Origin of the sequence: Microscilla marina ATCC 23134 (genome assembly GCF_000169175.1) — a bacterium.
GTDB classification, from domain to species: Bacteria; Bacteroidota; Bacteroidia; order Cytophagales; family Microscillaceae; genus Microscilla; species Microscilla marina.
The window spans coordinates 1-57,671 of sequence record NZ_AAWS01000044.1; the positions used below are offsets into that span (position 1 = coordinate 1).

Below are 57,671 nucleotides of genomic sequence, written 5' to 3' on the forward strand. Positions count from 1 at the left end.
ATATTTTAGTGGTTTTTTTTCGTGATTCGGCAAAAGCTCCTTAGCCATAAAAACAAAATGATTCCATTCTCGGAAGAAAGAAGTTTTGTTGGTAGAAATACTATCAACCATATAGAGTACTTCTTCTTCGCCACCTGGACTCATCACAAAATGTACATATTCCTTAAATGAACTCATTTGTAAAATGAGTAATCTTTTTTGAAGGCGAGCTTCCACCAGCGTTTTTTTATTTATGGGAAGTAGTATACCAAAGTGAGTATAAATAAACTCACTTATGATATTAAATTCTCTTTTCCCCAGATGATTTGTACTTTGAATAATCCGCATCAGTATCAATCAATTAACCTTTAATATCTGGTAAAATCTTCATCGCTTACATCAGAATCACCTAAATTGAGGTTGATTCCTTTTGCTCTATTTTTTACTCTCCCTCTATTTTGTTGAATGTTTGTGGGTACTTGAAAAGGGGAGTTGATTGATGATTCACTTATTTCATGACCGTGTTGTAATTTAAAAAAGCTAATCATGTTTTTGAGTGAATTGGCTTGGCTGGATAACTCTTCTGAGGTAGCAGCTAATTCATCAGAGCCTGTCACGTTTTGTTGCATGACTAGATTTAATTCTTGAATAGCACTGTTGACTTGTGTCGATGCAGAGCTTTGCTCCAAACTTGCTGCATTGATTTCCTGGACCAGTTGGGTAGTTTTCTGAATGTTAGGGACTAACTCATTGAAAAGTTTGCTGGCATTTTCAGCAATGGTCACATTAGATTTAGAAAGGGTATCAATTTCTATCGCAGCATTCTGACTCCGCTCTGCAAGTTTTCTTACTTCTGCCGCAACCACGGCGAATCCTTTGCCTACTTCACCTGCTCTGGCTGCTTCTACAGCGGCATTTAGGGCAAGTATATCTGTTCGTCTGGCAATCTCATTGATAATCGTTATTTTGTCAGCAATATTTTTCATAGATGATGCCGTCTCAACTACCGCATCTTTTCCTGTCTCTACTTCTTTGAGGGTATTCATGGCCATTTTCTCGGTCTGTTTTGAGTTTCCAGTATTTTGTTCAATGTTAGCAAGCATTTGCTCCATAGATACTGACACCTCCTCAGTAGATGCCGCCTGTGAATTGGCTCCTTCGGCGATATTTTGAGCAGAGCGGCTCATTTCTCTGCTGACAATCGTGATGTTGTCTGCTCCAGCTCTTATCTCTGAAACAATTTCTTTTAACTTTTTGACCATTGCTTGGACACTGGCATACAAACCAGTAGCATCTTTTTTATCAATATCAATACTTAAATCACCATTAGAAATTTTGTTAAGCATTTGTGCCACCTCAGCAGGTTCTCCTCCCAATGTGTTCAGTACGTTACGGGTAATATATAATATGGCAAATGCTCCAACAATCAACGCTAGTAAAATACTAAATACCACGATGTTTTTTGTGGTATCAGCCATCGATTCTTGCTTTTTTAAACGGGTTGATAACAAGCTTGATTCTATATCTTTGAATTCCTTCAGTCTGGCTCGAATTTGATCCATGTACTGTTTACCTTCCTTTTTATCGAATAAGGCATAAAATGCATTCAAATCCTTCATGTTTTCCAAATCAAGCAAGAGTTGTTGCTTATTGATTTTATCAAGCGTTGAGGAGACTACTACATTTTTTATCGCGTCTAATTTATTTCTATTACTCGACTTATTCTCTGTTTTTTTTCCTTCCCTGACAGACCTCCGAATATTGATATAATTCTTGGCAATTTCTCTCCTCCAGGATTGTGCTTGACTCTCAATATTAGCCAACCGTTGCACTTGCGGAGGATTATCACTTACCGTCGTTTTGAGTTCCGAGATTAGTTTGTCAAAAGAAACTTTACCAGAGTTATAAGGCTCAAGAAACTCTTCATCTCCACTAATGGCAAAGCCACGCATACCCGTTTCCTGGTCAATCATATAGCGTTCAAGCTGATTGGCCTTCCCAATCACTTTATAGGTATGTTCTACCCATTTGGTATCATCAAGGAGCTTATCGATGTTAAAATAAACAAGGACACCCACCAGGAGTAGCACCAGCATTGTGACTCCATTTCCTAAAATTAATTGGGTTCTAAATTTCATAACTGTGCTAAGTTTTAGTAAAAGTTTATTGAAAATCTTAGTAAGCCCATCAGGGCATTTGCAACCTGCGACTGGGCTCCCGGATGGATGATGTACTACAAGTCGGGCTGAATTGTAAGATGCTTTCCAAATTTAAGTGATCTTTCATAAATAATTTGAGCCATTAAAGTGTATCTATTGCCCTCATTCTGCTCAAAAAAAGCTTCATAGCTTCGGCTATGCACTGTTTTTTTGAATTGTCTGAGAACAATATATTTTCTTGAATTGGCACATCTTATTTTTTTTAGATCACTTAAGAAACCCAGAAACAATATATCTTGCGTTCTTTTGGAAAATAAACCCGTGTAGTTGACTCCAAAAGCATAGAAAAAATAGATAAGGTTTTGATTACCAGGTGCAGCGGCTACTTGTAAGAATAGCCCAAGCCCTTGATTGGTTTTTGTATCTTCAGGGAATATTAATTGATCAGTGATAAGATAGTAACCTAATAATCCAGTTCGTTCAGGAGCAGCTTCATTTCGAGAGATGGGTTGAAAGTCTCCTATGTAGGTAGCAGTTGGGTTTCCTCCGTGGGCATTGACTCCGTTCACCAGTAGCTTGCCGTTTTTCCATAGTCCTGCTTTTTTTGTATCCAGGCTTATGATCAGATGCACCCTGCCCATATAATCACTCTCTGTTTGCAGGCCACTATCAAAATTGTGAAATATGTCACCTTGTATGATAGTAGTAAAATCAAAAGGGCTTTTAGAGCCTGAGGAGCTGGTTATTGAGTTTATATCCCTTTTCTTAGGCTCTTGAGCATAAATCATTAAGAATATACAAAAGCGATTTGCAATCATTAGGTTGAGTTTTAATTGATTGAAAATTTGAAAACATGATAGATTTACATATTCGCTTGGTGTACACTTTTTCGTTTGATGCTATTAATTAAATAATATGTATTAAATCTTTATTTTTAAGTCATTTCGGTGAGTGTGTCCATCTCAGAAGGAGAAAATATTTTGTCTACATTGATAAGCATTACAAACATTTCATCCAGCTTGAGAATGCCTTCTACAAAAACAGCATTTTTGTAATCTTCCAGGGAAGGTGGTGGTGTGATTTCGTCAGAAGAGTATTGTACCACATCCCAAGCATTGTCCACCACAGCTCCTACTAACAGCGACTCTTTTTGATAGTTTATTTCTAGCACAATGATTCTGGTTTTTGGACTATCAATTACTGTTTCGAGGCCAAACCTTAGGCGAGTATCAAAAATCGGAAGGATATTTCCTCTTAAGTTTAATATCCCCCTTGCAAAAGCAGAAGTCTTTGGGATACGGGTAATGGGTTGCATTTCCAAAACTTCTCGTACTCTTTGAATAGGAGCTGCAAAGTATTCGTCACCCAAAGTAAATGTCAGATATGATGCTAATGCCTTTTCTGTGTTTTCCGCCATTTGATTAGTTATTTGAATGAAATTGATGAATCAATCTATGAGTATCCAGTACCAAAGCAAGTGAGCCATCACCTAATATGGAGCTTCCCAGAATGTATTTTTGGGTGCTGAAGTGTTTTCCAATAGGTTTTATTATGGCCTGAATTTCGCCATAAATTTTATCAACTGCTATGCCTTGGCTTTTCTCATTATTTGATAACATAATGACATCCATCTCCTTAATATCAATATTTTCCTGTTGATTGAACTGAAACTCTTTTCGTAAATTAAGTACTGATATTTGCTGTCCATCTACTTGCACCAGAAAAGAAAAATAATCTTCTCGTTCAATTGATTTCGTCGGGAGACGATAAATCTGGTCAATACTAAACATAGGTACAATGTATTTTACATTTTCCACATCCACCAGTAACCCATCTATAATAGATAGTGTTAATGGCAAACGGATCGTAAAGTGGGTTCCCTTTTGAGGAGTAGATGAAATATGCAAATTCCCTTTCAGGCTATCAATATTTTTCTTTACTACATCCATTCCAACTCCCCTTCCCGAAAGCTCCGTTAACTCATCAGCAGTACTAAAACCAGGATAACAAATCAAGTGATACAATTCTTCATCTGACATAACTTCACTTTGCTCAATGATTCCTCTTTCAATTGCCTTTGCTCTGACTTTGTCCGCATTGATTCCACGACCATCATCTTTTATTTCTATGATGACATCTGTTCCCGTGTAATAGCCACTCAAAGTAATTAGTCCAGTTTCTTTTTTTTCTTTTTTTAACCTTTCCTCACTAGGCTCAATCCCGTGATCAATAGAATTCCTTAAAATATGAAGTAATGGATTTTCTAAAGACTCAATCATATGTTTATCCAGCTCTGTATCTCCTCCCACCATCTCAAACTCTACTTTTTTTCCCTGTTGTTTAGATAAATTTCTTACCATTCTTTTAAACTGGGTATTGAGGGTACTCAAAGGACGTAAATTTAGGCTAAATACATCCTCTCTAAGGTGATTGATTTCCAGCTCTATCTTTTCAGTAATCAGGTTTAAATCGTTTAAACTATGTGTGGAAGCAATATTTTTTAAGGACGAATTGAGGGTCATCAACTCACTTACTGCATTAATTAAACGATTTACTTTATACTTTGAAATACGAGTACTTCCTGTACGCTCGTTTGCCTTATTTTCGTTGATTGCTGTTGAGTTGTCCTGACTAGCTACCTCAGGCTTGTTTTTTGAAACTTGTTCTGAAAGGTTTGCGAATATTTTTTTGGTATCTTCTAAGGAAGGTAATTCTTTTTTATCCTGGATTTGCTCGTTGAGCTTAGTCTTCATTTGCTCACTCAAATGAAAGTCTTCTGATGAACCCAATTCTTGGATGGAGATCTCAAAGTCATCCTCCACAAACAAAAACAAAGCCTCTAGCTCGTCTTTTTCACTGACTTGATCTACAATGATGAACCAAAACAAAATCTCTTCCTCATGCGCTATCCTTTTAAGAAAGTAATTTTCATAAGTGCTTTTTAACTCCTTTATAACAAAAATGATGGGATGTTCCGTATCTGTTTTTAGGGGGGATATTGGTTTGATTGTCATTCCATAAACATAATTCATTTTAGGAACTATATTTTCCAGGTTTTGGTCTTGATTCTGTAATTGTTTGAGAACAGCGATCAAATTTTGTTGATTTTCTTTCAGAAAATGATCTGTAAGATTGGGATCTTTTAAAACCTTTTTGATGTGATCAACTGCCTGAAAGCTTAGGCTAAGAATTTGATCATCTATTTTTTTTGCTCCATCTCTCAACAGGGCAAAGATGGCCTCAATCTCGTGAATAAAACTCCCTAAATGATCAAGACCTATCATAAGTGCTCCACCTTTGATGGTATGTAAATACCTGAATATATTATTCAAATACTCTTCGTTTGACAAGTCTTTTTCCAGTTCTATTAAGTCACTCTCAAGATCAGTCAACATATCCTGAGACTCTTGAATAAACTTTTCACTGAATTGGCTCATTTAATTAATTGGTTGACAGGTTGTTTATTTTGAATAGTCACTTTTGTGAACATCATTAAACAAAGGAAAAATAATGATTAGCTTACTTTTCAGATTTGCTTAACGCATGTCTAATCTTTCCTTTAAAAACCTTATAATCATATGGCTTTTCAATCCAATCAGTGAGTCCAGCATCTTTTGCTTTCTTCTTTTTCTTAATATCACTTTCAGTAGTTAGCATAATGAACGGAATATTGGCAATGTCAGCGTTTGTATGTTCTCTAATCTTGGTAAGTAATTTCATTCCGCTCATGTTAGGCATATTATAATCGCTTAAAATCAAGTCAATGCTTGAGGGTGATTCGTCCAAGATTTTTAATGCCTCTAAACCGTAACTTGCGGTTACAATTTCATACTCATTAAGAGCATTGGCAACCACATTACGCACTGCTTGCATGTCTTCTACAATTAAAATTTTCTTTTTCATAGTTTAGTGAATTGTTAATACCATAATAAAATGAGTTCAGGTTATCAATGAATTCAGGTGAAATCCTCATTCAATTTGTATCACTATTCTCTTAATTGTTAGCTGATTCTTTGTGTTTTTTTATTCCTGTTTATATACCTGTGTAAATAATGCCTCTAAAACTGTATAAGTGATCTGGAAAAAATAAGATGTGCCAATTTAAGAAAATATATTGTTCTCAGACAATTCAAAAAAAACGGTGCATAGCCAAAGCTATGAGGCTTTTTTTTTGAGAAGAATGAGGGCAATAGATACACTTTAATGGCTTAAATTATTTATGAAAGATCACTAAAGAAATTCGATTTTATAATTTTATCTCAAAAAGGTTTTCAATACAATATACATAATTAGTGTTAAGGATGTTCAGTTTATGATAAAATAAGAGTTGGTTTCAGAATAAAAAACAGTGTGAAAACAGCCTAATAATAACTGAGTTTTTGGAGAAGAGAATTGTTTTGTGGGATGAAATATACTGCTCCCCAAAAACTGGACATTGAAAATTGATAAATAGAGTTGTATGAAGTTTTGTTAATTAGTGATATACAGGCAGTTAACTATGCGTTAAGTACATAAATGTAGGAGTAAGTCCTTGTGGTAGACCTTTCAAAGAGCAAACATAAATGCATAAAATGCCTTTTAAAGGAAAATGCCCTTATTTGTACTCGTTGTAACCTTGTAAGGTGTTTATTACCAGGTAACTACAAAGCTTTGTACACTCCTAATTGATAAATTTAAAATACTGGCTTAAAATGTCTAATTTTAGCTCATGGCAAAGTACAAAAAGCATTCAGCTTCCTTGAAGGCAAAAGTTGCGTTGTAATGTTTTTATTGGAAGACTTTCCTAGCGATCTTTTGATGATTTTACTAACCTAAACAGACACTTTTTTTACACTATATTTACACCAAGCAATTGGTAGGTGAAGACAGAGAGGAAACAAAAAAAAACCGTCATCAGAAATTTTTCCGATGACGGTTTTTTAGTGGACCCACCTGGGCTCGAACCAGGGACCACCTGATTATGAGTCAGGTGCTCTAACCAACTGAGCTATAGGTCCGTTGATTTTTTATAAAGTTACAGCTTTTTTTGTAAAAAAGCATCTAAAGTCTGCAAAAGCAGTAAATCACTCCTTTTGAATGATTTTTAGTGGACCCACCTGGGCTCGAACCAGGGACCACCTGATTATGAGTCAGGTGCTCTAACCAACTGAGCTATAGGTCCTTACATTCAGCTTTTGAAAATTTAATTCCGAATTCTTGCTAAATGAGGGTGCAATTTTACATCTTTGCATTTACATTCGCAAACAAAAAATAAAAAAATTGAAAAATTTCACTGAATACCAAGTTTCCCATAATCGTATCAAAAATATTATCTTCGATTTAGGGGGGGTAGTTATCAATATAGACTGGCAGTTGACGATTGACGCTTTTCAGCAATTGGCCGACCCTGCCTACCGCGATCAAAACGAAGACCTGATTCAGAAGGGGACTTACAAAGCACAGTTTTTTGAAGATTATGAAGTAGGTAAAATCAGTGACACCGTTTTTTTTCAACACCTCCGCGAAACCTTTCACCTACAGGCAACCGATGACCAAATTGCCCATGCCTGGAATGCTTTACTGCAAAACATACCCCAAGAACGCATAGCATTGATAAAGAAACTAGGCGAAACCCACCGCACCTTTATATTGAGTAACACCAATGCGGTACATATTGCCGAGGCCACCCACATTTTGCAGCGCGAAAATGGCATTGCCGGCTTTGACCATTTGGTAGAAAAAGCCTACTACTCGCATACCATGCACAAGCGCAAACCTTGGGCAAGCATCTACGAGCAAGTAGTCGATGAAAATAACCTAAAACCGGAAGAAACCTTGTTTATTGACGATGGGCTGGCTAATATAGAAGCCGCAAACGGCGTAGGGTTGCAAGGTTTGCACGTAGTGGCTAATCTTGATGGCTGGCTTCAGTTTTTTCAAACAACCTTGGTTTAGACTTCCCCATATATTTTTCAAACATTCCTTAATTTTCATGCGCAACAAAATAAAGGTTTATAGTATACACCTGATACTATTTATCATCACCCTGATTACCACCACTCTGGCAGGGGCTGAGTGGACTTATGGCAGGTTGGTGTTTGACGACAAAGAGGCGATTGATTGGCTTACCCAAGAGAAATTTTTGCAGGGCTTTGCCTTTTCCCTGCCCTTTTTAGGCTTTCTCACTGTACATGAGTTTGGACATTACCTCACCGCACGCTGGCACAAGGTAAAAGTAAGTTTACCCTTTTATATCCCTATGTGGTTGGGTTTTTCGTTTAGCATTGGCACCATGGGGGCTTTTATCAAAATAAAGGAAGACCTTCAGTCGCGTAAATTGTTTTTTGACATAGGCATAGCAGGACCTTTGGCGGGTTTTATAGTAGCTTTAGGAGTACTTATTTATGGTTTTACCCATTTGCCGCCGCCCGAATACCTTCAGGCCATTTTGGCACAACAACCCCAAATGCCCCAAGGTCAAAATACTGAATATCTGGTAGTGGGTTCCAACCTTTTGTTTACTTTATTGGAGGTTACCCTGGCAGACCCCAATTTGGTACCCAGCCACTACAACATGATTCATTATCCATTGTTGATGGCAGGTTTTTTTGGTTTGTTTTTCACCGCATTGAACCTTTTACCAATCGGGCAGCTCGACGGAGGTCATGTGTTATATGCACTGATTGGTTATAAAAACCATCAACGAGCCGCCTTGGTATTTTTTCTTGGCTTTGTGTTTTATGCCGGGCTGGGCTTTTTCTCACCCCACCAACCACTTAGTTGGCTTGCCTGGTCTCCTGCCTATCTCTTGTTTTTATACATTGTATTCTCTAAAGCCACCCACGGCTTCCGCAACATTTTACTGCTGGCGATGTCGGTATTTACTGCCCAATTTTTGTTTGCCTTCTTTTTTCCCGAAGTCAAAGGCTACCTGGGTTGGTTGGTGTTTTCTTTTTTGTTGGGGCGTGTGTTGGGCATTTATCACCCCCCTGCCCTCGAAGACCGCCCCTTGAATTTGCCCCGCCGTGTTTTAGGTTGGTTTACTTTGCTTATATTTGTACTTTGTTTTAGCCCTCAACCGCTACAGGTCGAGCGCAAACCTGAAGGGGCAAAGCCTACGCCTCTTGAGAAAAAAATCCAGCAAAACCAGTTGCTGAAGAAGCCGTGAAGTTGGTAGCCCATACAAGGTGCTAGCGACTAGGTGCAAGATTCTAGGTACACCCTTAACTAAGTTGGGTTCATCACAGCAAGCTGCCCTGATGAATCAGGATTTAGAAACAGATTCGGTTCATAGGCAACTAATAAATTCATAGTGCTTTTACTTTCAGTAGATGATGGATTTGTTAGCTAAAAGCCCTGACAAGGGCAAGTCCTTAGATTCCGATGTAAGGTACAAGCAACAAGTTGCAAGCAGTTAGCGGTTTACAGTGCTAACTGTAGGACTTTAATAAAATAGCGTTTTATGCCTGCCAGGTTTTCAAAACCTGGCGGGTATAAGTAATATAAGCCTGTTTAAACGCCTGAGAAATGTTTGAAAATACTTTAGAAAAAGCCGATCTGGTCTTCGACCAACAACACATCTGGCATCCTTACACCTCTATGGCCAATCCCTTGCCGGTTTTTCCGGTGGCTTCCGCCAAAGGGGTATACATTCACCTTGAAGACGGTACCGCCTTGATAGACGGAATGAGTTCGTGGTGGTGTGCAATACACGGTTACAACCATCCACGCCTCAACGAAGCCATCCAACGCCAAGTGCAACAAATGTCGCATATCATGTTTGGCGGCCTTACCCATACACCAGCCATAGAGCTTTGCCGCAAATTGGTAGAGATTACCCCCGAAAGCCTGCAAAAAGTATTTCTTTGCGACAGTGGTTCGGTATCGGTAGAGGTAGCCATCAAAATGGCTATTCAATATTGGCACGCCAAGGGCACCCCCGAAAAATCTAAACTAATGACGGTACGAAAAGGCTACCACGGCGATACTTTTGGGGCTATGTCGGTATGCGACCCAGTCAATGGTATGCACCAGATATTTAATAAGGTATTGGCTCCCCAAATTTTTATTGATGAACCCACCCCTGGTTTCGCCCAACCCCTACAGGCGCAAGATGCGGCAAATTTAGAAACTGCCTTTGAGGAAAACCACCAACAAGTTGCAGCTTTTATCCTGGAACCTATAGTACAAGGGGCAGGAGGGATGCGCATATATTCTCCGGCATTTTTAGAAAAACTATCGGCGCTCTGTACCCAATATGGTGTCTTGTTGATTTTTGATGAGATAGCTACTGGTTTTGGCAGAACCGGAAAAATGTTTGCCACTGAGCACACTGCTATCACCCCCGATATTTTGTGCATAGGCAAGGCACTTACAGGTGGAATGATGACCCTGGCAGCCACCTTGTGTACCGAAGATGTTGCCTTGACCATTAGCCAGGGCGAAGCAGGGGTATTTATGCATGGACCCACTTTCATGGCCAACCCATTGGCGTGCAGCGTAGCATTGGCGAGCATTCGGTTGTTGCAAGACTCAAACTGGCAAGCCTTGGTACAAAATATCGAAACTCAGCTCAAAGAAAAGCTCCAGCCACTACAAATGCACCCCAGAGTAAAAGAAGTGCGGGTAATGGGAGCCATTGGGGTAGTAGAGTGTTATCACACGGTAAATGTGGCGGCTATTCAACGGTTTTTTATTCGGCAAGGCGTCTGGATTCGTCCTTTTAGAAACCTGATTTATATTATGCCTCCTTTTATCATTCAACCAGATGAGCTACACACGGTGTGTCAGGCAATAGGAGCCAGTTTGTATAATGAAGGGCATTTTGATTAGCCACAAGCTATTAGCGCCAAGCCACACGTTTTTTGTAGGCAATTTTAGTGGGTATTTATGTCTTTTTGCTTAATGCTTAAAAACACAAAAAACATTACATAAAATAGCAGATGCCAAACTTTTAGATAAAATGCTGGTTAAGAATGCTAAAACGAGCAATGAAATAGCAACGCTGTGGGTAAGAATGAGTAAGTTTTGTGTAAGCTAATGAGGTGACAGTGAAGAGTTTGTGAAGAAACATGCGTTTTTAAATAAAAAGTTGCAGCCCCTAAACCTTTTTTCAAAATATATCTTACTTTTGCTCACTTTTTTTTGAAGCTTCAAATAATGAATAACATTTCTGTCAATTATTTGAACCATTGACTGGAATTGTGATCATCTAATTTAACTTTTTTATGACTTAAAAATGAATATAGTGAATTTTAGTGATTTGCCTGCTGTAGGACAAGCAGTAGCTAATAATCTATCGGGGATTATTATTGGAAACCGTATTCCAAGAAGCTACTTTATCACTAGTGGTGCAGGCGAAAGTGACATTACCATCCATGCCGGCTCTTATCATTTAGCACTACGAGACGCAGGCATCGAAATGGCAAATATTATGACCTACTCTTCTATATTGCCTGGCATAGCCATCGAAACCCCCAAGCCCAACCGCAAGCAAATTGTTCATGGATCGGTGATGGAATCTATTATGGCAGTAAGCCATGTAGAGAAAGGCGAGCAAGCCAATGCGGGTATTATATTTGGCTGGTTGCACGACCGCAAAACCGATGAAAGGTACGGAGGGTTGGTTTGCGAGCATGATGGTAGCTATGGCGAAGAACAGCTTCACAAAAACTTAAACGACAGCCTCGAAGAGTTGTATGTAAATGGGTTTGAGGAGGAATTTTATCTGAAAGACGTCTACACGGTCACCAAAAGCTTTGTGCCCAAAAAGAAGCATGGCACCGCGCTGGTTTCTTTGTGTTTTACAGATTACATTTATCCGGTAATAGGCTAATGAATGACATGATTCCGGAGAACAAAATTACCCAATACGGGGATTTTGAACAAGCGTATACTACCCTCGAAAACGCGCAAATAGTAATATTGCCTATACCTTACGACAAAACCAGTACTTGGATAAAAGGTGCTGATAAAGGGCCGCAAGCCATATTGGAAGCCTCTTATAACATGGAGTTTTATGACATAGAGACTCAAACCGAGGTATACAAACGAGGCATTTATACTGCGCCACCTGTGACCGAAAACGCCAGCCCTGAGCAAATGGTCACTGCCGTAAAAACAGCCACTACCCAATACCTTGAGCAAGGCAAGTTTGTGGTGCCCATTGGAGGCGAACATTCGGTAAGCATTGGAGCTATTCAGGCTTTTGCCCAAAAGTTTGACAATTTAACCGTGCTGCAGATTGATGCTCATACCGACTTGCGCCCTACTTATTTGGGGTCGGCCAACAACCACGCTTGTGTAATGGCACGGGCGCGCGAAGTAGCCAACATAGTGCAGGTGGGTATTCGTAGTATGGACAGCTCTGAGCTACCTTATGTAGAAGCTCACCGTATTTTTTATGCCCACGACATTGTCCGTAGCCGAGGCAAGAGTGCTCAGTGGCAGTATGAGGTGGTAGATCAGCTGACTGACAATGTGTATGTCACCATTGACCTGGATGGTTTCGACCCATCCGTTGTGCCTTCTACAGGTACTCCCGAACCAGGCGGCTTGTGGTATTATGAAGTACTTGATTTGTTGAAGAAGGTCAACGAAAACGCAAACATTGTAGGGTTTGATGTGGTAGAGCTTTGCCCCAATCCTCATAGTAAAGCGTCGGACTTTCTTGCTGCCAAGCTCATTTACCAATTACTCAGTTATAAGTTTCATTAACAATCCTACAGATTACATAACATTTTTATACTTCAAAATATTGAAAGCATTAGGACAACACGTGTTGGTTGAGTTTTATGGCTGTCCTGAAGAAGTCATGAAAGACAATCATTTGATTGAAAAAGTAATGAATGAGGCTGCCAAAGCCAGTGGAGCTACTATAGTAGGGAGTCATTTCCACACTTTTAACCCTTACGGAGTAAGTGGGGTGATTGTAATTGCCGAATCTCACTTTACGGTGCATACCTGGCCAGAGTACGGCTATGCCGCCATTGATATTTTTACTTGTGGCGAAACCATAGATAATTTGCTGGCATTTGATTATATGAAACGGCACCTCAAACCTCAAAATACTTCGACCATTGAAATGAAGCGGGGGCAGTTGCAAAACATGTTTAATAAAAACCCTCAAGGGCAGGCTAAAGTTACAAGCGTGCCATCATAACTGTAATGAATATGTGGTATAACGAAGACCAAGACGAACACATCATAAGCATAGGGGCACGCACCTCTATCAGGGTAACCAAAAAACTCTACGAAAAGCAGAGTAATTTTCAGAAAATAGAAATATATCAGACCGATGCCTTTGGCAAAATGATGGTGCTGGACAATTGTATTATGTTGACTGATGCCAACGAGTTTGCTTACCATGAAATGATTGCCCATGTGCCTTTGTTTGCGCACCCCAACCCTGAGCGAGTGTTGATTATTGGAGGGGGAGACGGCGGCACTGCGCGCGAGGTATTGCGTCACCCACAGGTAAAAGAATGTGTAATGGTAGAGATAGACGAAGAGGTAGTGAATGTATCACGGGAGTATTTTCCGGCTATAGCTGCTGAGTTAGACAACCCCCGGCTTGACTTGCGTATAGAAGATGGCATGGCGTATATTCGCAACAATGAGAATGCCTTTGATGTAATTTTGATTGATTCTACCGACCCGGTAGGCATTGCCGAAAATCTGATTACAGTCAAGTTTTATGAAGAAACCCATCGATCGCTCAAAAAAGGGGGCATTATGGTAGCGCAGGCCGAAAGCCCATTTTATTTTGCCGATATTCAGAGGAAGCTTTTTCAGAACATTAAAGGAGCTTTTCCGGCGGTGTCTATGTATTTATCGCAGATACCTTTTTACCCCAGTGGTACCTGGTCGTTTGCCTTTGCTACCCAAGAAGCAGGCTTTGACCGCACCAACTACAGGGTGGCCGATTTGAAAGCAATGGAGCACCAATTGCAATACTTCAACGAGGCTTTGTTTACAGGTTGTTTTGCAATACCTACGTTTGCAAAAAAAATGATTGAATAAAAAGTGCCCTCAATGAGGGCTTTCTTATAAGAGCCTGTTTGAAAATGAAGCCTAACCTGACCTGAAAAATAACTTTGCGACCCTTGGCAATGCAGTCGGTATTTTTTTAATATGCTACCTCTTTTACCCATTGCATAAGAAATCACTGTGTAAGCAACCTGCCCATTTCTTTCAAATTCCTGCACGCTTTTCACCTTGCTTCAAAATAGCATTTATTTATGATTTTACCTGAAGCTTGTGATGAAACAGCGCACAACCCAACCTGTAAATTCACCTAGTCTTTATTTGTTGCCACCATACCAGCCAGCTTACTTAGTGCATAATTCCCAATAAGAATCATTATATTTGTAGTTAAAATACCCGAAAATCTTGGTAAACTTTCATACTTTGTACCATAAAACCTATTAAACTTGCGGTGAGGGGACTATATCTTAGCCTATGAATCAAAATGAAATAAAAGCACTGGTATCTTTGCTAGATGATGATGACTATGAGGTGATTAATCATATCAAAGAAAAAATTATATCAATGGGGGACGTCTTGATTCCCTTTTTAGAAACTGCATGGGAAAACAACTTTAGTCCGGTGGTTCAGCGACGCATCGAAGAACTGATACACACTTTACAGTTACAATCGTTGCAAGAGCGTTTCCGCGATTGGAAAGACAACGAACAAGAAGACCTTTTGAAGGGAATATGGTTAGTGGCTTGCTTTCAGTACCCCGACCTTGACCTACGCAAGGTAACCAAAGAACTGGATAAGATTTACCACGAAGTTTGGCTGAGCCACCGTGCTTACGCAAGCCCGCACGACAAGGTAAAAAACCTGAATAATATTTTATTTACCAAACTGGGCTTTAGCTCCAACACCCAAAACTTTCACTCGCCGGGCAACTCTATGATCAACATAGTGCTTGAGTCGCGCAAGGGCAACCCCATATCGTTGTGCATCGTATATATGTTGATCGCACAAAAACTCAAAATGCCTATTTATGGGATCAACCTGCCCAATATATTTGTGTTGACTTATAAAAGTGAAGAAACGCAGTTTTATATCAATGCCTTTAACCGCGGATTGATTTTTTCCAGGTCAGAAATAGACAACTATATAGCACAACTCAATATTCCCACAACCAACCGGTTTTATTACCCTTGCTCTAATCTTGAAATTATTCAACGCATCATGCGAAACCTGGTGGTGGCTTTTGAAAAGCTCAACGAAGACGAAAAAGCCAGGGAACTGAAAGAGTTATTGCAAGTGTTGGATGCCTGAAATAAGTGGATGAATGCGTCCTAAAGCGATAAAAAGCACTGTAACTCATCAACTGATTTTGTCGTGCAGTGCTGGGCGTAACAAGTGGTTTGTACGCACAAAAGCCAACCCAAACCCAGAGATGTCGTACATCATAAATAAGAATAGTAGAAAAACTGATGACCGAAGCCTTAGTAATTAGTAAAATTAAAGAACGCCTGAATATATCCTCTAAAGATCTTTTTTATATCGCCATCATATTAGGGTTGATGATTGCATTGTTGTACAAAATCACTCAAACAAGCTTTATGAAAAAGGAAACGGCGTTGTTAGAGGAAAAAAACAATGTATTGGATGCTTATTTGCATAAGTTAGACAATGACATTAAAAACCGTCAAATACAGATAACCAACCTGGATAGTACCAATCAAGATCAAAAAGATGATTTAATGAAACAGCTTGACTTTTTGAAGCAAAAAAGAAAAGAAATTGTCAAGCTTAGAAAAGAAAAAAATGTAAGCTATCAGAAAATACTGGTGTTAACTTCTGCCATCGCCCAGCAACACGCTACCTATGGAAAAATAAGTAAACTCAAAAATGAGCTTCATTTGCTGCAAGACAGCCTAAGCAAACTGGTAAACAATGACAGCCACCTGGAAACACCCTCTTGGCAATACAAGTTTCAGAGTTTACAAAATAGTTATCAACAGGTAGCCCAAGAAAACAAAACGCTTAAAACCAAACTTTCCACCCTGAGCGGAAAAGTGTTTGCCACCAATATACACAGCCAGCCAGGTGAAATATTGCGGGGAAAATTTGATCGGTCTACCCGTGCCCGTCGTACCTCTATTATTCAGCTTAACTTTAAACTCACCCGTTTGCTTCAGCAACAAGAGCAGTTAATTATTCGCTTATTTGACGAAAACGAGCAGGAGTTTGCCCTTAAAACCGATTATCTACAGGAACTATTGGGGCAAGCATCTACCAATAAAACTATTTATCTGAAGCCTGCCCAAGCCAAGCGGTTTAGCCGGGGCAAAAGCACTGTGAAGCTATTTTTGACTTGTAATGGCAAAACCAAACCTATAGGCATCCATTCGGTATACTTACGTTAATGTTTGGTTTTGTAAAACAAATAAAAAATTTAGTAACGCACCTTTACCTGCTCTTTAGCTTTCATTATCTTTTGTACCCTGCCTAGTTTCCTACTCTGCTTTTTCACTTCTTTGGCGGTTTTTTTTACGATGGTTTTCCAGTGTACTTTTTTCTTATGAAGCAACAGCTCATTTTGTAAGCTTTTTAGCAAAGCCTGAGTAAGTACTCCTTGGTAAGCATTGCGCCCTGGTTGGCGACTGTATAAAGTAATAATACCTGAGTTGCCCAAAAATAATTGTCGGTACCCTTGGGTGTTGCCCACTACAGCAGGGGCATTCAAGTGGTTGCCTACAGCCACATTGTATTTCTGGGCTTGGCGGCTTGGTTTGCCTTGGTCAATCATCACTATTTTAAAGTCAGCTTTAGTATTTTCGAGCGTATTATTCAGGCGGTTTGTCAATACTTGTACACTTGCCAACGACTGGTTATCTCGTTTTGTAGCCTGGTTTGTGGTGCCCAAATAGTGTACCCATACCACATCATCGAAGCCAGGCTTGGCTTGTTGGAGCCACTGCTGCCATTGCATCGTATAAAACTGTCCTGTGGGAGCCTTTTTTAACGCCAAATGTAAGCCGGTAGCCTGAGCTATTTGATTGCCCACAGCAATTAATTGTTGGTAAGTAGTTTGTTCTTGATCAGCAAAAACCCATAAATGAAGTTTGCCAGGTTTGCGGTATACGCCAGCAAAGTTACTTTCCCCTTCATTGTAATTTGTTTGACGTTTCAGTGAATAGTCGTGGCTGTCCTTGTGTTTTCTCGCGGTTTTTTTTGAGTTTTTGCCCCTCGTATTGCTTGAAATGTGGATTTCTTCTGTACCAGGTTTTCCCTGGAGGGCAACCTTGGTTTTGTTTCCAGGCTTGTCTGCCAATGCTGTAGTAGTATTGACAGGGGAACCAGAGGCAAGCATTTGTCGGGTATTTGGTTTGATCACAGCCGTAGGCTTCTTTCGTTTGTTTACCACGTGCTGGTCTGGAGTTATAGTAGCGGTTTGTGCTGTTGCCTCCTTCAAGAGTGTTTTTTTCCTGTGAACTGTCTTGGGCATTGGGTGAGCTGCTGGGTTTTCTGTACTTTGCTGCTTGAGGCTTTGGTCAGTACCTGCGTGGGTGTTTTGAGCATGTTGTACTTTGTCAAACAGACGTGGCAAGCTCACTATCATAAAAAGAGCCACTGCTGCTGCCACGGCCACGCCCCATAAACTTTGCTTTTTACGATGACTTATTTTTGCCGATATAGTTTGAGAGTGCTCTATTGCTCCTTTAATAGCGTTTTCACTTTCCTGAAATAAACCCTCAAGGTACAGGCGGTCTTTGTGTTCTTTTAGATAAAACCCTCGAATACCATTTACTGCCAGCTGAAAGTCTCCGTCTTGTTGCATTTGTTGTTCAAACAACGCCTGATCCTTTGCCGACAATTTACCATCAATATAGTCTAATATAATAGCCTCGCTAAAATAGCCTGTTTGTTCGTAAGCGTCAGTATTTTTCATCATTCCACAGTGTTATCGAATTTAGTGTTCTTGTTGTGTTTTTCAATATTGAGCCAGCGTCTATGCTGCCTGTATTTTTTGTTGAGCAAGTTGCTGCATCATCTGTTTGCTCAAGTCTTGAGTCATTCCGATCAAAGCTTTTTTTATATTTTTCAATGCTTCTTTAGCTACACTTTTTTGGTGCAGTTGTACAAATACCTGCCGCAAAACTTCTTGTGCAGTATTTTCTTGTTTTGTCATAGCGTAAGCCATTCCGAATAGTTGAATCCGGTAGCGTTCCATGAGCCAAAAGAGTGCTTCCTGCTTGCCTTCACAGCACTTTTGCCAGCACTGCTGGTCTGACAGTTCTCTGTTTGTATGCTTGTGTACCGACATGGGTAATGTTGTTTGTGTATTAGATTGCCTGGGTTTATATAGGTAGGACAGGCTAAATACTAAAAAGGAGTAGAGTTTTTGCGAAGCGGGGTTTTAATTGAGCGTAAGTTATCCTGGGCTGGGTGGTGCATGACTTCCTGATGAATACTGAGTTGTTGTATAGGGGCAATGAGCAAACAGAACAGCAGCACAAATATTTTTGAATTGAAAATGAAGCAAGTAATTAAAAACTTTCTCCATTATTGTTGAGCAGCGAAGTATAAGTACCAAGGCAGCATTAAACATACCTAATGAGTAGGTGTAACTACTATAATATGAGCAAGTGGTCCTTACTTGTAGCACCAATATACATCGGTATCTAAGAACTTATAGCTCATTACTTGCTGCTACTTATGACTCCATAAAGCCACAATTGTTTGTTGAAATAAGATGCTTGCATTGTTTTTTTATTTTTATTTTGTGTTTTTGCAACTAATTATGTGGTGGGTTCATCCTTTAATTCTATAAAAACTCCTCATAAACTTGATATACTACCCATGAAAAAGAAAGTTATACTGCCCGTGATTATACTCGGAGTGCTTGCTGCAGGATATATGTTTTTTACAAAAAAAAGCAGTAAATCTGAAGATATTTTTGTCAAGGTAAAAAAAAGTGACTTTACCGTTTCGGTGACTTCTTCGGGTGAGTTGTACGCCAAAAACTCCACCAAAATAAATGGGCCTACTGGCTTACGACAAGCGCGGTTATGGCAAGTAAAAATCAGTCGTATTATACCCGAAGGTACCAAAGTAAAAGAAGGTGAATTTATTGCTTCTCTCGATCGGTCAGAGCTTGCCGACAAGCTCAAAAACGAGCAAACCGAGCTCGATAAAGCCAGTTCGCAGTTTACCCAGGCAAAACTGGACACCACCCTTGAGTTGCGCGAAGCCCGTGACAAACTCATTAACCTGCGTTATGCCCAACGCGAAAAAGGACTAGTGCTCGAACAGTCTAAATATGAGCCCCCCGCCACCATCAAACAAGCTCAAATAGACCTCGAAAAAGCCAAACGAGCTTTGATACAGTCAACTCAAAACTACTTGATAAAAAAAGACAAGGCTATAGCCAAAATGCAGGAAGCAGGCGCCAACCTGTCAAAGGTAGAGTCCAAAGTAGAGTTTTTGCAAAAGCTCATGAAAGAATTTAACATTACCGCCCCCAAGTCTGGTATGATGATATATGCCCGCACCTGGGATGGCAAGAAAAAACGTGAAGGATCCACCATTAGTGCCTGGAACTCCACCGTAGCAACCTTGCCCGATTTGTCGGTGATGGTGTCGCGCACCTACATCAACGAGGTAGACATTAAGAAGATTAAAAATGGGCAAAAAGTAAAAATTGGACTGGATGCTTTCCCTAAGAAACAACTCACCGGTAAGGTGATCAATATAGCCAACGTAGGTGAGCAAAAGCCCAACTCAGACGCCAAGGTATTTGAGGTAAATATTGAGATTCACGAGCAGGATTCTTTATTGCTGCCTTCTATGACCACCAGCAATAATATCATTGCCAAAACAGTAAAAAATGTGTTGTCGGTTCCTCTGGAAGCCATTCATAACCAAGGTGATAGTCTTACGTATGTATTTCGCAAAGACGGAGGCTCGCTTAAGCGCACCGAAGTAATGGTGGGCGAAACCAACGAAAACGAAGCCGTGGTGTTGGCTGGGCTTACCAAAGAGGACATGGTGACTCTGTCGCGCCCCAAAGATGGCGAGAAAATGGACTTACATTTACTGGATAAAGCACTCAAGGCCAAAGTGATAAAGGAGCAGGCCGCCAAGCTAAAAGAAGAGCAGCGTAAAGCACAGGAAGCCCGCAAAAAAGCAGAAGAGTTGCGCAAAAAGAAAATGGAGGAGATGACGAAAAAAATGCAGGACGGCAAAAAGAAAGAGGGCAAAGAGAAAGACGACCAAAAGAAAAAGAATAAAAAGAGCGCAAAGAAAAAAGTGGCTCAGGTTATCACTGCTTTCAACTCGTTGAAGGCATAAATTCAGGCAAGCCATGTATCGTAGATATTTAGTAAATTTTGTGGTAGCCTGGGATGCCATTCTGGCAAATAAGCTCAGGGCTACCCTCACCGCACTCGGAATTATTTTTGGGGTGTCGGCAGTGATTGCTATGCTGGCTATAGGCAATGGAGCACAGCAAGAAATATTAGAACAAATAAAGCTGGTGGGAGTCAATAATATTGTGATAAAACCAGTGCTCGAACAAGAAGAAAAAGAAGTAGGGCAAAACCTGAATAACGGAGGAAAGAAAAAAGAAAAGTTTTCGCCAGGTTTGACCATGCGCGATGTAGAAAGCATCAGACAGTTACCCATGGTAAGCAAAGTGAGCCCCGAAATACTGCTGGAAACCTACATTATTAAAAATGGTATTCAGCGTTCGGCCAAACTGGTGGGCGTAGAACCAGCGTATTTCAAACTTACCAGTTTTAAGCTGGAAGAAGGGCAGATGTTTACCCAACAAAACCTGGAGTACGGCGATCAAGTGTGTATTATTGGACGAGGCATTAAAACCAAGTTTTTTAGTAAAGAAAATCCCATTGGCAAACGCCTGAAATGTGGCAGACACTGGCTAAAAGTAATAGGAGTGCTTGAGCCAAGACTGGTGTCAAGCGGAAGCCTGTCTAAGTTGGGCATTCGCGATTACAATATGGACATTTATACACCTACCAAAACCATGTTGGTAAGGTATACCAACCGCTCGGTGCTTACCAAAGCAATGCTTACCAAGGCAAACAACCGCCGAAACAATAACAACAACAATAATAATCAAAGCAACGAGAAGGCAGCGCCCAAAAATTACCATCAAATAGATCGTTTGGTAGTACAGGTAGACGAAACCGGTTATTTGAGCAAGACTGCCGACATTGTAGCCCGCATGCTGGAACGGCGCCACTACAAAGTAGTAGACTATGAGGTGAGCATACCCGAACTCTTGCTCAAGCAACAGCAACGCACCAAAGACATTTTTAACATTGTATTAGGGGTGATTGCAGGCATATCGTTGTTGGTGGGGGGCATTGGTATCATGAATATTATGCTTGCCTCAGTATTAGAACGGATCAAAGAAATAGGTTTACGACTGTCGATAGGTGCCAAAAAAAGCGACATCATTACTCAGTTTATGTTCGAGTCGGTGCTCATCAGTGTATCAGGGGGAATTATTGGGGTAATCCTGGGCGTCAGTATGTCTTATTTTATTGCCGAACTTGCCAATATACCTACAATTGTGTCATTCTCATCTATTATTATTTCCTTTGTGGTATCGGCTTCGGTAGGGTTGATATTTGGCATTACTCCTGCACGCAGGGCAGCCGAGCAAGACCCTATCACATCGCTCAGATACGAATAAAATTGTTTGAAACATTAAACGCAGGTCTGAGGTAGTGCATAACCAAGCACTGCCCCAAACCTCTATATACCATTATATCAATATGAAAAAATACCTGGTACCATACACACTGTGTTGCTTGCTGTTGAGCAGTGTGGTTTACGGTCAAACCGAAAAAAAACAAAAATATAGCCTGCAGGAAATCATTACTATTTCAAAAAAACAATCGCCTATTTCGTTGCAGGCAATCAACCGAAAAGAAAACTTTTATTGGCGTTATCGTACTTTTTTATCCGACTACAAGCCCCAGCTTTCTTTGAGTGGCAATCTGCCCAACTACAACAAGTCCATCGAACGAATTACCCTAGATGATGGTAGTGATGTGTTTATAGATCGAGGGTTGGTAAATACCGATGTTAACTTGTCGTTGCGGCAAAAAATAGGGTTTACTGGAGGTGAGGTGTTTTTGAGTTCCGAACTTGCCCGTATCGACCTTTTGGGCAATAATAATGGTACCTCGTTTTTGTCTACACCAGTAAGCATTGGTTTTTCTCAACCTTTGTTTGGGTACAACGAACTGAAATGGAACAAAAAAATAGAACCACTCAGGTATAGTGAATCGCAAAAAGCCTACTCAGAAGAAATGGAGGGCATAGCAGTGCAAACTACCGACCTGTTTTTTGATTTGTTGGTAGCACAAATTACCCTGAAAATATCAGAGTTGAATCAGGCCAATAATGACACAATTTATAAAATTGGACAGGGGCGCTACAATGTGGGCAAGATAGCCGAAAACGAGTTGTTACAATTACAATTGGCGTCTATGGAGTCTGACCAAAGGGTAACCCAGGCAAAAATGGACATAGAAACCAGTGAGTTGAGGCTGAAAATATTTTTGGGAAACAACGAGGGGCTCAAAAACATAGAACTCATTGAGCCTTTGAACGTGCCAGAGATTGAAATTGACGAAGAAACCGCTTTGGCAGAAGCCAAAAAAAACCGGGCAAAATTTGTTCAGTTTAAGCGCCAAAAACTGGAAGCCGAACGTGATGTAGCACAGGCAAGGGGCAACAGTGGTTTAAATGTAAACATCACCGGATCTTATGGCTTTACCCGCAACGCGCCAGACTTTACCAATGTATACCAAAACCCTCAAAATCAACAACGTTTGCGCATTGGTTTTCAGATTCCTATCCTTGACTGGGGGCGCCAAAAGGCAATGATTCAGACCTCAGTGGCCAATAATAAATTGGTGCAGTCTACCGTATCACAAGAAGAGCTTAACTTTGAGCAAGAAATTATTCTGAAAGTAAAGCAGTTTAAAATCTTTCGGAGCCGTTTAATTCTTGCCCGTCGTGCCGATGAAATCGCCCAGCGAAGGTATACCGTAGCGCAAAAGCGTTATTTGATTTCTAAAATCAACATTACCGACCTAAACATTGCCTTACAAGATAAAGACCGCGCCAAGCGTGATTACCTGGAGGCATTGCGTGGTTTTTGGAAAAACTACCATGAAATCCGCCAGCTTACCCTTTATGATTTTGAGCGCAAAGAAGTGATTTATTATGGCGATGTTAAAAATTAATTTAAAGCAAGACAGTAGTTTACATCAAAAATAGTAAAACTTTTTACTCTTGCCAGGTTTCAAAAGCCTGGCAAGTATAGTTATAAGGTGAGAGGCTTTTTCCAGTAAGAAAAAAGCCATTGCCAATACCTGTGGTTGTGTTGGCGTTCAACTATAACTACTCCCACTTATAAATCAACCTGTCTGGAAAAATCAGTTTTTTTATTTCCTGGGCTTGTTTGGGAGTGGCAAGCACTGGACGACGATCGTTTGAAATCCAGGTGTACACTGGCACCGATTGTACCACTTGACCATTGTAAATATAGTGGTGTAAGAAATAACCTCTACGCACCCCTACTCGATGGATTTGGTCAAATAAGAAGTTACCCAACCCGTGAAAAAGTGGTTTACCTTTATAAAACTCTATCTGTTGTACTTGGTGTGCCTGAGAACCATACACTACGTCGGCTCCAAAGTTGTGTAAGTCATAACTAATGGCAATTTGTTTGGCGTGGGGAGCATAAGAGTCTACCTCGTTGAACTGCACCGAAGCAAACACAAGGTCTATTTTCTTGTTCTTCTTAAGGTCGGTAATCACCTTACGGGCTTTTTCGCGGTTGTAGCGGTTCGCCCCCGAATACTTTGTTCCATAAGCACATTCACCCACCGGGCAACTCTGGTTAAACCCGATAAAGGCCATTTTTTTCCCATCTTTCAAGTCAATAATTAGCGGAGTATTGGCTTGACTAGCATTGAGCCCCCCACCAAACGTTTTCATGCCTTGTTTTTTGTACCAGTCATAAGTAAGTTTATAAGGCTTGGCACCAAAGTCTTTGTTATGGTTTCCGGTAAGCTCTACAATGTTGGTGTTGAGGTCAACCAGGTTTTTAAAATCACGTTCTTTGCTGCAAAACTTATAATGAGGGTCATACTTGATATACACACAGTTGGGGTCAAAGCTTACCTCATTGCTGATATGAACAAAATCAGAGTTTTGAAAGTGGTGTTTTACCTTTTCAATCAAAAAATCGGGTCCTTTTGCATCGGCAGCCAAGCCTGTATTGCGGGTAATGGCTGTTACCCCGGTAAGGGTAAACTTGGTCACTTTATTTTTGTAGTCAAAAGCTTGTGCTCCTTCGGGTTGGTGTTGAAAAGCGTACTGGGCAGCATTGTCAAAAAAGCTGACTTTATCTATATTTAAGGCCTTGTACTGGGCTATCAAGTGGTGGATGTCGGTAATCAATAAATGGTTTTTGGCAAGTTTGGCAAAAGCTTTTAGGTGGGGTAGGGTGCGAGCGTTTTTGCAACCCAATACCTCATTAGCCAAGGCTTTAGTGGCTTCCAACACGTATACTTTGCCATTGCAATACAGGTTTTTGAGACTATCTAACGAAATGTTTTGCAATTCGCGACTGTAGCCAGTCACTACAAATAGGGGAATGGTGTTTTTTGCGGGGGCAATGTGTGCATGTGTAGCTGAGTTTTGCTTGCCTTGTTTGCTTTCGCCTTGCGACGGTTGGCAGGCGTTGAGCAATATACCCAGTCCTAATAGACGTAAGTATAATTGGTTGATTTTTAGCAAGTTGATTCTTTTAAAAGATAAGTTCATACAATAAATGCTTGGTTTACAGTCGGACTTATGAGTTCTTTGTTTAAAACAAGGGCTCATTACAAAACCGCCAAAAATACAAATTAGTAACAATTAAGCAGGTGAATAAGCAGAAAAATGCATCCTTTAATAATCACAGGGTTGCAGCGTCTTATCGCTTAAGGCTATCCACACCATTATTAGATTCTAATTATGAGTAAGACACGATTCATACCATTATTCATTATTTGCCTGACGACTTGTTGGGTGATTGATGGCTTTGCGCAAAAAAAAACAGTGCCCCAACCCCTGAGCAACACGGATAAACTGTATGGTTTGTCGTTGTTTTGGCAAGAAGTGAACTATAACTTTGCGTTTTTTCATCAAGTACCCCAACTCGACTGGGACAAAACCTATCGCCAGTATATACCCAAAGCACTTGCTGCCAAAAGTACCAAAGCTTATTATGACGTGCTCAAGCAGTTTTGTGCCTTGTTGCAAGACGGGCACACCAATGTGTATTACCCCCCACCAATACGCAAGCAACTTGCTTATCCTAAGCTAAAACTAGTAGCTATAGGCAAGCGTGCTTTTGTGCGGAATGTAGACAAGTCGTTGGCAACTAAAATTCCTGTAGGGTCAGAAATACTTGCAGTAAATACGCAGCCCGTAAAAATGTATGTACAACAACATAAGTTGCCCTATATTGCCAGCTCTACCCAATATGTACGTTGGGACAGGGGCATTCGCACTATGTTGCAGGGCAAGAAAGGCGATCGGGTGCACCTGAAGGTCAAACAGCCTTCTGGCAAAATATTGAAGATAAAATTGCCACGTGACAGAACCGGAGTACAATGGGTCAAGCCAATTAAGCGCCCAGCTTTGCTAGAGTTTAAGTGGCTTGAGGGGCAAATAGCCTACCTTGCCATCAATAGTTTTAGCAACAACCGCATACAAAAAGAGTTTCCAGTACTTTTGCCAAAGCTGTACCAAGCCAAAGGGGTGATCATAGATGTGAGAAAAAATGGGGGAGGAAACAGCAACAATGCCTCGTTTATTGTCAAACATTTTACTGAGCAAAAAATACTGTTGGGGGCACGTTGGCAAACCCGTGAGCATCGGGCAGCCTACAAAGCCTGGGGCAAGTTTGTAAACGAAGCTATGCAAAAAAAGCCCCATTACCAACTCAGTGAGTGGGAAGCCAATGCCCTGAAGTATTACCAAAAAAAGGTGTGGCATATAGGCGATACCAGTCGCACTAGTAATGATATAACCGCAAAAAAAGTAAAAGTGCCCTTGGTGGTGCTCACCAGTTACCATACCGGCTCAGCTGCCGAAGATTTTCTGATCTATCTCGACAATATCAAACGTGCCACCAGAGTAGGGCAAAAAACTTATGGTAGCACCGGGCAACCCTTGATGTTTGACCTGCCTGGAGGAGGTAAGGCAAGGGTTTGCACCAAAAATGATACTTATCCCAACGGGAAAGAGTTTGTAGGCTATGGAATTATTCCTCATACAGAAATAGCCCCCACTGTGCAAAATTATATCAATAACGAAGATGTAGTATTGCGTAAAAGCATAGAAGTATTGAAAGCAAAAATGAAAAAGTGACAACAAAGAAGCGACAAATCGCAATTTTTATTTTTTTAAACTTGCCTTTTGTCGCTCAAAGTATTAAAGACGCTAATAACTAATATATTTATAAGTTATTGAAAATAATTGCTTTACAAGCTTATTAGCTCCCTGTGGAATAGGGAATAGCACCGATATTCATCGGCATCTAGGGACTTGCCCCTGTTGGGGCTAATAACTAAACTCGTCTTTTTCAGAAGGCTTTTCGTCTTCATACACACCCAACTTTATACCATCGGTGGTTTTTTCTAACTTATGAGTAAGCAATGGGCGAGCATTTTTACCACTTTTCTCTTCCCCTGTTTTTAGGCAAAACCTATAGTCGTGCCAAGGGCAAATCACCTCATTAAAATCATTGAGCCGCCCTGCAGTGAGCGAAGCCCGCATGTGAGTACATTCATTGTCTACCACAAAGAAGCCTTCTTTGGTATGTGCCAAACATATTGTTTTGCTCCCAATACGTACTTTTTTAAGACTGTTGAGTGGGACTTGTTTTTTTGCCTCTTCCCAATTTTCAAAAAGTTTATACCACTTGAGTTTTTTCTGAGCCATTGTTTTATCTATCAAAAGTTGAACATTTGAACCATATACAGTAGTGGCAAAATATAAATAAAGCCTGATCTTAAACAAACATCCTACAGTATTTTATCTGAGGTAGTTGATAGCCTATTGCTACCGATGATGGTTATGTGTTGTAAAGCTTTAACAAAAAGCTTTGATTTTACTGCTTCAAATGAGTGTTATAACCCGTAATATTTTTATCAAAACCTATTCTTTAAATTTGTAATAAGTTATTTGATCAACAAAGCAGTTGTTAGCCACACGCTGATTCAATTGCTCCTCTGTAATAGAGGGTAAACGAGGCACAGCCTTTACCAATAATCAATCAGGCGTTCTGCTTTTTTTTATCAGGCAGAACTATTCTTTAACACTTAAATATATACAATCATGGGATTACTTATTTCAGATGTAGACACACCTAAAATCATTGTTAACCAACAAGCCCAATCGGTGAAAAATACCAAGCCGCTTTTTGCTCAATTGCTTGAAAAAAAGAAAGTGGCAAAACATAAGTAAAAATGTGTGCAAGTAAAATGTGTGATAGAAAGGGCAGGTAACTGCCCTTTTTTAGTGTGAAGGTAACTTTGAGCCATGCGGTGTTTCCAGCCGAGCACCTATCAACAACATATCATCTATTTGGTGTAGGTCTCCTTGCCATTGATCAACGGCTTGTGCCAATTGCTGCTTTTGCTCATCTATGGGTAAAGCATGTAGTTCCATTAGGAGGTTACGCAAGCGTTTAGAAGAAAATTTTTTGCCTTGTTCGCCGCCAAATTGATCTTGTATCCCGTCCGAAAACATATAAATCATGGTAGGAGTGCTAATATCTATAGTATGCAAAGCAAACTGGATGCGTTCGCCTCCCTTGCGGTGTCCGTTGATACCATAGCGTGTGCCCTTGATCACGGTCATTTCATTGTCTTGAATGTACAACAAAGGATTCATTGCCCCCGCATAACACAGTAGTCGGGCTTGAGGGTCAATCACACACAGCACGATGTCCATGCCGTCGCGTACTGACGTTTGATTGGTTTTGAGTATTTTGGGCAACAATTGATCTAGAGCATTGAGTACCCTTTCGGGCGAATAAACTCCCCTACGCATAATAATATCGTTGAGTGCTTGGGTACATAGCATGGTCATAAATGCACCTGGTATGCCGTGCCCCGTGCAGTCAGCTGCCACCAAAAACTGCTGTTGGCGTACCTCTTCAAACCAATAAAAATCGCCTGAGACTACATCGCGAGGTCTGAAAAAAACAAAATGTTTGGGCAAAGCTTTGCGCATGCGTTCTTCGAAGGGCAATACCGCTTTTTGGATCCGCAACCCTGATTGTATGCTGGCTTGTATACTTTTGTAAGCTTTGTTTAATAAATCGTGGGTGCGCGAGATCAGGTCGTGGTTTTCTACCAACTGATTGTTTTTTTCTTCTATTTGTGCCTGTTTTTCTTGCAAAGCCTTATTCTTATTGCTGATTTCCAGCGTTCTTTCTTTTACCTTATATTCCAGCGTTTTATTTTGATCTTTGAGCAAACGAGCGTTTTTTTCTTGGGCAATTCGTTTGTCTTGTTCATTTTTGCGTTCGCGGTAGCCCAAGCCCACCGAAAACAACGCCAACTCAAGAAACAATCCTGCTTGAGAGAAATAATTTTCATTGAAATTTACTTGAATTACTTTGAAAAAGCTTACGAGACTTAACCCCCACCCCAACATCAGAAAAAATGAGCCAATGATAAAATAACGGGCTAAAGTATTTTTACTTTTAAATAGTAAGTAAAGGGAGATCGCCATTAAAAGTAGGTCTGTAAATATCATCAATAATAATACTAACTCCATCTTATAAATATTTGCTGTAAAGTATAGGTAAGTAATGGCAGATACTACCACAACCACTTTGCCTATGAGCCAAGCCTGAATAACTTTTGTCCAGCGAGGCATCAATGCCTGAGCATTAACAAAACGTTGCATAAACAAAAAGTAACTTATGAAGGTAATAGGTAAACTAACAGCACTTATATATATCTGAAGGTACGATTGTTTCGCAAAAAAATCGTAATAAGCCAGGTAGTAAACCGAGTAAGTCAAGATATAGGCAGTGTAATAGAGGTAAGTGCGGTCTTTGACTATAGCAAACAAAATCAGGTTATAAATGATCATAATCCACAAAGCCCCCTGAAAAAAGCTTTGGATCAATTGCAACCATGACTTTTTGTGGAGATGTGTGGCAGGTGTTTCTAGCTTGAGGGCAAATCTTGGTGGGTACAATTTGCCTTTTAGTTTCAAATATAGGGTGTGTGTAGAGTTTTGGGGGAGTAAAACATTAAACTTATAGTTAGAGCCTACAATATGGCTACCAATATCTCGCTTTGACTTAGGCACCAAACGTCCGTTCGACTTTTGTTGGTAGCGTTTGCCCTTATCTTGTGTATACAATGTGATGTATGCCCCCGAGCCAGCATACAGCACCCAATGGCTACGTGTGGTGTGGTTTCTGAAGGCGATTTTTGCCCAGTAAGTCTTGTTTTTTTGTAGCTTAGGGCTATTTTTTTTGAATGTCTGGTAAGGTATAAAGTGGGCTTGGAATGCTTTGGAACTTATTTGGTCAAAAGTAAAGGTGTTGGTGGCATCGGTCAGTACTTGTGCACTTGCATTTAGTCCTTCAATCTGTGTAGTATTATCATTGCTAATGTATACTATTGGTTGCTGGGTAGCAGGTTGTGCTTGTACCCAATCACAAAGGTGGGTGCAAGTATACAGGGCGCAAAATAGCCACCACCTGTTAGGTAGTTTTGCTAAATACACTGACAGAGGGGGATGGTCACGATTAGACAAGTTTACACGGCTTATGTTGGATAAATGTTTTTAGGCAGCTGGTTAGGATTTGTTATGCCTAAATATAGCAAATGTAAAGATTGAAAACAAGGCAGATGAAAGCCTACAGTATTACCTCACTTCTGTTAGAAGGCTAAAGCCCAAAATGTTATACCAGTGCTTTCAAAAAAGATGTAAAATTTTAACATACAGGTGCAACACTTTTCCTATAAAAAAACACAGGAAAGGTTTTTTACCCCCCTTTTTGAAGTAAACTTTGTCTTGCCATACTGCAATATTAGTTCTGTTAACTACCTTTTTATCTGCACCTAAAGAGGCAAACCCCTTGCCCTAAACCCTTTATTTGTTAAATTGAGCAGTATCTCGAAAAAGACGATTGTTTTATACGCATTGTATTACACATAATCATACACAGCAAATAGTTTGATACTTTTCAGTTGATTGAGTTTAGCATAACAAAGGGCTATTAGACTTGTATACGCAGGCTTTCAGCCATTAACTTTTATCTACCGATTTTATAAACCGCTAAAAATCAACGCCCTATAAAATCGCTAAGTTGCTTGTAGAGCAGCGTCAAACTTGAAGCACCGATATGCATCGGTATCTAAGGACTTGTCGCTAAAAGCATCTATATGCATCGGCATCTAAGGACTTGAGGCTGTAGAAACTATCGACTATTATACTATCTTCTATTATCAATCACTACGTGTCTGTAGGGCACAAAAAGGGGTAAAGATGAGCCAATCGCGTGGCGTTGCAACAAAACTTGCGACTTGTGGCGAAAAGCTGAGCGTTAAAATGCCCACTTATAATAAACTTATACTATGACAACAGAACTACGACCAATTAAAAAATTAATGGTTGCCAATCGAGGCGAAATTGCTATCCGTGTATTGCGGGCTGCCTCAGAACTTAAAATTACTACCGTGGCTATTTTCACTTACGAAGATCGCTACTCACTCCACCGTTACAAAGCCGACGAATCATACAAAATAGGGGCAAACAATGACCCCCTGAAGCCTTATCTAAACATAGAGGAAATAATCAATGTAGCCAAGCGGCATAATGTAGACGCTATCCACCCTGGCTATGGTTTCTTGTCCGAAAACGTAAACTTTGCCCGTCGTTGCCGTGAAGAAGGGATTATTTTTGTAGGACCAACGCCTGAGGTAATGGAAAACCTGGGCGATAAAGTGTCGGCAAAGTTGATTGCCAAAAAAGCCAATGTGCCCGTGATCAACGACAGTCAGCAAAAACTTACCTCAGTAGACATTGCTTTGTCAGAAGCCCAACACATTGGTTATCCGATTATGGTAAAAGCCTCTGCTGGAGGGGGAGGACGTGGAATGCGCGTGGTAAAAAACGATGCAGAACTGACCAAAGCCTACAAAGAAGCCCGCAGTGAAGCCCTCAAAGCTTTTGGTGATGATACAGTGTTTTTGGAAAAGTACGTAGAAAACCCCAAACACATCGAGGTGCAGATCATGGCAGACAACCACGGCAACATGGTGCATTTGTTCGAGCGTGATTGCTCGGTGCAGCGCCGTTTCCAAAAGGTAGTAGAAATAGCGCCTTGTATTACCCTCTCGCAGGCTGCCAAAGACAAGTTGTATCAATACGCCCTCAGTATTTGCCAAAGCGTAAACTACAACAATGTGGGTACGGTAGAGTTTCTGGTAGATTCCGACGAGAACATTTATTTTATTGAGGTAAATCCTCGTATTCAGGTAGAACACACCATTACCGAAGAAGTCACCGGAATAGACATTGTACGTTCGCAAGTTTTGATTGCCGAGGGGCACCCGCTTTCCGACCAAAAACTACGTTTGAGCTCGCAAGCCGATGTAGAGTGTCATGGGCACGCCATTCAGTGTCGTATTACTACCGAAGACCCCGAAAACAACTTTCAGCCCGACTATGGCACCATCAATACCTACCGCAGCGGTTCTGGCTTTGGTATTCGCCTCGATGCCGGAAACGCTTATGCCGGGTCTTCTATTTCGCCATTTTTCGATTCTTTGTTGGTAAAAGTCTCTGCCTGGGGGCGTACCCTCAAAGGTGCCAGCGAACGCCTGACCCGTGCCTTGGAAGAGTTTAGGGTAAGAGGGGTAAAAACCAATGTGGGATTCTTACTCAATGTAATTACCAACGAGGAGTTTACTTCGGGCAAAGCCACCGTAAAGTTTATCGACAATAACCCTTCCTTGTTTAATGTACCACAACGCCTCAATCGTGCTACCCGCATCCTCAACTATTTGGCAGATGTAGTAGTAAACGGCAACCCTGATGTGCGTTATGTAGACAAAACCAAGTACTTTGATATTGTAAAAGTGCCTGATTTTACCAAGTATACCAAACCACCCGAAGGCACTAAAGACAAGTTGACCCAGTTGGGGCGTGATGGGTTTGTACAGTGGCTCAAAGACGAAAAGAAAATTCATTATACCGATACTACCTTCCGCGACGCACACCAATCATTGCTTGCCACCCGCATGCGTGGGTTAGACATTGTACGGGTAGCCGAGAGCTACGCCAAGGCTCATTCCGATGTGTTCTCGATGGAAGTATGGGGAGGAGCTACTTTTGATGTAGCCATGCGTTTTTTGAAAGAAAGCCCCTGGCAACGCCTACGGGAAATTCGCAAACGTGTGCCCAATATTTTGTTGCAAATGCTTTTGCGGGGTTCTAATGCTGTGGGTTACAAGGCGTACCCTGACAATCTGATTGAGAAGTTTATTGAAAAATCGGCCGAAAATGGCATTGATATTTTCCGTATTTTTGACTCGCTCAACTGGATAGAAAATATGAAGGTGAGCATTCGTGCCGTGCGCGAATATACCAACTCATTGGCAGAAGCCTGTATTTGTTACACCGGCGATATAATGGATCCTGACAACCAAAAATATACACTGGACTATTATGTAGAACTTGCCAAACAGTTGGAAGACGAAGGCGCTCACTTATTGGCGATCAAAGACATGGCGGGTTTGCTAAAACCTTATGCTGCCGAAAAACTGATTACCGAATTGCGTAAAAACATCAGTTTGCCCATCCATTTGCACACCCACGATACCTCTTCTATTCAGTCGGCTACTTATCTCAAAGCCATCGAGGCCGGAGTAGATGTGGTAGATGTGGCACTTAGTTCTATGTCGGGGCTTACCTCGCAACCCAATTTCAATTCTTTGGTAGCGGCTATGCAAGGGCACGAGCGCGATAACCCCATCAACCTTGCTTCACTCAACGAATATGCCCATTATTGGGAACAAATTCGGGAGTACTACTACCCGTTTGAGTCGGGGCTCAAGGCTGGCACCGCCGAAGTATATGGGCACGAAATACCCGGAGGGCAATACTCTAACTTGCGCCCCCAGGCAAACGCGTTGGGCTTAGGCGATAAGTTTGAGCAAATCAAGAAAAATTATGCCATTGCCAACGATTTGTTCGGCGATATTGTCAAAGTAACCCCAAGCTCAAAAGTGGTGGGTGACTTTGCTATGTTTATGACTTCTAACGACCTAACCAAAGAAGACATCTTGGCTAAAGGAAATACCTTGTCTTTTCCTGAGTCAGTGATCAATTTCTTTAAAGGAGATTTGGGGCAACCCAAAGGAGGTTTTCCGGCAGAAATGCTCAAGATTGTACTCAAAGGTAACCAACCTATCACTGGACGAGCCAATGAGCACATGAGCCCCATCGATTTTGATCAGGAGTGGGCCGCATTTGACAAAAAATACAACGCCGACAATTACAATAAACCCTATACTTTTGAAGACTTACTGTCTTATTTGTTGTACCCCAAAGTATTTGAAGATTACCACAACTTTTGTCAGCAGTTTGGCAACTTGGTGTACTTGCCTTCTTATGCTTTCTTTTATGGTTTGCATATCAACGAAGAAATTCTGGTACGTTTAGACGAGGGTAAAACCTTGATGATCAAACTATTGTTTGTGAGCCAAGCAGTCGATGATGAGGGCTATCGTGAAGTGTCATTCTCATTGAATGGACAAGTAAGGGTGATCAAGGTAAGGGATATAAACCAAGAAGTGAAAAAAGCCAGTAATCGCAAGCGTGACCAAGGCAACGACAAAGAAGTGGGTGCCCCTTTGCAGGGAAAACTTGCCAATGTATTGGTAAAAGGAGGTGACGAAGTAAAAGAAAACACTCCATTGTTTGTGATTGAAGCCATGAAAATGGAAACGACCATTACCGCTACTCAGCCGGGTAAAGTAAAGCAAATTATTTTAGAACAAGGAATGGTACAACAAGACGACCTGGTAGTAATACTGGAGTAAGTGCTTGTGAGACAAAGTTGGTAGCCCGGTGTTTGTCATCGGGCTATTTTTTCTTTAGGCAGTATTTTGTGAGTGATGGAGGGGTTTTATTAAACACAAAAGGGGTTGGCAAAAGCAATGGAGTTACACAGCAAAATATTTTAGACATAAAGGTTAGCCATACGGCTAGAAAGCCTGTCTTGTAAAGATCGAAGACTTCTTTTTATGTGTAGTTTCAAGCGACCCTTCGGAACACTTAAAACAGCAGGGGGATGCCAGCAAAATATTTTAGGCATTGAAGTTAGCTCTTGTAGTTTTTCACGGAAATTTTAACCTTGCAAAAGTGCATAATAAGGCTAAAGAATGTGTAAATTATTTCCTTTAGCTTAATTGTTACAAAGTACTCTACCCAGCATTTAACTTTATTGAGCTCAGCGCAGTGAAACTGCGGCTGAGATTTTTCAAAAGTACCGTCACAGTCTTTTGTCGAGTTTTTTCGAAAATTGAAAAATACTGTTTACAGGCGCTTCAATTGGGCGATTTAGCTTTACTGAACTCGTAAACTCAGTTGTGGAGCCACAAACTGAGGCGAAGACTGCTTAAAATTGCAAGAACGGGATGTTTTTAAATGATATTTCATATCCTTTAACTTAAAAAAACAAATGGAAAAATTCGAAATAAAACCTTCAGTAGATGAAACTCAAGAATTTATTGAGATTGCTAATGATTTTTCTAACCCTTTGGATATAGTAAGGGAGGCAGTCAGTAATGCCTTTGATGCTAGAGCAAAGAATGTATACATATCTTTTGAAGTTGTCAAAAGGTATGGAGAAAAGGTGTTAAAGATAGTCATGAAAGATGACGGTTTAGGCATGGATAAGCAAGGGTTACAATCATTTTTTGATTTAGGAAACTCATTAAGCCGAGGTAAAGAGGAGAATATAGGTGAAAAAGGACATGGTACTAAAGTTTATTTTAACAGTTCTAAGATAGAAGTTATTACTCAAAAATCGGGCTCGCCTTGTTATAGAGCTATTATGGATGAACCAATCAAAAAACTGTTTGATAGAAATATTCCTATTGTTGATGTTTTACAAATTGATGATTTAGAGTATTCTGGGACGGAGATTATTATATACGGTTATAATAATAATAGACGTGATAAGTTTACCCATGAAAACTTAAAAGATTATATTTTATGGTTTACTAAGTTTGGGTCTTTTGAATTGAAGCATGGCATATCGGTTCATCAAGATTCCAAGTTTTTTTTAAAAGGTTTTGGTAAAGATAAATATGAGGAATTGAAGTTTGGACATGTTTTTCCAGAGAAAAGCCCTTCTGTACAAAAGCTTTTTGAAAAGTATATGGTTTCAGCACCAGACTATTATTGTAAACAAATAATAAAGGAAGGTCATTTAAAAAATCATCCTGAAATATCATATCAGGCAACTTTTTCAATAGAGGGTAATAAAGTTAAACAATGGGTCAACCCTATGTTGAGAAGGTCTGGCAAACCTAGAAAAATGGGTGATTATACTGTTCAAGAGCGGTATGGGATATGGTTGTGTAAAGATTTTATACCAATTCAAAGAAAGAATGAGTGGATAACAAAGAAAGGGAGTGAATATGTGAAGTTTCATGCATTTTTTAATTGCCAAGATTTGAGACTTACGGCTAATAGAGGATCTGTTGATAATACACCTTCTGAAATACTAGATGATATAAGAGATGAGGCTAGGAGCATTTATAATCAAATCATTGAAAGTAATGATTGGACTGAGATGGAGTGGCTTGAGTCAGAAGCTACTGCATACAAAACGATTGAAAAAGAGCAGAAAGAATTTAAATGGAGAGAAAAGAAAATATTAAATTCAAAAATTTGCGAGTATAAAAGTATAGTATTAGTTGAGCCTAGCAGAGAAAGTGGGGTGTTTGCTTTAGTGTTACAGTTATCTGTATTAGAAAAAGACATTTTCCCTTTTAAAATGTTGGATTATGATACACATTCAGGGTTAGATGTAATTGCTAAGGGTGATTCAACAACACCAGTAACATCTGCTAAGTTATATTATGTTGAGTTTAAGTTTTTTCTTACAAAAGATTTTAATCATTCTTTTCAAAACCTGTATTCGATAGTTTGTTGGGATACGACTATTAAACATGATGAGATAGTTAAGGATTTAAAAGGAGAGGAGAGAAAGATGCAAATTATTGCTCCTGCATCAGAAGGAGATTATACAAAGTTTTTTCTTGATAACCCTAGAAGTATACATAAAATAGAAGTATTTGTCCTTAAACATTTTTTGAAAGAAAAATTGGGAATTGATTTTAGACCAAGAACCAGTGAAGATTCTTTATAGGAATAAACCAATTAACCTATGAGCATTGAACGCATAAAGAAGAAATTAAAAGAAAACTCAAAAAAAGATATTACTTGGATAGAAAAGGCAAAATATAGGGCTGAAAATGAAGCTTGGCTAGATGTGTCTTTTGCTATTGCTACCAAGATTTTACTTGTTTTGAGAAGCAATAAAGAAAATAACATTGCTCCAAAAACACAAAAAGAGTTGGCAGAAGTAATGGGTGTTACACCACAGTATGTAAACAAAGTTGTTAAAGGAAAAGAAAATTTACAACTAGAAAACATTGTCAAGTTTGAAAAAGCGTTGGGTATTAAGTTGATAGAAGTACCTCAACAAACTTCTACACTAAATATAGAACAATTTTTTGAATCTATTATAGCACCAAAGACAACCAAAAAAAGTGAAAGTTTTACATTGGTTGATGATGGATTGGAGGAAACGCAAACATATAACCCAAATAATAATTATAACCTTAGAGTAGCATAATGTCAGAAACAAAAGTATTGGTTTTGCTTTAAGAGATATTTCAATAGAGTAGTTTGCTATAGTTGAAGCATCTTTTAATGAAGGAGAAAAAGTAGGCTTGAAGGCAGACGTAAAGTTTGGGTTGGATGATGAAAATAAAATAGTTTCTGCCTTATTTAATGTAAAATTTCTTCAAAAAGACATTCCATTTTTGATTTTAGCCATTGAATGCTTTTTTAATATTACAGAAAGTACTTGGGAAACTTTTATTGACAACAATATCATAGTTATTCCACAAGGGTTTGCAGCTCATCTGGCAATGCTTACAGTAGGAACAGCCAGAGGGGTTTTATATGCTAAAACAGAAAAGACAGAATTTAGAAAGTTTTTGTTGCCCACAATCAATGTTGATGAGTTGATAGGGCAAGACATAGTTTTTGAGCTTTAAAGGCACAGCAGCAAAAAACTATCGTCTACCGACTACCTGCTATCGACTCTTTTAAAAAAGACCCCACCCGAAAGCCAGGCGAGGTCTTTGAACATTTAACTAACTTACAGCCACCACCATTCCGGCAGCTACAGTATTATGGCTATGTTCATCAACCAAAATAAAGCTACCGTTGGCAGGGTTTTCTTTATAATTATCTATCAATATCTCTTGAGCAGTTTTTAACTGGACTTGCCCCAAGTCGTTTAATTCAAACTTGTCAGCACCCGTCGTTTCCTGCAAAGTTTCTATGTCTATTTTGTGCACAAAATCGCTGATTTTCACCCGGGTAGTGTTGCTGTTGTGGCGCAACAAATAAAACTGGTTAGGTTCCAGCGGTTGGGTATCCATCCAGCAAATAGAGGCAGTGATTTGGCGGGTAGGAGAGAGGCTCGCCTGGCTCGGTACAATCATATCGCCCCGGCTAATGTCTATGTCATCTTCGAGGTGCAATACCACCGACATAGGAGCAAAAGCTTCTTCTATTTCTTCTTGGTTAATTTCCAGCGCTTTTATCTTAGAGCGTGTACCCGAAGGCAATACCGTTACCTCATCGCCTTTACGGTATACCCCGCTTAGCACCTTGCCCGCGTATCCCCTATAGTCAGGATGGTCAGCCGTTTGGGGGCGAATGACCCACTGTACTTGAAAGCGATTGCTGCTCAATTGCGGTTTTTTGTCTATATCTACTTCCTCCAAAAACCTAAGCAAAGGTTTACCCTCGTACCAAGCCATTTTCTCCGATGGCTCTACCACATTATCCCCGTCAAGGGCACTTACTGGGATAAAAGTAAGGTTAGGAATATCCAGTCCTTTGGTTACTTCTTTGTAGTCTGCTACAATCTTGTCAAACTGCGCCTGGCTATACTCTACCAAGTCCATTTTGTTGATACAAACCACAAAATGTCTGATTCCCAATAAGTTGCAAATAAAAGAGTGGCGGCGGGTTTGCTCAATCACCCCGTTGCGTCCGTCAATCAAAATAATGGCAAGGTCAGAGTTAGACGCGCCCGTTACCATGTTGCGGGTATATTGCACATGTCCTGGGCTATCGGCAATGATAAATTTGCGTTTGCTTGTATTAAAATATTTGTAGGCAACATCTATAGTAATGCCTTGTTCGCGCTCCGAGCGCAACCCATCGGTGAGTAAGGCAAGGTCAATTTCGCCATTCTGCTTGTTTTTACTGGCACGGCTGATCGCCTCCAGCTGGTCGTCCAAAATAGATTGGCTATCGTATAATAAACGCCCAATTAAAGTACTCTTGCCATCGTCAACACTCCCGGCAGTGATAAATCTTAATATGTCCATAATGATAATGACTTTCTCGTTTTTAGTTAAATGTTATTTAGTTTTTTAGTCCATAGACCATAGTCGGTAGTCCATAGCGCCAACAAGGTTCTAGGTGCTAGGTGCAAGGTACACCCTGTTCCCTAAGCAACTACACTTTTTCTATCACGTTGATTTTTAGCAACTTATAAAAAGCGTAGTTAAAAATTGGGAGCTTCTATAGCCTTAAGCTTTTAGCGACAAGTCTTTAGCCCCGCTAAATCTCTGGATTCCCAATTCTAGACTGATATTCTTAAATTTGCAAAAATGATATTTTAGTCAGTAGACCATAGTTGATAGCCCTGCAAGGTTCTAGTACTCTAGCTTCTGAGTAGGTAAAGTAACAATTTGGTTAGATTAACTACGCTGAGCTCGTGAAAAGCTCGGTATTGTTCTTTGACGATCTTAGACTCCGAATAATGTGGTAGGAATTTAGTTTCCAGTGCACTAGTAGCTTACAACTCTAAAGGCTACCAACTCCTGACTCTCGACTATTGACTGTCCACTAAAAATACCCCACTTTCTTTCTATCCTCCATCGCTGCTTCCGACTGTTGGTCGTCAATGCGCAAGCCACGCTCGGTAATGCGTGAAGCCTTGATTTCTTCTATTACCTCATCTATAGTGCTTGCCTTAGACGAAACCGCCGCAGTACAAGTAATGTCGCCTACCGTACGAAAACGTACTGTTTGTTTGGTAAAAGCATCGTTGGCGTCTAAGTTGATATGAGGCGAATTGGCCATCAACTGCCCATCTCTTTCGATGCACTCGCGCTCGTGGGCGTAATAAATAGAAGGAATATCAATGCCTTCGCGCTTGATGTAATTCCACACATCCAACTCAGTCCAGTTACTAATCGGGAACACCCTCACGTTTTCGCCTTTGTTTATTTTACCATTGTAAATGTTCCAAAGCTCAGGGCGCTGTTTCTTAGGCTGCCACTGACCAAAATCATCTCTTACCGAAAAAATTCGCTCTTTGGCTCTAGCCTTTTCTTCATCGCGACGAGCCCCACCAATACAAGCGTCAAACTCGTGTTTTTCTATAGTTTCCAGTAGCGTATAAGTCTGCAACGAGTTGCGGCTGGCATATTTTCCACTTTGTTCTTTTACCTTTTTGCTATCAATCGCATCTTGTACATAGCCCACTACCAGCTCCTCGCCCAGGCTCTCCACCAATTGATCTCGAAACTGAATAGTTTCCTCAAAGTTGTGCCCAGTGTCAATATGTACTAAAGGAAAAGGAAACTTACCTGGACGAAAAGCCTTTTGCGCCAAACGCACCAACGTAATAGAGTCTTTTCCGCCTGAGAACAACAGCGCAGGGCGTTCAAACTGTCCGGCCACTTCTCTTAAAATATGAATGGCTTCTGCCTCCAATTGATCCAGGTAATCTAAAGTATATTGTTTCATAAGTGTTTTTTTATAGCAGCTGTAAGTTAAGTACTGCTTATTGCGTTGTTAAATGTTTCAAAGTTTAGCCAGGAGCAATGAGCCCCAGTGGCAAGCATTAAATAAATAAAAATGAGCCCTATTTATGGGCTAAGGCAAGTACAGGCAAATTGCCTGTATTTGCGCCATCACTTAGTTTAAAAACTGAACCCTGTCTATGGGTCAAATACTACGACAAAATTTTTTTTAGTCGGGAGTCAGGAGTCAGGAGCCTCAAGCTACAAGTTTAGCGTAGCCACTGTTGACTAAAGAACTTCCATCTACCAATTTTATCAACAGTTAAAAATCAAGGCTTTATAAAATTGGCAAGTTGCTTGTAAAGCAGCCTCAAGCTAAAGGCTAAAAGCTTGAGGCTGTAGAGGCTCCCGACTGTGGACTCCCAACTATTTATGCAATCCACATTCTTTCTTAGTAGGGTTTTCCCACCACCAGCGTCCGGCGCGAAGCGCTTCGCCCACCTTTACGGCACGGGTACAAGGCTCGCAGCCAATGCTGGGGTAACCATGGTCATACAGTTTGTTATAGGGTACGTTGTTGTCTAAAATATATTTTTCGGTTTGGTCGAGCGACCAGGCAAATAGCGGGTGAGCCTTTACAATGCCCCGTCCTTCGTCCCATTCTAACACATCCATATTGCTTTGGCGGTTGTTCGATTGTCCACCTCTAATGCCTGTAATCCAGCACTCAACCCCCTGAAGGGCACGGTTCAAAGGCACTACCTTACGGATAAAGCAACATTCTTTGCGGTTTTCTACCGAATCATAAAAACTATAATTTCCTTTATTGCTTACCAGGGTCTGTAGCTCTTGGCTCTCTGGAAAAAACACCTCAATCTTTTGATTGTACTGTTTGTTGGTTTCTTCCAATACCTGGTGTGTTTCTTTAAACAACCTGCCTGTGTCAAGGGTAAATACCCTAATGGGAATCTGATAACTAAAAATCATATCAGTAATTACCTGATCTTCAAGACTAAAGCTAGTCGAGAAAGCAATCTTTCCGGCAAACTCTTTAGCCAGGTTTCTGAGCGTCTTTACCGGATTTTGCGCATCGGCAAGCGTGTTGATATTGGCTAATTCTTTCATATTTTTATTGTTAGTTGGTAGTCCAGTCAGGTTCTAGCTGCTAGGTTAATCTACTGTGAACTATCCATTGTTAGTTAAATGCTTTATTAGTTAGTGGTCGGTAGTTGGTAGCGCTCATATTTGCAACTTCTCCCAACCATTGACTCTCGATTATATTAAAAGACTAAATAATATACCCCCGCCAAGGCCATTGTCAGGCTACTAATACCCAGTGCTACTGGCAACCAGTATACGGGTTTCAGTCCTGTTTCTATGACTGCTTCCCGGTGGTTTTTAGGGTTGTAATACACTGGCACAAAGTTTTCACTTTGTAGTTGTTGGGCAGCTTGAGCCTGTTTTTTCCAGTTTTCGTATAAATTTACCTTTCGGCAATGATAGATTTGTCCATCTACCCGGTAGGCAACCTTTAAAGGAGCTACTGCACTAAAGTCTACCTCATCGGCAGTACTCTCTATACTCGCGGTAAGCACTCCATTGGTTTTTTGCCAGCTTTTGCTTTGCAGTGCACGACTAATCACCAGATAGCCCACACTGGTTTGCCAAATTCCTACAATAAGACAAGGCACAACGCCCACTAAAAAGATGATTAATAACTCGTTCATTTTTTATGTATGTTAGTTAAATAGTCAATAGTCGGGAGTTGGGAGTTGGGAGCCTCTACAGCCGCAAGTCCTCAGATGCCGATGCATATCGGTGCCCCTGGTAGATAGAAGTCCATGGCTGGTAGTTTTTGAGCTTCGCTTCGCGAACCATAAAACAATAGAGCCATCTATAAAACGATCAAGTAATAGAGGCATAAAAAACGCTTCCTACCATATAGCTACTCAATAAAATGATTGTCACCCCTACAATTCGCATCAGCATTTTAGACTGAAGCCTGGCGGCTAAAAAAGCCGAAAAGTAAGACGCTGGCACCCCGCCAATCAACAAACCTGCAATCAACATCCAGTCTTTTGGGGTAAGGTGTACCAGGCTCAAAAATGCTCCGGTAGAAATTACCGCAATAAAAAACTTCACGGTGTTTACTGTGCCAATCGTATAGCGTGGAGTGCGCCCTTTGCTTATGAGCGTAGAAGTAATCAAGGCGCTCCATCCACCGCCACCTACCCCGTCGAGAAACCCTCCCACCAAAGCAAGCGGTGTAATGTTTCGAGTCTTTTGTTTGCGTACTTTCTTTTTGAGCGAACGCGAAAAAACCACGATGCCCATGCCCAACATGTACACTGCTACAAAAGGTTTAATCAGATGACCGTTGATGCTGGTGAGCAACAATGTACCCAGCAATACCCCCACAATGCCCGGAATGAGCAAATGCCAAAAAAGTTTCTTGTTGATGTTACCCATGCGGTAGTGTGCCCAGCCCGACGTACCATTGGTAAATACTGCGGTGGCGTGTACACTACTACTCACCAAAATAGGCGGCAAGCCCAGGCTCAGCAATATGGTAGAAGTAATGAGCCCATAAGCCACCCCAATGGTTTGTACTACAAAACCAATGGCAATATAGCCCACAAAACTCCAGGAGAGGTGAGGGGTGATTTGTTGAATTGCCTTGCTCAGCGCCGGAGGTTGGTTAACAAGAAACACGATGACCAGACTCACCAAAAAAAGACTTGCTGCAGTGTATACCACCCGGCGAATATGCCATGTAAAAGCCTTTTGTACCTTCTCTAAATTTATCACTATGCGTTGTGCGACTTTTCAGCCTGCTTTTGTTGTTTTTGTTTTCCTTCTGTTGAGGTATTTGCCTCGTTTGCCACCATATTTTCGGTAAGCGCATTGAGGGTCTCCAGCTTGTGCTGAAAGTCACCCTTAAGGCGGTTTCTAAACTGGTGTAAATTGTTCAGCAGATTTTGAATATTATCGGGCAAAGTAGCCTCAAAATACTGGCGCATGCGTTTTGCCAGCGTGGGCGACTTACCATTGGTAGAAATGGCTATTTTTAAATCTCCTTTTTTTACCACCGACCCCAAATAAAAATCGCACAAGTCGGGAGTATCTGCCACGTTGATAATGGTTTTTTGCCCACGCGCCTGTTGGCGAATGCTTTGGTGCAATGGTTGATTGTCAGTGGCGCAAATCACCAAGTCGCGGTCTTTCAAGTCGTGGGTTTCATATTGGCGCTCAAGCAAACTTACTGTAGGGTGTTGCCCAATCAAAGCACGGGTTTCGGGCAGTACCATATCTGCCACCACGGTTACATTAGCCTCAGGGCTGTTTTTGAGCAGCGCCGAAAGTTTTTCGAGCCCTACATTGCCTGCCCCCACCAGCAAAATGTCTAATTGGTGCAGTTTCAAGAAAATAGGAAACAAATTGTTGCCTGTGTTTTCGGTTAGAGTATTAGTTGCCATAGTTGCCCGTGTTGATCTGTTGGTTTACCAAATTTTTAAATTCAGCCGGAGCCGAAGTTGCCAGCCTTACCACCTCGCCAATCACAATGACTGCCGGAGCGCCTAAGCCTTTTTGCTCCGCTATAGCGGCAATGTTATGTACTTCGCCAAAGCCAGTTTTTTCGTTGGCACAACTTCCATTCTGAATGATTGCCACGGGCGTATTTTGTTTGCCATATTGGCTAAATATGGCGGCGATTTCTTTGAGTTTGCGCATTCCCATCAGAATAATGACCGTAGCCGATGATTGTGCCGCTAAAGGCATATCTTGAGATATTTCCTGTTTTTTGGTAGTACCCGTAATCACCCAAAAACTTTCGTTGATGCCACGCTTGGTCAAAGGAATTTGCTTAAGCGCAGGCACGGCAAGCGAGCTGCTGATGCCAGGCACTACTTCGGTGTCCATGTCAAACGATTGGGCAAAAGCCAACTCTTCATGTCCGCGACCAAACACAAAAGGATCTCCTCCCTTAAGGCGCACTACGTGCCCGTGTTGAAAAGCCTCCTCTACAATCAATTGATTGATCTGATCTTGTGACAAATATTTTTTACCTCCGCGTTTGCCTACATATTTTTTGAGGGCATTTTTGGGAGCATACTCCAGCAAAGCCGGATTTGCCAAGGCATCGTATAGTACCACATCGGCGTTTGCCAAAGCCCTGATAGCCTTCAGGGTAATGAGTTCGGGGTCGCCAGGACCTGCGCCCACTAGTGTAAGCTTGGGCTTGAGGGTGCGTCGTTGGCTCAAAGCCCCCTGGTATAATGTAGTGTTTGTATTGTTTAAAAAAGCGTTCATAGTGTTGTCTTTGAGTGGCAAGCATTTAGCAACAAGCCACAAGTATATTTGCAGTGGTAACTTGTCGCTTGTTGCTCTAAGCTTGTTATTTATAAGGTTGTTTCCGCTATTTGCTTGCCACGATAAGCTTTAATTTTATTTAAGAAATCTCCCGCCTGCTCAATGTACTCTTTGGCAAACTCAGCGGTGGGTTCGTGTTGGTTCATGCGTAATACATGTGCTTTAAAACCACCTTCAAAGGTAAATTCAGCCTGATTGCCCAAATGCTCTTCAAACTTTTTCATCACTGTAATCTGAGCGTTGGTTTTTACATCTTCGCCCAGTAGCAAAGCCTTGGCGCCATTGATAAAAGTATTGTAAGCGTGGTAAATGGCATCGGCGTAAGCCCCTTCGTTAAACGTTTGCTGAGCAGTTTGGTATTTTTCTTCGGTTTCGTATACCAGTGTAGCCACCAGGTCAATGATTACCCCTGCACATTCGCCTACTGCCTTGATCACCTCAAAAGGATCGTTGTGTCCCCAGTCAAGAAAATCGTCTTGTTCCAGGTTGTCGAGGTTTGCCAAAGGCTTGAGTAGGGTGTAAAAATATTTTTTGCCCAAACGACGGTAATAATCAGTATAATACTCACCTTCTAATTGGTTGGCGTCATAGTCGGCAAGTAGTACACGCAGCACTTCTACGCCACGTTTACTGGGTACTTTTATCACCTTATCCGCTACCAAGCCGTCACCGTTGCCACTTACACCACCCCCTAACAATACCTGTAGAGCTGGCAACACCAGGGCGCCTTTTTTGATAGAGCTTCCGTGAAAACCAATCGTGGCAAGCGTGTGCTGTCCACAAGAGTTGGGGCAACCGCTAATTTTGATCTTAATTTGTTGGTTATGAATCAAGTCAGGATATTCAGCGTGGATTACCTCTTCAAGAGCACGGGTAATGCCAGTGCTGCTCGATATGCCCAGGTTACAAGTGTCGGTGCCAGGGCAAGCCGTAATATCAGCCACACTGTCGTAACCTGGTTGGGCAAGGTTGAGCGCGTCGAGCGCCTGAAACAAGGCTGGCAACGACTCTTTGCGCACGTACTTTAGCAAGTAGTTTTGGCTAATGGTAATTCTAATATCATCGGCAGCGTAAGTTTGCACAATTTGCGCAAGCTCACGTGCCGTTTTAGTGTTCATATTGCCTAAAGACAGTTTAATAAAGACACCGTAAAATCCGGCTTGCTTTTGTTCAAATACATTGGTAGCAAGCCAACGGTCGTATTGTTGTTGGTTATTTATTTGTATTCCGGCAAGAGCCCCGTTTAGTGGTGCCGGAGGACTTACTTCTGGTAAAATATCGCGGTTGATCGGGTAGGTTTTGTAAGGCAAAGCTTTGCGCTCAGCTTCGGCAAGCTCCAGTACTTTTTCGAGCCCTAATTCCTTTACCAAAAACTTAAGCCTGGCCTTTTGGCGACGGCTACGCTCTCCGTAGCGATCAAACACCCTGAGAATAGATTCGCTGAAAGGGATCAGTTCGTCTTCGGGTAAAAATTCTACCCCGGTTTTAGCCAAGTGAGGGATAGCACCTAAGCCACCACCCAACATTACTTTAAAACCGCGTTCTTCTTCGCCTTGGGCGTTGGTGCGCACTTTGGGTATAAACCCTAAATCGTGAATAAAAGTAAAGGCGGTATCGGCTTCGCTTGATGAGAAAGCAATTTTAAATTTACGCCCCATTTCCTGGCAAACCGGATTGCGTAAAAAGTATTCGAACACCACTTGGGCATAAGGCGATACATCAAAGGGTTCGTTGGGGTCAATACCTGCTCTTGCCGAAGCAGTTACATTACGCACAGTATTACCACAGGCTTCACGCAAAGTAATTTGGTCTTTTTCGAGCTGTGCCCATAGCTCAGGGGTGCGGTCAAGGCTCACATAGTGAATCTGAATGTCTTGGCGGGTAGTGGCGTGCAAGTTGCCGTCAGAGTATTCGTCGGCAACGTCGGCAATGCGTACCAATTGTTGGGTAGTGAGGCGTCCAAAAGGTATTTTGATTCGGATCATTTGCACCCCCGGCTGACGCTGTCCGTAGACTCCTCGCGCCAAACGTAAGCTGCGAAACTTTTCATCGTCAATTTTCCCTTCATGGAATAATTGAATTTTATTGCCCAGTTCGATGATGTCTTTCTCAACGATTGGGTTGTTCAAATCCTCTAATTCGGTTCTAAAACTTTGCATTGTGTCGTAGTGTCTTACTTGGTTTATTTGAATATTTAAGTGCTCTTCTTGGCTTCCCCTAGGGCAGTTTCGGAAAGGGCTCTGAGACCTACGGCAACAAAAAAGCCTTTCCTGAATTGCAACAGAAAAGGCTTTACGCTTTATTTTTTCTTACAAAGTTTCGTATGTTATGAAACGGTGCTATCGAATAAAAAAGCCCTCCCTGTGGATAAGGGAAGGCTTGAGATTATATTTTTGGTATTTTTATATAATACAATTCACCTTCCCATTCGACACATACAACACCAAAACCAGCAAGCGCAACGCTTGGAGGCGGCGATTTTATCGTTGAATAGAAATTGGTGAATGTTTAAGTTCATTGCTCTTTTATCAGTTAAATGTTGCACAAACGTATTGCATTAAAAATTAGATTCCAAAACTATTTCTGAAAAAATGCCTAAAAACGTTAAATTTTAACTTTCTGGTAACATTGGATATAGGAAAAGTGCAATTCAGAGTCAAGTTTAGGTAATTGGGTATTAGCCGCAAAAATGTAGCAACCCTATCAGATTACTCAGTTTTCAGTTTCAATGTTGTTGAAAAAACTTCCATATTTCATTAAATAAGAGGTTGTCTACTTCTTGATTTCCAAAACCATGGCCAGTAGCAAGGGCAATCATGTACCTTACTTCATGGTTGGTGTCACAGTTTGTATAACTGTACGACTTTACTTGGGTGGTTTTCCAGGTTAAATCTGTTTGGACGGCAGTAGTACTACAATTAAAGGTTTTTGCCCAGTTTAAAGCACTATTTTCAGCCGACAAAAACTCTCCTACCTTAGAAGTACCTCCATTGACAGGTACCAGGTTATCAACGTCGCCATTTACTTGAAACACAGAAAGGGTTTTGGCAGGGGTAAGGTTGCCAGTGCTTATAATTTGTTGACTAAAAAGAGGAGCAATTGCCCTAAAGTGGTCGCTTGACTTTCCTACCAAATTTACCATCCCGTAGTCACAATAGACTTCCGTCTACCGATTTTATAAACCATTAAAAATCAGTAGCATACTTGCAAACCAGCCTAAAGCTAATGGCTAAAGGCTAATAGCTTTAGGCTGTAGAAGCTATCGACTAAAGTACCCACTTTCAGCAAACCAAGGCTCAAGAAAGCAGCATTGTAGCCACAATGGACTATCTTACCGCAGGGCGACCTAAGCAATGCCGTTCGAAACCTTGTAAATGACTTAGGTCAGTAGGTTTAATATTCCTGTATCAATACACTGGTGGGAATACTTAAACTCTTGTGAATTGATCTAATCATCTCTAAAGTAAGCTTTCGTTTATAATTCATTACTTCACTTACCCTGCTTTTAAAGCCAATGATTTCGACCAAATCTTTTTGTTGAAGCCCTAATTGTTCCATTCTAAACTTGATGGCTTCTATAGGGTTAGGCAAGTCAATTGCATGATGTTCGCTTTCATATTTATCTATCAAAATAGATAGTACCTCCAGCTCATCACCTTCAGCAGTTCCAGGTTTAGCATCAAAAATTTCTTCTAATCTTTCTAATGCTTGGTTATATTCTGTTTCGGTTTTTATTACTTTAAGATTCATATTGATTTAACGTTTCAATCCTTGTTTTAATGGATTTATATCTTGTAGGTTTTTGTACAAGTTTAATATCTTTTTTAGCAATGTCTTACTCCTTGTTGTAAAGGGATATTAGGTTTCGGGGAAAATACAGCGTGTCACATATCAGCAGTATTTTACTAGTACAAATAGTGACCTAAGTTTAAGTTTCAATCCTTGTTTTAGTGGATGTGTGCTGCACAGGTTATTTGTATTAGGTTTTGGGGTGTAAACTCCTTATGATAAAAGACTATGCATATTTAGTGATGTTGATATTCACAATTAAACCGTATCTGCATTTACTTTGTCATATTCAGCATGAGTACCAATAAAACGAATCCAAATTATTTTAACTTCAAAGTTAATCCGCACAATCAGCCTATAATGATTACCTTTAATATTAAATACAAAGCGATTATCTACTAGGATACTAGCACTGGGATACTCCCGTTTGATATCGTTAGGGGTTTCCCAATTAGCTTTTTCTGCTTCGTGATACCACGATTTAAGTGCTTCTTCACTATCTGCGTGGCTTTCCCAGAACTCCCTTAATGTTCTTCTTGCAATAACTCTCACTGTTGTTATAATTATGATTGATTACACAAATATATTAAAAAGTTACCATTATGGTAACTTTTTAAGGTGAAATTACCCACAAGGGTTAACAGCACGATTCAAAAACTAACGCTAAAGGCTAATAGCACCGATATTCATCGGCATCTAAGGACTTGAGGCTGTAGAAGCCATCGACCATCGACTAACAAACCATAAATAAACCTCCCCAACATTTGGGGTACAGCGTACATTGATACTATTTTGCCAGAAAAATAACCAACCTTATGATGACAAAAGTATTATTTGTATGCTTGGGCAATATATGCCGATCACCGATGGCAGAAGGTGTTTTTATTGATCTGCTAAAACAACATGACCTCAGCGACCAAATTTATTGTGAGTCGGCAGGCACAGCGGCTTATCACACAGGTGAGTTGCCCGATTCGCGCATGCGTGACACTGCCCGCAAACACGGCATAGAACTTACCAGTAGGGCGCGCCAGGTAGAAGCACAAGATTTGCACGAGTTTGATTATGTGCTGGCAATGGACCAATCGAATTACAGAAATATTATGCAGTTGACTCAAGAGCCCGAAAGTATCAAGGCGAAGGTGATGCTCATGCGCGACTTTGATGAGCAAGAGAAGGGGGGAGAGGTGCCCGATCCTTATTATGGAGGCATTGATGGTTTCGAGAACGTGTACCAGGTTTTGAAGCGGTCGAACCAAGCTTTTTTGGCCTTTATTCAGCAAGAAGCGTAATGACTAATCAATCAACTATTTTTTTTGAACAAGTCCTCTCGCAGAGCCTGAGCAAATCTTTAAAGGTTAATAATTACCAAACGTTGAGTGGGGGTAGTATCAATCAGGCGGTGGCATTGCACACAGTAGAAGGTAGTTTTTTTCTGAAATACAATGCCCAAACCCCCGCCGATATGTTTGCCAAAGAAGCCCAGGGGCTGGAGCTTTTGCGTAAAACCGAGGCGATTGCCCTGCCCAAAGTGTTGGGCATTGGGCAAGATTTTTTATTACTGGAATTGATTGATGCACGTCAACGTATTCCTGATTTTTGGGCAGACTTTGGGCGTTCACTGGCAGCTTTGCATCGGCACTCGGCACCACAATTTGGACTTAACCACGACAACTATATAGGCAAATTGCCTCAGCCTAATACATTGACCAAAAATGGCGTGGAGTTTTTTATAGAGCATAGGCTCAGGCAACAAACCAAGCTGGCGTATGATACCAGGCAAATTGATCAGGCATTGTGTAGCCAGTTAGACAGGCTTTATGACAAATTACCTAAGCTATTGCCCCACGAGGCACCCGCCCTTTTGCACGGCGATTTGTGGTCGGGCAATGTAATGAACAATGCCGAAGGGGTGGTGACTTTGATAGACCCCGCAGTGTATTATGGTTTGCGCGAAGCAGAGCTTGCTTTTACTGAGATGTTTGGGCGATTTGACTCAAGTTTTTATGAAGCATACCATCAGACTTTCCCCTTGGAGCCTGGCTATAGCCAAAGGGTAGATTTGTATAATTTGTATCCTACCTTGGTGCATGTCAACTTATTTGGACAAGGCTATGTAGGGGCGGTAAAGTTGGTAGTGAGGAGGTTTGTGGGGTAGGTATTTGACCATAGCCAAAAAACACGTGGTATCTTTTGCTGATCATCTAAAAAGCACTATCTTAATAGAAGAAAAATTAGAAATATTCTACTATTACTACAAGTAATGATGTTAACACCCAATCAGCAAAACCTAAAGAAAGAGTTAGAATGGCTGGAGGAAGTAATTCAAGTCCAGCGGGATTTTCAAAATAATCTTTCTTCTAAAATAATAAATGTGCCTTCTATTCAATTTGGGGTTATTGCTAATAAAGATAAGCAGTCAATTTATCCAGAACAAGGGCTTACATTGGCTGAAAATAAAGATGGGCAAACTGCTTGGTATATTACTTTATGTGAACAACCAGATACAGTAAGTTTTGTCTTGGAGCAAGGCCATTTATGTGCCATTAAAGAAGGTACGCTGTTAGGTAAATTGCTAGAGGCACAAAAAGACTGGGTGTTGGTAGATATGCCTTGTAGAGTGATAAAACCCAATAACAAAGTAGCAGTTTATCAAAGTCAGGTAAAGGGTTGGTTACCTCGTTGTTTTACTGATATTCCAGAGGGTTTTAACCCTGAGATGAACCTAGAGTCCCTTAAGAACTTAGTAAGTCAATTACCTCAAAATCAAGCCAAAAATATTCAAGACTATATAGATACTGTTGAACGTAATTTATATTGGAAGAACTTTTACGAAGTCCGAGATATTACTCAATTACCCTCCCCCCAGCTTTTGCCAAATGACTCTTCTTATGCCCAGTTTGTGTATAAAAATAAACTGAGTTTCTACGACCGTTTATTATTGATAATGAGCCTGACTGCACATATTGAGCCTGACTTTTTTGAGTCAAAACTGGGAAAGTATTATGATGATTTATCTACTAATCACGGTTTAATCAAGGGAGGTCATTATGATGGTGTTTTTCCGTCAGGAACTACTTTTCTGTTCTTGAGTGGGGTGCATAATCTTTCTACTCGGCTTGCCCATTTGCGCTGGATGAAACAAGAAAGTGTGCTATTCACAAATGAAGTGGTTGCCCTGTCAGCAGTAGCCCCCTATGAACCTATGTGGGCAGGTGGGTTAGTAATAGCCATGGACTATTTTATGTTTTTGGTCGAAGTTGATTCGTCAGAGGAAGTTTTTTTACAATTATCTTAACACTATACTATAAAGAATATGTATACTCGTTTAAATTCTAAGGAAAACGATTATTTGGCACAACAGACGGTTGTACAAAGAAGGCAAGCTCTAAATACTACAAAAAAGAAGAAACCAAAGGCTCCAGTGCTCATGGGTGATGAACGTAGTATGTTCTTACAACGTGAAGAAGAGGAAATGATTAGGTGATGGGTTGAAAAGGAAACAGAGAAAGCTTTTACGACAGCTGAAAAAAAAATATGATCGACAAAAAAGGCGAGTGATGAAAAAGTTTAAATTACCTGCTGACCAAGCAAGAGAGCTTAGTTTTATTAAAAAGGCTTATTATGGTGAAGTTAATTATATTAATTAATTGTTTGCAAAAAAAGATAAAGAAGGATATGATGTTGTTATAAGAAGCCTTAAGAAAGCTGGCTATTTGGCTAAAAGTTCTAACGAAGGGGCAAGACAGGTAGCGAAAAATAAGGGGCAGGGTAAACCTGAAAATGATAAAAAATCGATGACTACAGGGCGGCCTTATAATAATACGGTGACGCATACCAAACCTTTTCTTAAACCATATGAAGAAAAGGTATTTTTAGATAGAATTGATGATAGTGTAATTACGGCAGTAAAAAACGCAACCATTAGGGGGGTAGGAACAAGTATTGAAGCAAAAATAAAGGTTGCAGTAGGAAGTGATCCTATACGTGTAAGCTTGAGATCTGGACGATTTGATGCTGACTCTAATACCAACGGAATTAAAGACTTACTGTTTGATGGCAGTGGTAACAATTATGTGGTGGCACTGCCAGGACAGGAGAGTACTTTTAAGGTAAATTCAGCAGATTTAGACGGTGTACAGGATTTGTCAATTTATACTCAAAGTCATACAAACCCTGGTGGTGGTAATAATAAGTTTACTGGACATTTAATTATAAAATCCAAGATATTGGTAGGTTCGAATCAAATTAGGCTAAATGTTAGAATTAAAAAATGATAACAAAATATACTTATTTATTTTTCTGTTGATAAATTGTTTTTATAGCCTTTCTTCTTCTGCCCAAGCAAAAGTCACCCAAAAAAGGGATACTTTAGTGAAAGGCGAAATGGAGGCAAATTTTGGGGTGTATATTGAGGAGTATTTTTATAAAGATGTCCTTTTTCAAGTAAAACAGTATAAGTTTACGAAGAGAGGTGAAAAGTATCTAGCAGCTATAGCTCCTATAAAAAACAACAAGTATCATGGCAGGGCAGTTCTTTACGATGAAAAGGGAAAACCTGCCAATATTATATGGGAGTGGGAACACGGTGATTTGAAAGCCATTTATAAGTATTATGCCAATGGGCGGCTTAAGAGGCGTTATGGGTATTGGGTAGAAATTTCAATACGTCATGGGAAATTTGCTTATTATTACCCAAATGGGCAGGTGTCAATACAAGGAAGGTTTGACAAAAATAGCCTGGAAGGGAAGTATCAAGAGTGGGACAAAAAGGGAAGGCTGAAGCTCAAGGCGCAGTTAAAAAATGGAATAGAGCAAGATACCACTAAAATATATAAACGAGGTAGGCTTAAAGTTGCCTATTTGCCTAATCGTGATGGTTTGTACAAGCAAAAAATCACCTATCGTACCGATGGTAGTCTTAAAAAAATAAAGCCTTTGAGTTTTGACGACAAAGAGCATATACCTAACTCTACGGCTTATTGTGCGAATACTCCAGTAGGTATGGTATCATCTACTACACACAACCAATACAATGACCAAGGCAAGCGTCATGGAGATTGGCTGGCAACAAACACTACTTGGAATCGCTATGAGTTAGTACATTACGAAAACGGTGTATTGCAAGGTCCTTGTTATTTTTATTCGATGGATGAAGTGACCACGCTTTTTCGGGGTATGATGAAAAACGGCAAACTAAAGGGGCTCGCCAAGGGCTATAAGGGTTTGCAAGACGATGTAGTAGACTCGCTTTATTTTAAAAATAATATATTGGAGCGTATGAAACTGCATTACCCTAAAGTAGATATACGATTTAAGAAAGGTTTGCAAGAAGGGAGCTATTGGCAAAATTATCCTTTTAAAAAACTCAAGGCACGAGTACCAGTAAGCAAAGGCAAAATACAAGGTAAGTTACAATTGTTTAACCTCAAAAAACAATTGGTGTTTGAGGGGCAAGTAAAAGACAATAGGTGGACGCAAGACACTTTGAGACTATACAACACTGAGGGGTGTTGTGTCAAAGGGTATATTTATAAAGACAAGCTCACTTTTCGAGAGTTTATTTACCAACCCGATGGCAGTGTAAAAGACAATGGAGAACAAATGCTATCGATGGATAATATTTATGACTTTGCCTTTATTCGCTATGATTTGGTAAAAAACAAACTGCCTTTGTTCTACAATGTTTATACACTGTATCAACCCGTTAGCTTTTGGTATGAAGAGAATTGATTGGTTTTTGTGTGAATTTCTTTCATATTGTAGCCGAAACTAAAACCTATGAAAGAAATCTGGTTGGTGCGACACACCACTCCCAAAATAGCCAAAGGCATTGCTTATGGGCAAGCCGATTTGGATGTAATTGACGCTTATCCCAGCGAAAGAAATCGAATCAAAGGTTTTTTGCAAGGGCAATACAACGCGCAAACCCCTGTATATACCAGCCCGCTTAAGCGTTGTCACCTACTTGCCACCGATTTGGCAGCAACTTTGGGCAATGAGCTGAAGGTAGACGATAGATTGATGGAAATGAATTTTGGGGTGTGGGAACAAACTGCCTGGAACGATATACCTCAAGAAACGCTTGCCCCGTGGATGAATGATTTTGTAAATTATAGGGTGCCCGAAGGCGAATGTTTTTTGGATGTGCATACCAGAGTAGTGAGCTTTTGGGACGATTTGCTACAAACCAATGCCGAAAAGGTGATTGTGAGCACCCATAGCGGGGTTATTCGTACCTTGCTTTGCCATGTGTTAGACATTCCCCTAAAAAACGCCTTTAGGTTAGATTTGCACTACGGCACCATCTCTAAGCTCACTCATCATAAGGATTTATCTAAAGTGGTGTATTTTAATCATTGAAGGTAGTTAATAGTTTAAGCATCGCTTTGCGAACATTAGTAATTACGAATTTGAGAATTACGAATTACGAATTACGAATTGGGCGAAGCCATTCGCTATTCGGTGCTACACCATGTTCCATAGACAACTAACAAACCCATAGTATACTTGTTTTCAGTGTGTTATAAATTTATTAGTTAAAAGCCCCGACAGGGGGCAAGCTTCAAGCGACAAGTCGCAAGCTAGACCCTGTTCCACAGGTAACTACACTTTTGTATCACGTTGATTTTCAGTATCTTACAAAAAGTGTAGTTAAAAGCCCCGACAGGGGGCAAGCTTCAAGCGACAAGTCGCAAGCTAGACCCTGTTCCACAGGTAACTACACTTTTGTATCACGTTGATTTTCAGCAGCTTACAAAAAGCGTAGTTAAAAGCCCCGACAGGTTTGCCTGTTCCCCAGGCAACTACCTAAGGATTCGTATAGCCAAGACAAGTAGCTTATTAAGTTGCAGTATTATTTGATTACTTCAAATAGTATAGATATTTGTAAAGAAGAGGGTTTGTCAGACACCGTTAGTGCAGTGATGCTTTAAAGCTCGCTTAAAAGCTTGGTGCAAATAGGTTCAATGATTCCCCTAATGGTGGAAAGTCTTGACAGAGACTTTACCCCGCTTAAAAGAATATTACATGTATATAACCTATTGTCAAACCCTCTTTTTACTCAATAAAGGTTCAATTTAGTGCATTAATCTGTGATGAAAAAATCGGAGACTAAAATAAAAAGTAGCAAAGCCTCTAAAAAGGTGAATTTGTCTGATGAGCTAACCAAGGTTAGGTTAAAAGTGGCCGGGGTAGATATTGCAAACAATATACATTATACAGCTGTTTCACCACACCTGACAAAAGATAACATCAGAAACTTTGGTGCTTTTACCGCAGACTTGCATCGCATGGCAGATTGGTTTAGTGAACTGGGGATAGAAAGTGTGGCAATGGAAGCCACAGGTATATATTGGCAAAGTTTATATGAAATTCTTGAGGACAGAGGTTTTGATGTGGTCTTAGTAAACGCTCGTTATCCTAAAAATGTAAGTGGACGCAAAAGTGATGTTTCTGATTGTAGTTGGATACATACATTACATAGTTATGGATTATTGCCTGCTTCTTTTATTCCTACACAGGATGTCAGAGAGTTTCGCACCTATGTACGCCAGCGGCAACAATTGACCAAGCAAAAAGTGCAACACATGCAACATGTAGGTAAAGCCTTGCAGCTGATGAATGTCAAAATACAGAATGTGATTTCAGATATTGAAGGTAAACTAGGAATGAAGGTTATTCGTGCTATTGCAGCAGGAGAGCACTCCAGTGTAGAACTGGCAAAACTTCATAATAAAACACTCAAAGCCACCAAAGAAGAGTTTACTTTATCACTTGAAGGGAACTTTCGTAAAGCGCACTTATTTTCTCTCCAACAAGCGCTTAGTGCCTATGATTTTGTCCTGAAACAAATCAATGAATGTGAGACAGAAATAGAGCAAATACTCCATAAATGGGATACAGGAGAAATTGTGGCAAAGGAAGATTGGCAAAGCCGAGTAAAAAAAAAACAAAGAGGAAGAATGAATATTCATTTGATTCTGCTTCTTATCTCAAAGATATTACTGGGGTCGATTTAACAGAAGTAGATGGTTTTTCAGAAAATACGATTATCAACATTTTAGCAGAAACAGGAATTGATATGAGTCATTGGAAAAATGCTAAACATTTCACGAGTTGGGCAGGGCTTGCACCCAGAAGAAAAATATCAGGAGATAAACTCTTGGGGCATTTTAAAAATATGAATAACAGTCGGATACATCAAGCATTTAAATTAGCTGCTTGGGGGCTCAATAATAGCAAATGTCACTTGGGAGCCTTATATCGGAACCTAAGTCTTAGAAAAGGTTCAGGGATTGCTGTTCAGGCAGTTGCCCGAAAACTAGCTACTATTTTTTACAATATGATGAAATACAAAACACCATATCGGGGAAAAACAGCAGAGGAATATCAAGAGCAAAACAGAAAACGAAAACTCAAAGCCTTAGAAAGACAAGCCCGAAAAATGGGCTTGAAACTAGAAAAAATATAAAATTAAAGTGCTGATAAACAGGATACTTATGAAATCGGTAGTTAAAAGTCGGTAGACCATAGTTTTAAGCATCGCCTCGTGCTCATTCGTAATTGACCCATTCGTAATTCGTAATTAACCAATTCGTAATTGAAAAAACTCGTAATTCTCAAGAATCTGCTTGCTGTTTTTTCCAATCAACCACCTCGTCACGCATTTGATTATAAGTTTCAAGCGATACATTGGTATGTTTGGCAATGCGCTCATAATCGGCGTTCATATCGTTGATAAAGTCATTGGGAGAGTATATCAACACACTTTTCTGGTAGCAGTCCCGGATCAGGTGTAGGTGAGCGCCCTGCCAATAAGTATGCCCCAGGTTCATCCAGGCATAACAGTTCATATCATTTTCGGGCTCAGCGTCAATGGCTTGGTTTAATGCCTTGCGTGCCTTGTCAAATTTACCTTCTACCACATAGCACCAACCTATTTTACGCAATGTAAATGCATTGTTGGGTTCTTGTTGTAGCGACATTTCATAATAGGTAATGGCTTCTTTGTATTGAAGCAGTTTTTGGTGACAAAACCCTATATTTCGTAAAGTCCAAGAGTCTTTGTTTGCCAGTTGGTAGGCTTTCAGGTGGTGTTCCAGGGCGTTCGCATAATCATCAAACTTTTGGTAGCACCAGCCAATATTATCTAAAATCCATGAGTCATTGGGTTTGAGTACGGCAGCTTTCTGATAATACTCCATAGACTTTTTAAAATCTGATA

General features: G+C 40.5%; 49 protein-coding genes, 2 tRNA genes and 1 pseudogene (1 of these 52 running past the window's edge). 27 read left to right on the top strand and 25 right to left on the bottom strand.

Annotated features, from left to right (window positions below; all coding sequences use genetic code 11):
* From M23134_RS28355 to M23134_RS28390, 8 genes and pseudogenes are all read right to left on the bottom strand, one after another.
* Positions 1 to 327, bottom strand: a pseudogene (locus M23134_RS28355) (hypothetical protein); the annotation flags it as partial.
* 20 nt (positions 328 to 347) lie between these two features.
* A complete protein-coding gene (locus M23134_RS28360; protein WP_053337407.1) occupies positions 348 to 2,117 on the bottom strand; it encodes a methyl-accepting chemotaxis protein in 1,770 nt (589 codons plus the stop codon).
* 95 nt (positions 2,118 to 2,212) lie between these two features.
* Positions 2,213 to 2,956, bottom strand: a complete 744-nt coding sequence (locus M23134_RS28365; protein WP_045114522.1) for a carbohydrate porin — start codon at positions 2,954 to 2,956, stop codon at positions 2,213 to 2,215.
* Between the two features lie 116 nt (positions 2,957 to 3,072).
* Positions 3,073 to 3,555 carry a chemotaxis protein CheW gene (locus M23134_RS28370; RefSeq protein WP_002702201.1) on the bottom strand — a complete coding sequence of 161 codons (483 nt, stop codon included), beginning with the start codon at positions 3,553 to 3,555 and terminating at the stop codon, positions 3,073 to 3,075.
* A gap of 4 nt (positions 3,556 to 3,559) precedes the next feature.
* Positions 3,560 to 5,575 carry a chemotaxis protein CheA gene (locus M23134_RS28375; RefSeq protein WP_002702203.1) on the bottom strand — a complete coding sequence of 672 codons (2,016 nt, stop codon included), beginning with the start codon at positions 5,573 to 5,575 and terminating at the stop codon, positions 3,560 to 3,562.
* Between the two features lie 82 nt (positions 5,576 to 5,657).
* The gene (locus tag M23134_RS28380; protein ID WP_002702205.1) at positions 5,658 to 6,041 is read right to left on the bottom strand and encodes a response regulator; all 384 of its coding nucleotides are present in this window, start codon (positions 6,039 to 6,041) and stop codon (positions 5,658 to 5,660) included.
* Positions 6,042 to 7,061: 1,020 nt separating this feature from the next.
* Positions 7,062 to 7,135 (bottom strand) — tRNA-Ile (locus M23134_RS28385).
* Positions 7,136 to 7,225: 90 nt separating this feature from the next.
* Positions 7,226 to 7,299 (bottom strand) — tRNA-Ile (locus M23134_RS28390).
* 98 nt (positions 7,300 to 7,397) lie between these two features.
* Here M23134_RS28390 and M23134_RS28395 point away from each other — a divergent pair.
* The 9 genes from M23134_RS28395 (at position 7,398) to M23134_RS28435 (ending at position 16,504) form a co-directional block, all read left to right on the top strand.
* Complete coding sequence (locus M23134_RS28395; RefSeq protein WP_002702207.1) at positions 7,398 to 8,072, top strand: HAD family hydrolase; 675 nt, start codon at positions 7,398 to 7,400, stop codon at positions 8,070 to 8,072.
* 37 nt (positions 8,073 to 8,109) lie between these two features.
* The gene (locus M23134_RS28400) at positions 8,110 to 9,285 is read left to right on the top strand and encodes a site-2 protease family protein (RefSeq protein WP_002702209.1); all 1,176 of its coding nucleotides are present in this window, start codon (positions 8,110 to 8,112) and stop codon (positions 9,283 to 9,285) included.
* A 359-nt stretch (positions 9,286 to 9,644) separates the two neighbouring features.
* Complete coding sequence (bioA, locus tag M23134_RS28405) at positions 9,645 to 10,949, top strand: adenosylmethionine--8-amino-7-oxononanoate transaminase (protein WP_002702211.1); 1,305 nt, start codon at positions 9,645 to 9,647, stop codon at positions 10,947 to 10,949.
* A gap of 406 nt (positions 10,950 to 11,355) precedes the next feature.
* The gene (locus M23134_RS28410; protein WP_002702215.1) at positions 11,356 to 11,952 is read left to right on the top strand and encodes a pyruvoyl-dependent arginine decarboxylase; all 597 of its coding nucleotides are present in this window, start codon (positions 11,356 to 11,358) and stop codon (positions 11,950 to 11,952) included.
* Positions 11,952 to 12,833 (top strand): agmatinase, encoded by an 882-nt coding sequence (speB, locus tag M23134_RS28415; RefSeq protein ID WP_002702216.1) that lies wholly within the window; start codon positions 11,952 to 11,954, stop codon positions 12,831 to 12,833. Before M23134_RS28410 ends, speB begins: the two co-directional genes overlap by 1 nt.
* A gap of 40 nt (positions 12,834 to 12,873) precedes the next feature.
* Entirely contained in the window at positions 12,874 to 13,278 is a 405-nt protein-coding gene (speD, locus tag M23134_RS28420) for an adenosylmethionine decarboxylase (protein ID WP_002702218.1), read from the top strand.
* Between the two features lie 11 nt (positions 13,279 to 13,289).
* Positions 13,290 to 14,138, top strand: coding sequence for a polyamine aminopropyltransferase (gene speE, locus M23134_RS28425; RefSeq protein WP_002702220.1), 849 nt, complete (start codon positions 13,290 to 13,292; stop codon positions 14,136 to 14,138).
* A 438-nt stretch (positions 14,139 to 14,576) separates the two neighbouring features.
* A complete protein-coding gene (locus M23134_RS28430) occupies positions 14,577 to 15,410 on the top strand; it encodes a transglutaminase-like domain-containing protein (RefSeq protein ID WP_002702222.1) in 834 nt (277 codons plus the stop codon).
* Between the two features lie 158 nt (positions 15,411 to 15,568).
* Entirely contained in the window at positions 15,569 to 16,504 is a 936-nt protein-coding gene (locus M23134_RS28435) for a hypothetical protein (protein ID WP_002702224.1), read from the top strand.
* A gap of 29 nt (positions 16,505 to 16,533) precedes the next feature.
* On the opposite strand, the gene M23134_RS28440 is transcribed toward M23134_RS28435, so the two are convergent.
* Positions 16,534 to 18,033, bottom strand: a complete 1,500-nt coding sequence (locus M23134_RS28440; protein ID WP_002702227.1) for a caspase family protein — start codon at positions 18,031 to 18,033, stop codon at positions 16,534 to 16,536.
* Positions 18,034 to 18,090: 57 nt separating this feature from the next.
* Positions 18,091 to 18,405 carry an RNA polymerase sigma factor gene (locus M23134_RS28445; protein ID WP_045114525.1) on the bottom strand — a complete coding sequence of 105 codons (315 nt, stop codon included), beginning with the start codon at positions 18,403 to 18,405 and terminating at the stop codon, positions 18,091 to 18,093.
* 536 nt (positions 18,406 to 18,941) lie between these two features.
* On the opposite strand from M23134_RS28445, the gene M23134_RS28450 reads away from it, so the two are divergent.
* The 3 genes from M23134_RS28450 to M23134_RS28460 all read left to right on the top strand — a co-directional run bounded on the left by M23134_RS28450 (position 18,942) and on the right by M23134_RS28460 (position 23,365).
* Positions 18,942 to 20,432 carry an efflux RND transporter periplasmic adaptor subunit gene (locus M23134_RS28450; protein WP_002702233.1) on the top strand — a complete coding sequence of 497 codons (1,491 nt, stop codon included), beginning with the start codon at positions 18,942 to 18,944 and terminating at the stop codon, positions 20,430 to 20,432.
* Positions 20,433 to 20,445: 13 nt separating this feature from the next.
* Complete coding sequence (locus tag M23134_RS28455) at positions 20,446 to 21,801, top strand: ABC transporter permease (protein ID WP_045114526.1); 1,356 nt, start codon at positions 20,446 to 20,448, stop codon at positions 21,799 to 21,801.
* 82 nt (positions 21,802 to 21,883) lie between these two features.
* Positions 21,884 to 23,365: a TolC family protein gene (locus tag M23134_RS28460; RefSeq protein WP_045114527.1), complete on the top strand. Its 1,482-nt coding sequence runs from the start codon at positions 21,884 to 21,886 to the stop codon at positions 23,363 to 23,365.
* Positions 23,366 to 23,522: 157 nt separating this feature from the next.
* Here M23134_RS28460 and M23134_RS28465 read toward each other — a convergent pair whose 3' ends face one another.
* Positions 23,523 to 24,953: a CapA family protein gene (locus M23134_RS28465; RefSeq protein ID WP_002702238.1), complete on the bottom strand. Its 1,431-nt coding sequence runs from the start codon at positions 24,951 to 24,953 to the stop codon at positions 23,523 to 23,525.
* A gap of 192 nt (positions 24,954 to 25,145) precedes the next feature.
* On the opposite strand from M23134_RS28465, the gene M23134_RS28470 reads away from it, so the two are divergent.
* Positions 25,146 to 26,546 (top strand): S41 family peptidase, encoded by a 1,401-nt coding sequence (locus M23134_RS28470; protein ID WP_082226728.1) that lies wholly within the window; start codon positions 25,146 to 25,148, stop codon positions 26,544 to 26,546.
* Between the two features lie 192 nt (positions 26,547 to 26,738).
* On the opposite strand, the gene M23134_RS28475 is transcribed toward M23134_RS28470, so the two are convergent.
* Positions 26,739 to 27,119, bottom strand: a complete 381-nt coding sequence (locus M23134_RS28475; protein WP_045114528.1) for a Rieske (2Fe-2S) protein — start codon at positions 27,117 to 27,119, stop codon at positions 26,739 to 26,741.
* Positions 27,120 to 27,515: 396 nt separating this feature from the next.
* Here M23134_RS28475 and M23134_RS42575 point away from each other — a divergent pair, with 396 nt between their 5' ends.
* Positions 27,516 to 27,644: a hypothetical protein gene (locus tag M23134_RS42575; protein ID WP_002702241.1), complete on the top strand. Its 129-nt coding sequence runs from the start codon at positions 27,516 to 27,518 to the stop codon at positions 27,642 to 27,644.
* Positions 27,645 to 27,695: 51 nt separating this feature from the next.
* On the opposite strand, the gene M23134_RS28480 is transcribed toward M23134_RS42575, so the two are convergent.
* Positions 27,696 to 29,960: a 7TM diverse intracellular signaling domain-containing protein gene (locus M23134_RS28480; RefSeq protein WP_045114529.1), complete on the bottom strand. Its 2,265-nt coding sequence runs from the start codon at positions 29,958 to 29,960 to the stop codon at positions 27,696 to 27,698.
* Between the two features lie 824 nt (positions 29,961 to 30,784).
* On the opposite strand from M23134_RS28480, the gene M23134_RS28485 reads away from it, so the two are divergent.
* The 4 genes from M23134_RS28485 to M23134_RS28500 all read left to right on the top strand — a co-directional run bounded on the left by M23134_RS28485 (position 30,785) and on the right by M23134_RS28500 (position 37,510).
* Positions 30,785 to 34,255 carry a pyruvate carboxylase gene (locus M23134_RS28485; protein ID WP_002702245.1) on the top strand — a complete coding sequence of 1,157 codons (3,471 nt, stop codon included), beginning with the start codon at positions 30,785 to 30,787 and terminating at the stop codon, positions 34,253 to 34,255.
* 641 nt (positions 34,256 to 34,896) lie between these two features.
* Positions 34,897 to 36,594 carry an ATP-binding protein gene (locus tag M23134_RS28490; RefSeq protein ID WP_002702250.1) on the top strand — a complete coding sequence of 566 codons (1,698 nt, stop codon included), beginning with the start codon at positions 34,897 to 34,899 and terminating at the stop codon, positions 36,592 to 36,594.
* An 18-nt stretch (positions 36,595 to 36,612) separates the two neighbouring features.
* Positions 36,613 to 37,083 (top strand): helix-turn-helix domain-containing protein, encoded by a 471-nt coding sequence (locus M23134_RS28495; protein ID WP_002702251.1) that lies wholly within the window; start codon positions 36,613 to 36,615, stop codon positions 37,081 to 37,083.
* Positions 37,084 to 37,204: 121 nt separating this feature from the next.
* Positions 37,205 to 37,510 (top strand): hypothetical protein, encoded by a 306-nt coding sequence (locus M23134_RS28500; protein WP_157558694.1) that lies wholly within the window; start codon positions 37,205 to 37,207, stop codon positions 37,508 to 37,510.
* A gap of 99 nt (positions 37,511 to 37,609) precedes the next feature.
* Here M23134_RS28500 and M23134_RS28505 read toward each other — a convergent pair whose 3' ends face one another.
* The 11 genes from M23134_RS28505 to M23134_RS28555 all read right to left on the bottom strand — a co-directional run bounded on the left by M23134_RS28505 (position 37,610) and on the right by M23134_RS28555 (position 48,997).
* A complete protein-coding gene (locus tag M23134_RS28505) occupies positions 37,610 to 38,860 on the bottom strand; it encodes a sulfate adenylyltransferase subunit 1 (protein WP_002702256.1) in 1,251 nt (416 codons plus the stop codon).
* A 523-nt stretch (positions 38,861 to 39,383) separates the two neighbouring features.
* On the bottom strand, positions 39,384 to 40,289 hold the full coding sequence (gene cysD / locus M23134_RS28510) for a sulfate adenylyltransferase subunit CysD (protein ID WP_002702258.1): 906 nt from the start codon (positions 40,287 to 40,289) through the stop codon (positions 39,384 to 39,386).
* A 422-nt stretch (positions 40,290 to 40,711) separates the two neighbouring features.
* The gene (locus tag M23134_RS28515) at positions 40,712 to 41,410 is read right to left on the bottom strand and encodes a phosphoadenylyl-sulfate reductase (protein WP_002702260.1); all 699 of its coding nucleotides are present in this window, start codon (positions 41,408 to 41,410) and stop codon (positions 40,712 to 40,714) included.
* Positions 41,411 to 41,565: 155 nt separating this feature from the next.
* On the bottom strand, positions 41,566 to 42,012 hold the full coding sequence (locus M23134_RS28520; protein WP_002702262.1) for a DUF3592 domain-containing protein: 447 nt from the start codon (positions 42,010 to 42,012) through the stop codon (positions 41,566 to 41,568).
* Between the two features lie 178 nt (positions 42,013 to 42,190).
* Positions 42,191 to 43,093 carry a sulfite exporter TauE/SafE family protein gene (locus tag M23134_RS28525; RefSeq protein WP_002702263.1) on the bottom strand — a complete coding sequence of 301 codons (903 nt, stop codon included), beginning with the start codon at positions 43,091 to 43,093 and terminating at the stop codon, positions 42,191 to 42,193.
* Complete coding sequence (locus M23134_RS28530; protein ID WP_002702265.1) at positions 43,093 to 43,761, bottom strand: precorrin-2 dehydrogenase/sirohydrochlorin ferrochelatase family protein; 669 nt, start codon at positions 43,759 to 43,761, stop codon at positions 43,093 to 43,095. Before M23134_RS28530 ends, M23134_RS28525 begins: the two co-directional genes overlap by 1 nt.
* Complete coding sequence (gene cobA, locus M23134_RS28535; RefSeq protein ID WP_157558695.1) at positions 43,751 to 44,596, bottom strand: uroporphyrinogen-III C-methyltransferase; 846 nt, start codon at positions 44,594 to 44,596, stop codon at positions 43,751 to 43,753. The genes M23134_RS28530 and cobA overlap by 11 nt, the downstream gene beginning before the upstream one ends.
* 89 nt (positions 44,597 to 44,685) lie before the next feature.
* Complete coding sequence (locus M23134_RS28540; protein WP_002702269.1) at positions 44,686 to 46,815, bottom strand: HEPN domain-containing protein; 2,130 nt, start codon at positions 46,813 to 46,815, stop codon at positions 44,686 to 44,688.
* Positions 46,816 to 47,381: 566 nt separating this feature from the next.
* Complete coding sequence (locus tag M23134_RS28545; protein ID WP_002702270.1) at positions 47,382 to 47,798, bottom strand: hypothetical protein; 417 nt, start codon at positions 47,796 to 47,798, stop codon at positions 47,382 to 47,384.
* Between the two features lie 251 nt (positions 47,799 to 48,049).
* Positions 48,050 to 48,406 carry a helix-turn-helix domain-containing protein gene (locus M23134_RS28550; RefSeq protein ID WP_002702272.1) on the bottom strand — a complete coding sequence of 119 codons (357 nt, stop codon included), beginning with the start codon at positions 48,404 to 48,406 and terminating at the stop codon, positions 48,050 to 48,052.
* Positions 48,407 to 48,703: 297 nt separating this feature from the next.
* Complete coding sequence (locus M23134_RS28555) at positions 48,704 to 48,997, bottom strand: type II toxin-antitoxin system HigB family toxin (RefSeq protein ID WP_045114531.1); 294 nt, start codon at positions 48,995 to 48,997, stop codon at positions 48,704 to 48,706.
* A 263-nt stretch (positions 48,998 to 49,260) separates the two neighbouring features.
* On the opposite strand from M23134_RS28555, the gene M23134_RS28560 reads away from it, so the two are divergent.
* From M23134_RS28560 to M23134_RS40640, 9 genes are all read left to right on the top strand, one after another.
* A complete protein-coding gene (locus M23134_RS28560) occupies positions 49,261 to 49,737 on the top strand; it encodes a low molecular weight protein-tyrosine-phosphatase (RefSeq protein ID WP_232296842.1) in 477 nt (158 codons plus the stop codon).
* Positions 49,737 to 50,603, top strand: coding sequence for a fructosamine kinase family protein (locus tag M23134_RS28565; protein WP_002702277.1), 867 nt, complete (start codon positions 49,737 to 49,739; stop codon positions 50,601 to 50,603). The genes M23134_RS28560 and M23134_RS28565 overlap by 1 nt, the downstream gene beginning before the upstream one ends.
* Before the next feature lie 105 nt (positions 50,604 to 50,708).
* The gene (locus M23134_RS28570) at positions 50,709 to 51,743 is read left to right on the top strand and encodes a hypothetical protein (RefSeq protein ID WP_157558696.1); all 1,035 of its coding nucleotides are present in this window, start codon (positions 50,709 to 50,711) and stop codon (positions 51,741 to 51,743) included.
* Positions 51,744 to 51,761: 18 nt separating this feature from the next.
* Positions 51,762 to 51,932, top strand: coding sequence for a hypothetical protein (locus M23134_RS41440; protein WP_002702281.1), 171 nt, complete (start codon positions 51,762 to 51,764; stop codon positions 51,930 to 51,932).
* Positions 51,933 to 52,095: 163 nt separating this feature from the next.
* Positions 52,096 to 52,722 (top strand): hypothetical protein, encoded by a 627-nt coding sequence (locus M23134_RS28575; RefSeq protein ID WP_002702285.1) that lies wholly within the window; start codon positions 52,096 to 52,098, stop codon positions 52,720 to 52,722.
* Positions 52,703 to 54,178 (top strand): toxin-antitoxin system YwqK family antitoxin, encoded by a 1,476-nt coding sequence (locus M23134_RS28580; RefSeq protein ID WP_002702288.1) that lies wholly within the window; start codon positions 52,703 to 52,705, stop codon positions 54,176 to 54,178. Before M23134_RS28575 ends, M23134_RS28580 begins: the two co-directional genes overlap by 20 nt.
* Positions 54,179 to 54,226: 48 nt before the next feature.
* On the top strand, positions 54,227 to 54,808 hold the full coding sequence (gene cobC / locus M23134_RS28585; protein WP_002702291.1) for an alpha-ribazole phosphatase: 582 nt from the start codon (positions 54,227 to 54,229) through the stop codon (positions 54,806 to 54,808).
* Positions 54,809 to 55,542: 734 nt separating this feature from the next.
* Positions 55,543 to 56,466: an IS110 family RNA-guided transposase gene (locus M23134_RS40635; protein WP_002702293.1), complete on the top strand. Its 924-nt coding sequence runs from the start codon at positions 55,543 to 55,545 to the stop codon at positions 56,464 to 56,466.
* Positions 56,373 to 56,918, top strand: a complete 546-nt coding sequence (locus tag M23134_RS40640) for a transposase (RefSeq protein ID WP_002705974.1) — start codon at positions 56,373 to 56,375, stop codon at positions 56,916 to 56,918. Before M23134_RS40635 ends, M23134_RS40640 begins: the two co-directional genes overlap by 94 nt.
* A 148-nt stretch (positions 56,919 to 57,066) precedes the next feature.
* Here M23134_RS40640 and M23134_RS28595 read toward each other — a convergent pair whose 3' ends face one another.
* Positions 57,067 to 57,671: the 3' portion of a tetratricopeptide repeat protein gene (locus M23134_RS28595; protein WP_002702298.1), read on the bottom strand. 313 nt of this gene lie beyond the right edge of the window; 605 of the gene's 918 nt are visible here — the last part of the coding sequence; its start codon lies beyond the right edge, outside the window; its stop codon occupies positions 57,067 to 57,069.

Coding starts and splice junctions, on each gene's coding strand:
- M23134_RS42575 (WP_002702241.1), top strand. CDS start 27,516: ATGGGATTACTTATTTCAGATGTAGACACACCTAAAATCATTGTTAAC.
- M23134_RS28540 (WP_002702269.1), bottom strand. CDS start 46,815: ATGCAAAGTTTTAGAACCGAATTAGAGGATTTGAACAACCCAATCGTT.
- speB (WP_002702216.1), top strand. CDS start 11,952: ATGAATGACATGATTCCGGAGAACAAAATTACCCAATACGGGGATTTT.
- M23134_RS28520 (WP_002702262.1), bottom strand. CDS start 42,012: ATGAACGAGTTATTAATCATCTTTTTAGTGGGCGTTGTGCCTTGTCTT.
- M23134_RS41440 (WP_002702281.1), top strand. CDS start 51,762: ATGTATACTCGTTTAAATTCTAAGGAAAACGATTATTTGGCACAACAG.
- M23134_RS28515 (WP_002702260.1), bottom strand. CDS start 41,410: ATGAAAGAATTAGCCAATATCAACACGCTTGCCGATGCGCAAAATCCG.
- M23134_RS28470 (WP_082226728.1), top strand. CDS start 25,146: ATGAGTAAGACACGATTCATACCATTATTCATTATTTGCCTGACGACT.
- M23134_RS28530 (WP_002702265.1), bottom strand. CDS start 43,761: ATGGCAACTAATACTCTAACCGAAAACACAGGCAACAATTTGTTTCCT.
- M23134_RS28430 (WP_002702222.1), top strand. CDS start 14,577: ATGAATCAAAATGAAATAAAAGCACTGGTATCTTTGCTAGATGATGAT.
- M23134_RS28570 (WP_157558696.1), top strand. CDS start 50,709: ATGATGTTAACACCCAATCAGCAAAACCTAAAGAAAGAGTTAGAATGG.
- M23134_RS28475 (WP_045114528.1), bottom strand. CDS start 27,119: ATGGCTCAGAAAAAACTCAAGTGGTATAAACTTTTTGAAAATTGGGAA.
- M23134_RS28580 (WP_002702288.1), top strand. CDS start 52,703: ATGTTAGAATTAAAAAATGATAACAAAATATACTTATTTATTTTTCTG.
- M23134_RS28550 (WP_002702272.1), bottom strand. CDS start 48,406: ATGAATCTTAAAGTAATAAAAACCGAAACAGAATATAACCAAGCATTA.
- M23134_RS28445 (WP_045114525.1), bottom strand. CDS start 18,405: ATGTCGGTACACAAGCATACAAACAGAGAACTGTCAGACCAGCAGTGC.
- M23134_RS28565 (WP_002702277.1), top strand. CDS start 49,737: ATGACTAATCAATCAACTATTTTTTTTGAACAAGTCCTCTCGCAGAGC.
- M23134_RS28560 (WP_232296842.1), top strand. CDS start 49,261: ATGATGACAAAAGTATTATTTGTATGCTTGGGCAATATATGCCGATCA.
- M23134_RS28495 (WP_002702251.1), top strand. CDS start 36,613: ATGAGCATTGAACGCATAAAGAAGAAATTAAAAGAAAACTCAAAAAAA.
- M23134_RS28505 (WP_002702256.1), bottom strand. CDS start 38,860: ATGGACATATTAAGATTTATCACTGCCGGGAGTGTTGACGATGGCAAG.
- cysD (WP_002702258.1), bottom strand. CDS start 40,289: ATGAAACAATATACTTTAGATTACCTGGATCAATTGGAGGCAGAAGCC.
- M23134_RS28400 (WP_002702209.1), top strand. CDS start 8,110: ATGCGCAACAAAATAAAGGTTTATAGTATACACCTGATACTATTTATC.
- M23134_RS28455 (WP_045114526.1), top strand. CDS start 20,446: ATGTATCGTAGATATTTAGTAAATTTTGTGGTAGCCTGGGATGCCATT.
- M23134_RS28465 (WP_002702238.1), bottom strand. CDS start 24,953: ATGAACTTATCTTTTAAAAGAATCAACTTGCTAAAAATCAACCAATTA.
- M23134_RS28545 (WP_002702270.1), bottom strand. CDS start 47,798: ATGGTAAATTTGGTAGGAAAGTCAAGCGACCACTTTAGGGCAATTGCT.
- M23134_RS28485 (WP_002702245.1), top strand. CDS start 30,785: ATGACAACAGAACTACGACCAATTAAAAAATTAATGGTTGCCAATCGA.
- M23134_RS28440 (WP_002702227.1), bottom strand. CDS start 18,033: ATGATGAAAAATACTGACGCTTACGAACAAACAGGCTATTTTAGCGAG.
- bioA (WP_002702211.1), top strand. CDS start 9,645: ATGTTTGAAAATACTTTAGAAAAAGCCGATCTGGTCTTCGACCAACAA.
- M23134_RS28365 (WP_045114522.1), bottom strand. CDS start 2,956: ATGATTGCAAATCGCTTTTGTATATTCTTAATGATTTATGCTCAAGAG.
- M23134_RS28360 (WP_053337407.1), bottom strand. CDS start 2,117: ATGAAATTTAGAACCCAATTAATTTTAGGAAATGGAGTCACAATGCTG.
- M23134_RS28450 (WP_002702233.1), top strand. CDS start 18,942: ATGAAAAAGAAAGTTATACTGCCCGTGATTATACTCGGAGTGCTTGCT.
- speE (WP_002702220.1), top strand. CDS start 13,290: ATGTGGTATAACGAAGACCAAGACGAACACATCATAAGCATAGGGGCA.
- M23134_RS28435 (WP_002702224.1), top strand. CDS start 15,569: ATGACCGAAGCCTTAGTAATTAGTAAAATTAAAGAACGCCTGAATATA.
- M23134_RS28490 (WP_002702250.1), top strand. CDS start 34,897: ATGGAAAAATTCGAAATAAAACCTTCAGTAGATGAAACTCAAGAATTT.
- M23134_RS28375 (WP_002702203.1), bottom strand. CDS start 5,575: ATGAGCCAATTCAGTGAAAAGTTTATTCAAGAGTCTCAGGATATGTTG.
- M23134_RS28380 (WP_002702205.1), bottom strand. CDS start 6,041: ATGAAAAAGAAAATTTTAATTGTAGAAGACATGCAAGCAGTGCGTAAT.
- M23134_RS28410 (WP_002702215.1), top strand. CDS start 11,356: ATGAATATAGTGAATTTTAGTGATTTGCCTGCTGTAGGACAAGCAGTA.
- M23134_RS28370 (WP_002702201.1), bottom strand. CDS start 3,555: ATGGCGGAAAACACAGAAAAGGCATTAGCATCATATCTGACATTTACT.
- M23134_RS28460 (WP_045114527.1), top strand. CDS start 21,884: ATGAAAAAATACCTGGTACCATACACACTGTGTTGCTTGCTGTTGAGC.
- cobA (WP_157558695.1), bottom strand. CDS start 44,596: ATGAACGCTTTTTTAAACAATACAAACACTACATTATACCAGGGGGCT.
- cobC (WP_002702291.1), top strand. CDS start 54,227: ATGAAAGAAATCTGGTTGGTGCGACACACCACTCCCAAAATAGCCAAA.
- M23134_RS40635 (WP_002702293.1), top strand. CDS start 55,543: ATGAAAAAATCGGAGACTAAAATAAAAAGTAGCAAAGCCTCTAAAAAG.